Origin of the sequence: Nocardia sp. NPDC058658, assembly GCF_042716665.1 — a bacterium.
GTDB lineage: Bacteria > Actinomycetota > Actinomycetes > Mycobacteriales > Mycobacteriaceae > Nocardia.
Map to the genome: position 1 here is coordinate 1 of NZ_JBHXRR010000013.1, position 56,409 is coordinate 56,409.

At 66.7% G+C, this 56,409-nt stretch carries 55 protein-coding genes, 1 rRNA gene and 1 pseudogene (1 of these 57 only partly in view); 43 read left to right on the forward strand and 14 right to left on the reverse strand.

All coding sequences use genetic code 11. The features are described 5' to 3' along the window. The 7 genes from rrf to recN form a co-directional block, all read left to right on the forward strand. Nucleotides 1-91: ribosomal RNA gene (gene rrf, locus ACFWUP_RS19225) — 5S ribosomal RNA — on the forward strand; the annotation flags it as partial. Between the two features lie 2,099 nt (nt 92-2,190). Beyond that, nucleotides 2,191-3,294, forward strand: a complete 1,104-nt coding sequence (locus ACFWUP_RS19230) for a hypothetical protein (protein WP_379236289.1) — start codon at nt 2,191-2,193, stop codon at nt 3,292-3,294. A gap of 400 nt (nt 3,295-3,694) precedes the next feature. Next, nucleotides 3,695-4,588, forward strand: coding sequence for an HAD-IIA family hydrolase (locus tag ACFWUP_RS19235; RefSeq protein ID WP_379236050.1), 894 nt, complete (start codon nt 3,695-3,697; stop codon nt 4,586-4,588). 13 nt (nt 4,589-4,601) lie between these two features. After that, nucleotides 4,602-4,886, forward strand: coding sequence for a hypothetical protein (locus ACFWUP_RS19240; RefSeq protein WP_379236052.1), 285 nt, complete (start codon nt 4,602-4,604; stop codon nt 4,884-4,886). 1 nt (nt 4,887) lies between these two features. Then, nucleotides 4,888-5,709, forward strand: a complete 822-nt coding sequence (locus tag ACFWUP_RS19245; protein WP_379236054.1) for a TlyA family RNA methyltransferase — start codon at nt 4,888-4,890, stop codon at nt 5,707-5,709. Continuing rightward, nucleotides 5,706-6,635: an NAD kinase gene (locus ACFWUP_RS19250; RefSeq protein WP_379236056.1), complete on the forward strand. Its 930-nt coding sequence runs from the start codon at nt 5,706-5,708 to the stop codon at nt 6,633-6,635. Before ACFWUP_RS19245 ends, ACFWUP_RS19250 begins: the two co-directional genes overlap by 4 nt. Continuing rightward, on the forward strand, nt 6,635-8,404 hold the full coding sequence (recN, locus tag ACFWUP_RS19255; protein WP_379236058.1) for a DNA repair protein RecN: 1,770 nt from the start codon (nt 6,635-6,637) through the stop codon (nt 8,402-8,404). Before ACFWUP_RS19250 ends, recN begins: the two co-directional genes overlap by 1 nt. A 334-nt stretch (nt 8,405-8,738) precedes the next feature. On the opposite strand, the gene ACFWUP_RS19260 is transcribed toward recN, so the two are convergent. Next, nucleotides 8,739-9,158 carry an SRPBCC family protein gene (locus ACFWUP_RS19260; RefSeq protein ID WP_379236060.1) on the reverse strand — a complete coding sequence of 140 codons (420 nt, stop codon included), beginning with the start codon at nt 9,156-9,158 and terminating at the stop codon, nt 8,739-8,741. A 115-nt stretch (nt 9,159-9,273) separates the two neighbouring features. Between ACFWUP_RS19260 and steA the strand changes: the two genes are divergently transcribed. The 3 genes from steA (at nt 9,274) to ACFWUP_RS19275 (ending at nt 12,846) form a co-directional block, all read left to right on the forward strand. After that, a complete protein-coding gene (gene steA / locus ACFWUP_RS19265; RefSeq protein WP_379236062.1) occupies nt 9,274-10,473 on the forward strand; it encodes a putative cytokinetic ring protein SteA in 1,200 nt (399 codons plus the stop codon). Next, nucleotides 10,470-11,411, forward strand: a complete 942-nt coding sequence (locus tag ACFWUP_RS19270) for a copper transporter (protein WP_379236291.1) — start codon at nt 10,470-10,472, stop codon at nt 11,409-11,411. The genes steA and ACFWUP_RS19270 overlap by 4 nt, the downstream gene beginning before the upstream one ends. A gap of 163 nt (nt 11,412-11,574) precedes the next feature. Continuing rightward, on the forward strand, nt 11,575-12,846 hold the full coding sequence (locus ACFWUP_RS19275; RefSeq protein WP_379236064.1) for an acyl-CoA dehydrogenase family protein: 1,272 nt from the start codon (nt 11,575-11,577) through the stop codon (nt 12,844-12,846). Nucleotides 12,847-12,883: 37 nt separating this feature from the next. Here the strand turns inward: ACFWUP_RS19275 and ACFWUP_RS19280 are convergent, their stop codons facing one another. Next, a complete protein-coding gene (locus tag ACFWUP_RS19280) occupies nt 12,884-13,492 on the reverse strand; it encodes a TetR/AcrR family transcriptional regulator (RefSeq protein ID WP_379236066.1) in 609 nt (202 codons plus the stop codon). Nucleotides 13,493-13,741: 249 nt separating this feature from the next. Between ACFWUP_RS19280 and ACFWUP_RS19285 the strand changes: the two genes are divergently transcribed. From ACFWUP_RS19285 to der, 9 genes are all read left to right on the forward strand, one after another. Further along, nucleotides 13,742-15,463 (forward strand): CTP synthase, encoded by a 1,722-nt coding sequence (locus ACFWUP_RS19285; RefSeq protein ID WP_379236067.1) that lies wholly within the window; start codon nt 13,742-13,744, stop codon nt 15,461-15,463. A 10-nt stretch (nt 15,464-15,473) separates the two neighbouring features. Continuing rightward, nucleotides 15,474-16,133 (forward strand): NUDIX domain-containing protein, encoded by a 660-nt coding sequence (locus tag ACFWUP_RS19290; RefSeq protein WP_379236069.1) that lies wholly within the window; start codon nt 15,474-15,476, stop codon nt 16,131-16,133. A 38-nt stretch (nt 16,134-16,171) separates the two neighbouring features. After that, on the forward strand, nt 16,172-17,104 hold the full coding sequence (gene xerD, locus ACFWUP_RS19295) for a site-specific tyrosine recombinase XerD (RefSeq protein WP_379236071.1): 933 nt from the start codon (nt 16,172-16,174) through the stop codon (nt 17,102-17,104). A 247-nt stretch (nt 17,105-17,351) separates the two neighbouring features. Further along, entirely contained in the window at nt 17,352-18,185 is an 834-nt protein-coding gene (locus ACFWUP_RS19300) for a ParA family protein (RefSeq protein WP_228538008.1), read from the forward strand. Further along, nucleotides 18,182-19,066, forward strand: coding sequence for a segregation and condensation protein A (locus ACFWUP_RS19305; RefSeq protein ID WP_379236073.1), 885 nt, complete (start codon nt 18,182-18,184; stop codon nt 19,064-19,066). The genes ACFWUP_RS19300 and ACFWUP_RS19305 overlap by 4 nt, the downstream gene beginning before the upstream one ends. A gap of 70 nt (nt 19,067-19,136) precedes the next feature. Beyond that, entirely contained in the window at nt 19,137-19,793 is a 657-nt protein-coding gene (scpB, locus tag ACFWUP_RS19310; protein ID WP_379236075.1) for an SMC-Scp complex subunit ScpB, read from the forward strand. 8 nt (nt 19,794-19,801) lie between these two features. After that, nucleotides 19,802-21,256 (forward strand): pseudouridine synthase, encoded by a 1,455-nt coding sequence (locus ACFWUP_RS19315; protein ID WP_379236077.1) that lies wholly within the window; start codon nt 19,802-19,804, stop codon nt 21,254-21,256. A 38-nt stretch (nt 21,257-21,294) separates the two neighbouring features. Continuing rightward, nucleotides 21,295-21,999 carry a (d)CMP kinase gene (gene cmk, locus ACFWUP_RS19320; RefSeq protein ID WP_379236293.1) on the forward strand — a complete coding sequence of 235 codons (705 nt, stop codon included), beginning with the start codon at nt 21,295-21,297 and terminating at the stop codon, nt 21,997-21,999. Next, nucleotides 21,996-23,411 carry a ribosome biogenesis GTPase Der gene (der, locus tag ACFWUP_RS19325; protein WP_379236078.1) on the forward strand — a complete coding sequence of 472 codons (1,416 nt, stop codon included), beginning with the start codon at nt 21,996-21,998 and terminating at the stop codon, nt 23,409-23,411. Before cmk ends, der begins: the two co-directional genes overlap by 4 nt. 52 nt (nt 23,412-23,463) lie before the next feature. On the opposite strand, the gene ACFWUP_RS19330 is transcribed toward der, so the two are convergent. After that, complete coding sequence (locus tag ACFWUP_RS19330; RefSeq protein ID WP_379236080.1) at nt 23,464-24,060, reverse strand: TetR/AcrR family transcriptional regulator; 597 nt, start codon at nt 24,058-24,060, stop codon at nt 23,464-23,466. 90 nt (nt 24,061-24,150) lie between these two features. Here ACFWUP_RS19330 and ACFWUP_RS19335 point away from each other — a divergent pair, with 90 nt between their 5' ends. Both ACFWUP_RS19335 and ACFWUP_RS19340 read left to right on the forward strand, forming a co-directional pair. Beyond that, the gene (locus ACFWUP_RS19335; protein ID WP_379236082.1) at nt 24,151-25,038 is read left to right on the forward strand and encodes an alpha/beta fold hydrolase; all 888 of its coding nucleotides are present in this window, start codon (nt 24,151-24,153) and stop codon (nt 25,036-25,038) included. Between the two features lie 149 nt (nt 25,039-25,187). Next, complete coding sequence (locus tag ACFWUP_RS19340; RefSeq protein ID WP_379236084.1) at nt 25,188-25,463, forward strand: YggT family protein; 276 nt, start codon at nt 25,188-25,190, stop codon at nt 25,461-25,463. Between the two features lies 1 nt (nt 25,464). On the opposite strand, the gene ACFWUP_RS19345 is transcribed toward ACFWUP_RS19340, so the two are convergent. Further along, on the reverse strand, nt 25,465-26,310 hold the full coding sequence (locus ACFWUP_RS19345; protein WP_379236086.1) for a helix-turn-helix transcriptional regulator: 846 nt from the start codon (nt 26,308-26,310) through the stop codon (nt 25,465-25,467). A 102-nt stretch (nt 26,311-26,412) separates the two neighbouring features. Here ACFWUP_RS19345 and ACFWUP_RS19350 point away from each other — a divergent pair, with 102 nt between their 5' ends. From ACFWUP_RS19350 to ACFWUP_RS19360, 3 genes are all read left to right on the forward strand, one after another. Then, the gene (locus ACFWUP_RS19350; protein ID WP_379236088.1) at nt 26,413-27,162 is read left to right on the forward strand and encodes an SDR family oxidoreductase; all 750 of its coding nucleotides are present in this window, start codon (nt 26,413-26,415) and stop codon (nt 27,160-27,162) included. A 135-nt stretch (nt 27,163-27,297) separates the two neighbouring features. Further along, complete coding sequence (locus ACFWUP_RS19355; RefSeq protein WP_379236090.1) at nt 27,298-28,554, forward strand: aspartate kinase; 1,257 nt, start codon at nt 27,298-27,300, stop codon at nt 28,552-28,554. Nucleotides 28,555-28,623: 69 nt separating this feature from the next. After that, nucleotides 28,624-29,469, forward strand: a complete 846-nt coding sequence (locus ACFWUP_RS19360) for an alpha/beta fold hydrolase (protein WP_379236092.1) — start codon at nt 28,624-28,626, stop codon at nt 29,467-29,469. 4 nt (nt 29,470-29,473) lie between these two features. Here the strand turns inward: ACFWUP_RS19360 and ACFWUP_RS19365 are convergent, their stop codons facing one another. Then, entirely contained in the window at nt 29,474-30,184 is a 711-nt protein-coding gene (locus ACFWUP_RS19365; protein ID WP_379236094.1) for a GNAT family N-acetyltransferase, read from the reverse strand. 639 nt (nt 30,185-30,823) lie between these two features. Between ACFWUP_RS19365 and ACFWUP_RS19370 the strand changes: the two genes are divergently transcribed. From ACFWUP_RS19370 to ACFWUP_RS19385, 4 genes are all read left to right on the forward strand, one after another. After that, the gene (locus ACFWUP_RS19370) at nt 30,824-31,114 is read left to right on the forward strand and encodes a hypothetical protein (protein ID WP_379236096.1); all 291 of its coding nucleotides are present in this window, start codon (nt 30,824-30,826) and stop codon (nt 31,112-31,114) included. 281 nt (nt 31,115-31,395) lie between these two features. Next, nucleotides 31,396-32,970 (forward strand): sugar porter family MFS transporter, encoded by a 1,575-nt coding sequence (locus ACFWUP_RS19375; protein WP_379236098.1) that lies wholly within the window; start codon nt 31,396-31,398, stop codon nt 32,968-32,970. Between the two features lie 36 nt (nt 32,971-33,006). Then, entirely contained in the window at nt 33,007-34,149 is a 1,143-nt protein-coding gene (locus ACFWUP_RS19380; RefSeq protein WP_379236100.1) for a N(5)-(carboxyethyl)ornithine synthase, read from the forward strand. 134 nt (nt 34,150-34,283) lie between these two features. Next, complete coding sequence (locus ACFWUP_RS19385; RefSeq protein ID WP_379236102.1) at nt 34,284-34,796, forward strand: DUF6328 family protein; 513 nt, start codon at nt 34,284-34,286, stop codon at nt 34,794-34,796. A 2-nt stretch (nt 34,797-34,798) separates the two neighbouring features. Here ACFWUP_RS19385 and ACFWUP_RS19390 read toward each other — a convergent pair whose 3' ends face one another. Both ACFWUP_RS19390 and ACFWUP_RS19395 read right to left on the reverse strand, forming a co-directional pair. Next, nucleotides 34,799-35,317: a hypothetical protein gene (locus ACFWUP_RS19390; protein WP_379236104.1), complete on the reverse strand. Its 519-nt coding sequence runs from the start codon at nt 35,315-35,317 to the stop codon at nt 34,799-34,801. 123 nt (nt 35,318-35,440) lie between these two features. Continuing rightward, complete coding sequence (locus ACFWUP_RS19395; RefSeq protein WP_379236106.1) at nt 35,441-36,061, reverse strand: TetR/AcrR family transcriptional regulator; 621 nt, start codon at nt 36,059-36,061, stop codon at nt 35,441-35,443. A 67-nt stretch (nt 36,062-36,128) separates the two neighbouring features. On the opposite strand from ACFWUP_RS19395, the gene ACFWUP_RS19400 reads away from it, so the two are divergent. From ACFWUP_RS19400 to ACFWUP_RS19420, 5 genes and pseudogenes are all read left to right on the forward strand, one after another. After that, the gene (locus tag ACFWUP_RS19400; protein ID WP_379236108.1) at nt 36,129-36,293 is read left to right on the forward strand and encodes a hypothetical protein; all 165 of its coding nucleotides are present in this window, start codon (nt 36,129-36,131) and stop codon (nt 36,291-36,293) included. Next, nucleotides 36,290-36,640 carry a DoxX family protein gene (locus ACFWUP_RS19405; protein ID WP_379236110.1) on the forward strand — a complete coding sequence of 117 codons (351 nt, stop codon included), beginning with the start codon at nt 36,290-36,292 and terminating at the stop codon, nt 36,638-36,640. The genes ACFWUP_RS19400 and ACFWUP_RS19405 overlap by 4 nt, the downstream gene beginning before the upstream one ends. Continuing rightward, the gene (locus tag ACFWUP_RS19410; protein ID WP_379236112.1) at nt 36,637-37,080 is read left to right on the forward strand and encodes an ester cyclase; all 444 of its coding nucleotides are present in this window, start codon (nt 36,637-36,639) and stop codon (nt 37,078-37,080) included. Before ACFWUP_RS19405 ends, ACFWUP_RS19410 begins: the two co-directional genes overlap by 4 nt. Before the next feature lie 11 nt (nt 37,081-37,091). Next, nucleotides 37,092-37,880: an SAM-dependent methyltransferase gene (locus tag ACFWUP_RS19415; RefSeq protein ID WP_379236114.1), complete on the forward strand. Its 789-nt coding sequence runs from the start codon at nt 37,092-37,094 to the stop codon at nt 37,878-37,880. A 717-nt stretch (nt 37,881-38,597) separates the two neighbouring features. Beyond that, a pseudogene (locus ACFWUP_RS19420) lies at nt 38,598-39,263 on the forward strand (alpha/beta fold hydrolase); the annotation flags it as partial. Nucleotides 39,264-39,329: 66 nt separating this feature from the next. On the opposite strand, the gene ACFWUP_RS19425 reads toward ACFWUP_RS19420, so the two are convergent. Next, nucleotides 39,330-40,754 carry a PLP-dependent aminotransferase family protein gene (locus ACFWUP_RS19425; protein ID WP_379236116.1) on the reverse strand — a complete coding sequence of 475 codons (1,425 nt, stop codon included), beginning with the start codon at nt 40,752-40,754 and terminating at the stop codon, nt 39,330-39,332. A 64-nt stretch (nt 40,755-40,818) separates the two neighbouring features. On the opposite strand from ACFWUP_RS19425, the gene ACFWUP_RS19430 reads away from it, so the two are divergent. Then, complete coding sequence (locus ACFWUP_RS19430) at nt 40,819-41,139, forward strand: cupin domain-containing protein (protein WP_379236118.1); 321 nt, start codon at nt 40,819-40,821, stop codon at nt 41,137-41,139. Between the two features lie 11 nt (nt 41,140-41,150). Here the strand turns inward: ACFWUP_RS19430 and ACFWUP_RS19435 are convergent, their stop codons facing one another. Then, complete coding sequence (locus tag ACFWUP_RS19435) at nt 41,151-42,044, reverse strand: hypothetical protein (protein WP_379236120.1); 894 nt, start codon at nt 42,042-42,044, stop codon at nt 41,151-41,153. A gap of 158 nt (nt 42,045-42,202) precedes the next feature. Between ACFWUP_RS19435 and ACFWUP_RS19440 the strand changes: the two genes are divergently transcribed. Continuing rightward, entirely contained in the window at nt 42,203-43,540 is a 1,338-nt protein-coding gene (locus ACFWUP_RS19440; RefSeq protein WP_379236122.1) for a lipase family protein, read from the forward strand. A 56-nt stretch (nt 43,541-43,596) separates the two neighbouring features. Here the strand turns inward: ACFWUP_RS19440 and ACFWUP_RS19445 are convergent, their stop codons facing one another. The 3 genes from ACFWUP_RS19445 to ACFWUP_RS19455 all read right to left on the reverse strand — a co-directional run bounded on the left by ACFWUP_RS19445 (nt 43,597) and on the right by ACFWUP_RS19455 (nt 45,941). Continuing rightward, the gene (locus ACFWUP_RS19445; RefSeq protein ID WP_379236124.1) at nt 43,597-43,947 is read right to left on the reverse strand and encodes an Lsr2 family protein; all 351 of its coding nucleotides are present in this window, start codon (nt 43,945-43,947) and stop codon (nt 43,597-43,599) included. An 88-nt stretch (nt 43,948-44,035) separates the two neighbouring features. Further along, on the reverse strand, nt 44,036-45,010 hold the full coding sequence (locus tag ACFWUP_RS19450; RefSeq protein ID WP_379236126.1) for a diiron oxygenase: 975 nt from the start codon (nt 45,008-45,010) through the stop codon (nt 44,036-44,038). 79 nt (nt 45,011-45,089) lie between these two features. After that, complete coding sequence (locus ACFWUP_RS19455) at nt 45,090-45,941, reverse strand: SDR family NAD(P)-dependent oxidoreductase (protein WP_379236128.1); 852 nt, start codon at nt 45,939-45,941, stop codon at nt 45,090-45,092. A 42-nt stretch (nt 45,942-45,983) separates the two neighbouring features. Between ACFWUP_RS19455 and ACFWUP_RS19460 the strand changes: the two genes are divergently transcribed. The 7 genes from ACFWUP_RS19460 (at nt 45,984) to ACFWUP_RS19490 (ending at nt 51,767) form a co-directional block, all read left to right on the forward strand. Beyond that, nucleotides 45,984-46,973, forward strand: coding sequence for an alpha/beta fold hydrolase (locus ACFWUP_RS19460; protein WP_379236130.1), 990 nt, complete (start codon nt 45,984-45,986; stop codon nt 46,971-46,973). A 74-nt stretch (nt 46,974-47,047) separates the two neighbouring features. Further along, nucleotides 47,048-47,509: a VOC family protein gene (locus ACFWUP_RS19465; protein ID WP_379236132.1), complete on the forward strand. Its 462-nt coding sequence runs from the start codon at nt 47,048-47,050 to the stop codon at nt 47,507-47,509. A gap of 117 nt (nt 47,510-47,626) precedes the next feature. Then, a complete protein-coding gene (locus ACFWUP_RS19470) occupies nt 47,627-48,460 on the forward strand; it encodes an alpha/beta fold hydrolase (protein WP_379236134.1) in 834 nt (277 codons plus the stop codon). 79 nt (nt 48,461-48,539) lie between these two features. Further along, a complete protein-coding gene (locus tag ACFWUP_RS19475) occupies nt 48,540-49,196 on the forward strand; it encodes a hypothetical protein (RefSeq protein ID WP_379236136.1) in 657 nt (218 codons plus the stop codon). 38 nt (nt 49,197-49,234) lie between these two features. Further along, nucleotides 49,235-49,900, forward strand: coding sequence for a GNAT family N-acetyltransferase (locus tag ACFWUP_RS19480; RefSeq protein WP_379236138.1), 666 nt, complete (start codon nt 49,235-49,237; stop codon nt 49,898-49,900). A gap of 183 nt (nt 49,901-50,083) precedes the next feature. Further along, nucleotides 50,084-50,251, forward strand: a complete 168-nt coding sequence (locus ACFWUP_RS19485) for a hypothetical protein (protein WP_379236140.1) — start codon at nt 50,084-50,086, stop codon at nt 50,249-50,251. 244 nt (nt 50,252-50,495) lie between these two features. Then, entirely contained in the window at nt 50,496-51,767 is a 1,272-nt protein-coding gene (locus ACFWUP_RS19490) for a PucR family transcriptional regulator (protein WP_379236142.1), read from the forward strand. A 14-nt stretch (nt 51,768-51,781) separates the two neighbouring features. Here ACFWUP_RS19490 and ACFWUP_RS19495 read toward each other — a convergent pair whose 3' ends face one another. Next, on the reverse strand, nt 51,782-53,335 hold the full coding sequence (locus ACFWUP_RS19495) for an acyl-CoA carboxylase subunit beta (RefSeq protein ID WP_379236144.1): 1,554 nt from the start codon (nt 53,333-53,335) through the stop codon (nt 51,782-51,784). 139 nt (nt 53,336-53,474) lie between these two features. Beyond that, nucleotides 53,475-55,220: an FAD-dependent oxidoreductase gene (locus ACFWUP_RS19500; RefSeq protein WP_379236146.1), complete on the reverse strand. Its 1,746-nt coding sequence runs from the start codon at nt 55,218-55,220 to the stop codon at nt 53,475-53,477. 573 nt (nt 55,221-55,793) lie between these two features. Here ACFWUP_RS19500 and ACFWUP_RS19505 point away from each other — a divergent pair. Next, nucleotides 55,794-56,409, forward strand: partial view of a carboxyl transferase domain-containing protein gene (locus ACFWUP_RS19505; protein ID WP_379236148.1) — the 5' end (the start) only. Its footprint extends 4,847 nt past the window's final position; 616 of the gene's 5,463 nt are visible here — the first part of the coding sequence; its start codon is at nt 55,794-55,796; its stop codon lies off the right edge, out of view.

Genomic DNA, 56,409 nt, shown 5'->3' on the forward strand with positions numbered 1-56,409 from the left:
GCCCGGTCCCATTCCGAACCCGGAAGCTAAGGCCACCTGCGCCGATGGTACTGCACTCGACAGGGTGTGGGAGAGTAGGACACTGCCGGAACATCCTTCGCGATAGGGGACCCTTCTTGGGTCCCCTATCGGCGTTTGTGGACTCGATACGAGTTCGGTACGCCAGGCGGACGATGCCCCGTCCTTCGTCCGTGGTTGAATTCTTAGTGGCGGGGCCATTGACAACACTCCCCGCAAGGTCGGGGAACCTAGAGAGGGATCGCCGTGTCGGAACACAACGACGGACGGAAGCCTTTCCGCCGGGACGGAGACGCCCCCGGTTTCGGCCGGCGCGGCGAACCGACCGATCGACCCCGCGGCGGACACGGTGACAATCGCGGTGCGGGCCGCGGCGAAGGTGGCGGTTACCCCAAGCGCGACGACGCCGGCCGCTCGAGCAGCTCCGATCGTGGCGGATTCCGTCGCAACGACGACAATCGCGGCTCCGGCCGTCCCGAGGGCCAGCGTGGCGGATACAACCGCGACGATCGCGGCGGTAGCTCCGACCGTGGCGGATTCAAGCGCAACGACAGTGGCGACCGTGGCGGTTATCAGCGCCGCGATGACGCCGGCCGTGGCGGCTCGAGCGATCGCGGTGGATTCAAGCGCAATGAGGGCGGCAGTGACCGTTCGTCCGGTGGTTTCGATCGCGGCGGCGACCGTGGTGGATACCGCGGCAACGACGACCGTCCCCGCGGCGGCTCCTCGGATCGTGGCGGCTACCAGCGTCGCGACGACAACAAGAGTGGCTACCCCAAGCGCGACGATGCAGGTCGCGGTGGCTACCAGAAGCGCGATGACAACGATCGCGGCGGCTACCAGAAGCGTGACGACAACGATCGCGGCGGGTTCAAGCGCAGCGACAGCGGTGACCGTGGTGGATACCAGCGTCGTGATGATGCGGGCCGTGGTGGTTCCGGTGATCGTGGTGGATTCAAGCGTAATGAGGGCGGCAGCGGCCGTCCGTCCGGTGGTTTCGATCGCGGCGGCGACCGTGGTGGATACCGCGGCAACAACGATGACCGTCTCCGCGGCGGCTCGGATCGCGGCGGCTACCAGCGTCGCGACGACAACAAGAGTGGTTACCCCAAGCGCGACGACGCAGGTCGCGGCGGCTACCAGAAACGCGATGACAACGATCGCGGCGGTTACCCGAAGCGCGATGACGCCGGTCGCGGTGGTTACCAGAAGCGTGACGACAACGATCGCGGTGGATTCAAGCGCAGCGACAGTGGTGACCGCGGCGGCTACCAGCGTCGCGACGACGCCGGTCGTGGCGGCTCGAGCGATCGCGGTGGCTCCGGCGACCGTGGTGGGTTCAAGCGCAACGACGGTGGCAGCGACCGTTCGTCCGGTGGATACCGTGGCAACGATCGTCCCGGTGGCGGTTCGGGCGGCGGGTTCCGTCGCAACGAAGGTGACGACCGTTCGCGCGGTAGCTCCGATCGCGGTAGCGACCGTGGTGGCAGCTCCGATCGTGGCGGCTTCCGTCGCAATGACAGTGATGACCGTTCGCGCGGTGGATCCTCGGATCGTGGCGGCTACCAGAAACGTGACGACAAGGGTGGTTACCCGCGTCGCGACGACAGCGGCAAGGGCGGCTACCAGCGTCGCGACGATGATCGCGGACCCCGGCGTGACGATGACCGTGGTGGGTTCAAGCGTGACGCCCGCACCGCAGGTCAGGGCAGGTTCGTCGGCGAGGACGGCAAGCCGCTCAACGGCACCTACCGCGAGAAGCGCACCGAGCGCGAAAGCGATGTGCTCGGTGTCGTCTCGGCCGCGGCTGCTGACGACGTCGACGAGTCGACCATCGAACGTGACGACAGCACGGCCACGGCCGGTGCATCGGACACCGCAGCAGCGAGCGACAAGTCATCAGCGTCCACTGAGCAGTCCGAGGACACTTCAGCCGAGCGCTCGGAGCCGAGTGCGGCTCGGGTAGCCGACGGCGACCGGACCGCGGAAGCTGCGAACAGCGGCGTCCGCGATGCCGCAGACGACCGTTCGCGTGGCACGGATCGCGATGAGTCCGATAACGACAACTCGGACCTCGACGACCGGTCCCGCACCGCGGATCGTGACGAGCGTTCGCCTGCGGCCGATCTCGATAACGGGTCTGATACCGCGGATCGCGACGAGGCCCCGCCTGTGGCGCATCTCGACGCCCGTTCGGATCTCGACGAGCGTTCGCCTGGCGCTTCGGATCGTGATGAGCCGTCACGTCTTTCGGCCGACGGCGATCGCGACGAGACCTCGCGTGACAACCGTGCGCGTAGTGAATCGGATCGCGACGACCGCTCGCGCAGTTCGGATCGTGACGACCGCTCGCGCAGTTCGGATCGTGACGACCGTGCCGGCAGTTCGGATCGCGACGATCGCCCGCGTGGTGATGATCGCGGCGAGCGGCGTGGATTCGCTGATCGCGGTGTTCGTACGGATCGTGACGACCGTTCGCGTGGCAGATCGGAATCCGGCGCGGCACGGACAGGTGGTTTCGGCGGTGGCGACGATCGTCGCCGTGGCGGTGAAGGTGCCCGTGCGGCCGGTGGGCGACCCGACGATCGTCGGGCGGCTCGTCCCGAAGAGCCGGATCTGCCCGAGGACGTGGTGGCTTCCGATCTGGACCCGGCCGTGCGTCGCGATCTGCTGAGCCTGGACAAGAACAACGCCGATTCGGTGGCCCGGCACATGGTGATGGCCGTCGAGCTGCTCGACGACGATCCGCGCCTGGCGCTGGCCCACGCTCGGGCCGCGCGGCAGCGTGCGGGCCGCATCGCGGTGGTGCGTGAGACCGCCGGTGTGGTGGCCTACCACGCCGAGGAGTGGGCAGAGGCCCTGTCGGAGCTGCGGACCGCGCGTCGTATGTCGGGTGGTGCCGGACTGCTCGCGGTGATGGCGGACTGCGAGCGCGGTCTCGGCAGGCCGGAGCGGGCCATCGAGCTCGGTCGCAGCGAGGAGGCCCAGACACTCACCGGTGACGAAGCCGCCGAGCTGCGGATGGTCGTCGCGGGCGCCCGCATGGACCTGGGTCAGTTCGACCAGGCCGTCGTGACGTTGCAGGCCTCCGATCTGGACCCGTCGCGCACCGGTTCCGCCGCGGCGCGCCTGTTCTACGCCTACGCCGACGCACTGGTCGCGGCAGGCCGGACCGACGAGGGCCTGCAGTGGTTCCTCAACGCCGCCGCCGCCGACCTCGACGACGAAACCGACGCCGAGGAGCGGGCAACCGAACTCACCGGCGACGCACAGTAAACAACGCACAGGCCGCAGGCCGGGGACTTCGAAGGGGTTCCCAGCCTGCGGCCTTTCGCATGTCCGCGGGGCTCGGGGATCAGCGGGCCATACTCAGTCGGCCCGGTTACTGGCGAATGTGGGTCACTGGGCGGCCCGGTAGGCGGATCCGAGGTGGCGGCCACGCGTCGAACAACGGCTCAGCGGCAAGACGACCGGTATCGACATCGGCCGGCGAACTCGGCCCGTAAGCGCCGACCGTAGACGTGGAACCGGGCACACCCGGCCCGAATACGGCCCGCATAACCGATCATGAAGAGTGCGAGCGCTATTCGACAGCCGAGGAGAGCCGAAGCTGTCGGTGCCTTCGCCTAGGGTCGCGGATGTGTTCGACCCGGCAGTGACGACGGAGTGAGGGTGGATGAACCGGCTGCGCGATCAATACGACGCTTTGCTGCTCGACCTGGACGGAACGCTGTACCGCGGACCCGACGTGATCGTGGGTGCGCCGGAAGCGCTTGCCCCGGATGGTGATTCGGCGCAACGGCTCGTCTACGTCACCAACAACGCTTCCCGCGGCCCGGGTGCAGTGGCGCACCACCTGGACGGACTCGGCTACCCGGCCACCGCCGACGATGTGGTGACCAGCGCGCAAGCCGCCGCCCGCATGCTGTCCGAACGTCTGAGCCCGGGCGACAGAGTGCTCGTCGTCGGCACCGACGATCTGGCCGCCGAGGTGAAAGCCGTCGGGCTCGAGCCCATCCGTCGATTCGACGACACCCCACCGGCGGCGGTCGTGCAGGGCCACTCGCCGACGACCGCGTGGCCCGACCTCGCCGAAGCCGCCTACGCCTTACGCTCCGGCGCACTGTGGATCGCCGCCAATGCCGACCGCACCCTGCCCAACGAGCGCGGCCTCGCCCCCGGCAACGGTTCGATGGTTGCCGCCCTGGCCACCGCCTCCGATCGCGAGCCACTGGTGGCGGGTAAGCCGTTCGCGCCGCTGATGGAAGACGCGATCGAACGAGCGGGCACCCGACGCTCGCTGGTGGTGGGCGACCGCCTCGACACCGATATCGAAGGCGCCAACGGCCTCGGCCTCGACTCGCTACTGGTGCTGACCGGAGTCAGCACCCTGGACGAGGCGCTCGGCGCGCCCACCTCCCGGATCCCCACCTACATCGCCGCCACCCTCGACGCACTCAACGACGCCGCACCGGTGGAAGCGGCCGCACCAGCAGACATCGCGGAACTGTTGCGACAGTATCCGGGCCGGGCGGTACGGGTGCGCGCAGCCGATTCGGAAATCCGATAGCGTTGACGCCACGATGAGTACAGCGAGTTCACCGCCGAACGGCGCGTCACAGCCTCCCCGGCCCGGGATTCCCGTGCCGGGTGCTCACCTGCCAGGAGCCCCGGCGCATCAGGAACCGGCCGATCCGAACCGGATCAAGGCCGACGTCGACGCACTGCTCGCCGAACTCGGCCCCCGTGCGGCCGTGAGCCCGGCGGAGAACACCGAGACCGGCGCCGACATCACCCGTCGTGCGCGCATCCTCGAGCAAGCGCACGACGTGCTGGTCGACGCGCTCGCGACCGTGGACAAGATCTGAGGTGGCCAGACGAGCGCGCGTGGACGCCGAACTGGTTCGCCGCGGATTGGCGCGATCGCGAGAACACGCGGTCGAACTGATCAGCGCGGGCCGCGTCCTGATTGCCGGCACCGTCGCCGTGAAACCGGCGACGGCCGTGGAGACCGGAACCCCGCTGATCGTGCGGGAAGAACCCGACGAGGTGTCGTGGGCGTCGCGGGGTGCGCACAAACTGCTCGGCGCGCTCGAGGCGTTCGAGCCGGAGGGTGTCAGCATCGCGGGTAAGCGGTGTCTGGACGCGGGCGCGTCGACCGGTGGGTTCACCGACGTGCTGCTCAACAAGGGCGCGAGCGAGGTGGTCGCGGTCGACGTCGGCTACGGCCAGTTGATCTGGCGACTGCAGAACGATGACCGGGTGACAGTGTTCGACCGCACCAACGTGCGCAACATCACTCCCGAATCCATCAGCGGCACAGTCGAAATCGTCGTCGGCGACCTGTCGTTCATCTCGCTCGCACTCGTTCTGCCCGCCCTGGCTGCCTGCGCCGCCGACGGCGCCGATCTGCTGCCGATGGTGAAGCCGCAGTTCGAGGTCGGCAAGGACCGGGTCGGTTCGGGCGGAGTGGTGCGTGATCCGGCGCTGCGCATCGAAGTGGTGTGTGATGTCGCGACCGCGGCCGCCGCGCTCGGGCTGCGCACGCTGGGTGTGGTCGCCAGTCCGTTGCCCGGTCCGTCGGGCAATGTCGAGTATTTCCTGTGGCTGCGCAAGGTCGGCCCGTTCGACTACGACGCCGAACAGGTGCGGGCGCTGGTCGCGAAGGCTGTCGAGGAGGGTCCGCAGTGAGTACGCATGTCGGCGGCAGGGAGATCCTGCTCGTCGCCCACCCTGGTCGCGCGGAGATCATCGAGACTGCGCACCGGGTGGCGAAGATCTTCGCCGAAGCGGGCATCTGCCTGCGGGTACTCGCCGACGAGGCCGACAGCACCCGGTTCGAGGACGAAGCCGGATACCCGGTGCGGGTGGTGCCGCACAGCCCGTCGGCGGCGCAGGGCTGTGAGATGGTGCTCGCCCTCGGCGGCGACGGCACGTTCCTGCGCGCGGCCGAACTCGGCAGGCCCGCCGGGGTGCCGGTGCTCGGAATCAACTTGGGCCGCATCGGTTTTCTCACCGAAGCCGAGGCCGAGAACCTCGACGAAGCGCTTTCCCAGGTGGTCGACCGCGACTACCAGGTCGAAAACCGGATGACCATCGATGTCACCGTGCGCGTCGACGACACGATCGTCGAACGCGGCTGGGCGCTCAACGAGGCCAGCCTCGAGAACGCCCAGCGGATGGGTGTGCTGGAAGTGGTCCTCGAAGTGGACGGACGGCCGGTCTCGGCGTTCGGCTGCGACGGCATCCTCATCTCCACCCCCACCGGGTCGACCGCCTACGCGTTCTCGGCGGGCGGGCCGGTGGTGTGGCCCGAACTGGAGGCCATGCTGGTGATCCCGAGCAACGCCCACGCGTTGTTCGCGCGGCCACTGGTCACCAGTCCGGAGTCGCTCATCGCGGTGGAAACCGTGGCGACCGGGCACGACGCGATCGTTTTCCTCGACGGCAGACGCACCCTCGCGTTGCCGCGTGGCGGCCGCGCCGAAATGGTGCGCGGCGAACGTCCGGTGCGGTGGGTGCGCCTGGATTCAGCGCCCTTCGCCGACCGGATGGTGCGCAAGTTCCAGCTGCCGGTCACCGGCTGGCGGGGCAGACAGCGAACGGAAGAGCACTGATGCTGACAGAGATCAGGATTGACGGACTCGGTGTCATCTCGACGGCCACCGCGCAGTTCCATGCCGGTCTGACCGTGCTCACCGGTGAGACCGGTGCGGGCAAGACCATGGTTGTCACCAGCCTGCACCTGCTCAGCGGTGCGCGGGCGGACGCGGGACGGGTACGGCTCGGCGCGGCGAAAGCCGTGGTGGAGGGCCGTTTCGTCGTCGACGACGTGAACGAGGCGGCGCGCGCGGCGGTCGGGGAGGTACTGGAATCGGCGGGCGCCGAGGCCGACGAGGACGGCAGCGTGATCGCGGTCCGCACCGTCAACAGCGACGGACGTTCGCGCGCCCATCTGGGTGGGCGCGGGGTGCCCGCCGCGGTGCTCGGCGAGTTCACCTCCCGGCTGCTGACCGTCCACGGCCAGAACGACCAGTTGCGGTTGCAGCGACCCGAACAGCAACTGTCGGCGCTCGACCAGTTCGCCGGTGACGGCGTCGCCGGACTGCTGCGCAAGTACCAGGTGCATCGCCGATCCTGGCTGGACGCGCGCACCGAACTGCTCGAACGCACCGCGCGCAGTAGGGAATTGGCACTCGAAGCCGACCGCCTCAAGCACTCCCTCGGCGAAATCGACGAGATCGCGCCCGAACCCGGTGAGGACACCCGCCTGGTCGCCGAGATCCGCAGGCTCAGCGACCTCGATTCGCTGCGTGAGGCGGCCGTCGCCGCGCACGAGTCGCTGTCGGGCCCCAGTGACGCACCGGCCGACGGTGGGGGCGTGCTCGACCTGCTCGGTGTCGCCCGAGCCCGCCTGGATTCCGCCGACGACCCGGCGCTGGCCGCGCTGGCCCCGCGGCTGGGCGAGGCGATCGCGGTGGTCGTCGACGCGGCCACCGAACTCAGCAGCTACCTGTCGGAATTGCCGTCCGATCCCAGCGCGCTGGACTCGATGCTCAACCGTCAGGCCGAACTCAAATCGCTGACCCGCAAATACGCACCCGACATCGACGGCGTGATCGCGTGGGCCGACGAATCGCGTTCGCGCCTGGACTCTCTCGACGTGTCCGAAGACGCGCTGGCCAAGCTGGCCGGTGAGGTCGAGACCGCCGCAGGCAAGGTGCGCGAGGCGGCCCGCAAGCTCAGCGCCGCCCGCGCCAAGTCGGCGGGCAAGCTGGCGAGCGCGGTGAGCACCGAACTCGGCGGGCTGGCGATGGGCAAGGCGCGCCTGGAAGTCCAGGTTCGTCCGATGCAGGCGAGCCCGCAGGATTCGGCGCCGCTCGACGTCGACGGTGTGCTGCTGCACGCCGGGTCCAATGGCTGCGACGAAGTGGAATTCCGGCTCTCCGCCCATTCCGGCGCGCAGTCGCTGCCGCTGAGCAAGAGCGCTTCGGGCGGTGAGCTCTCGCGGGTGATGTTGGCGCTGGAAGTGGTGCTCGCGGGTTCAGACCACGGCGCGACCATGGTGTTCGACGAGGTCGACGCCGGTGTCGGCGGCCGGGCAGCGGTGGAGATCGGCAAGCGCCTCGCACGCCTGGCCCGCACCCACCAGGTCATCGTCGTCACCCACCTACCCCAGGTGGCCGCCTTCGCCGACACCCACCTGGTGGTCAACAAGTCCGACGACGGAAAAGGCAAGGTGGACAGCGGAGTTCGCACGCTGACCGACGAGGAACGCGTAGTGGAACTGGCCCGCATGCTCGCCGGCCTCGACGACACCGAGACCGGCCGAGCTCACGCGGAAGAACTACTCGAAACCGCCCGAGCCGAGCGACTACCTGCCTGAATCAGCGATCACCACTAGCCACACCGCATACCCCAGATCCGCCGTGACCGCACGACCCAGCCCCCACCTGCGACCCATAGGGAGCAGCGGCCACGCAGTGGCCGGTCGCGGCCGGGTCGCCGGTTAGCCGCCGGGGCGCACGCGACGAAGGAGCAAGCCCCGGTGGGCGGGGCGGGGGCGGGGTTACGCCCGGGGGCCCCACGCCCCCTCTCAGCAAGCCCCGGTGGCTAACCGGCGACCCCTAGGAGCCGCGACTCGAGCGCGCCAGCGCTCCAATAAACACAGCCAGTGCCTCATGGACTACCGAACACCGAGTCCCGAGGTCCACCAAACGTCAGCGCAGGGCTTTACGAACCCCGCCGAGGAGCTGATTGGTCAGCTGACGCAGACCGAACTCCAGCACCGGCGCGGGCACGGGCAGCGACGGCTGGGAGTCCATCGTGTACACCACGCGGGTGCCACCCTCGGTGGTGTCGGTGAAGTCGATCGTGCCGACGTGCCGCTTGACCGGCGCACCCTTGACGATCTTGTACTCCATCCGCTCGCCGGGGACCAGCGCGGTGATCTCCTCGGTGACGCCCACCTTGCCGAAACCGAGCAGGTGCTGGGCGCCGACGCCGGTGGCCGGATCGCCGGCCTTGACCAGCTTGACCTGGATCGGCAGGTACGGGCTGACGCTCTCACGCTCGGTGAAGAGGCGGTAGACGATGTCGCGAGGTGCGTCGAAAACCGTCTCGACGGTGCTACGTGGCATGAATGTGTCTCCTGTCCGAAATGTCTGTGACCCGGAGCATACGGGTAGTGGCAGACCGTGCTCCGACCGGCGCGCCTCCACCAAAGGTTGAGGGTTTGGCTTCATCATCGGCCTCATGAAGATGCCGGCGCTGTTGTCACGGAACACGGAAACGCTGCCCGGTGTCGCCGGGATCGCCCGGGTCGATCGCGATACCGGACGACTGCTGCGGCGGGTGGGTCCAGGGGACGTGGTCGTCCTCGACGCGACCGATCTGGACCGCCACACCGCCGACCGACTGGTCGAGGCCGGGGTGCTGGCGGTGATCAACACCTCGCCGTCGATCTCCGGCCGGTATCCCAATCTGGGCCCGGAAGTGTTGGTGGCCAACGGGATCGTCCTCATGGACACCGTGTCCTCCGACGCATTCGGCAAGATCAAGGACGGCGCCAAGGTGCGCATCGACGGCGGCATCGTCTACGCCGACAAGCTGACCAAGAAGGAACCCGATGTCCTGGTCGAGGGCATCGAGTTCGACGAGGCGACCATCGCCGACCGAATGATCGAGGCGCGCAACGGACTCGCCGATCACCTCGACGCGTTCGCGGGCAACACCACCGAATTCGTGCGTACCGAGAGCGCGCTGCTGATCGACGGTGTCGGCGTGCCCGATATCGAGTTGGACATGCGCGACCGGCACGTGGTCGTGATCGCCGACGGCTCGGGCCATCTCGAGGAATTGCAGCGGCTCAAGCCGTTCATCAAGGAGTACGCGCCGATTCTGATCGGTGTCGGCAGCGGCGCCGACACCTTGCGCAAGCTCAAGTACACCCCCGACCTGATCGTCGGCGATCCCGACGAGATCAGCACGGAGACATTGAAATCCGGGGCGGAGATGATCCTGCCCGCCGACACCGACGGTCACGCCAACGGACTCGAGCGCATCCAGGATCTCGGGATCGGCGCCACCACCTTTCCGTCCTCGGGTTCGCCGACCGACCTCGCGTTGATGCTGGCCGACCACCACGGCGCGTCGCTGATCGTGCTGGCAGGCGCGCACGCCTCGCTCGAGGATTTCTTCGACCGTGGCCGTCGCGACAGCAATCCGGCCACGTTCCTGACCCGGTTGAAGGTCGGTTCGAAGCTGGTCGACGCGAACGCGGTGTCGACCCTGTACCGGCATCGTTCCGCGGGCGCCGCGGTGGCACTGGTGGTGCTGGCCGCGCTGGTGGCGATCGTGGTGGTGATCCTGGCCTCGCGCAGTGGGTCCGAGGTGCTGGACTGGGCGATCGAGTACTGGAACAGCTTCGTCCTGTGGGTGCGTGGTCTGCTGTGATCTCGTTGCGTCAACACGCCATCTCGATCGCGGCGATCTTCCTCGCGCTGGCGATCGGGGTGGTCCTCGGTTCGCACACCCTCGCCGGTGACATGATCTCGGGCCTGCGCTCGGACAAAACCGGCCTGAACACCCAGGTGGACGAGCTGTCCGCGCAGAACGCGCAGCTCACGGCCCGTCTCGATGCCGCCGACCAGTTCATCGCGGGCGCGGCACCCCGCATCCTGAACGGCACCCTAGCCGACCGCACTGTCGTCGTCCTCACCACCCCCGACGCCGACCCCGCCGACATCGACGGCGTGAGCAAGTCCCTACAAACAGCAGGCGCCACGATCACTGGCCGCATCGCTCTCACCGACTCCTTCGTCGACGCGGGGGAGGGCGACCGCATGCGCTCCACCCTGACCAACATCGTCCCCGCGGGCGCCCAGCTCAACACCGGCGCCGTAGACCAGGGCAGCCTCGCAGGCGACCTCCTCGGCCTGTCCCTGCTCCAAGATCCCACCACCAACCGCCCCCGCAGCACCCCCGAGGAACTGTCCCTCATCCTCGAAACCCTCCGAGGCGGCAATTTCCTCACCTACACCGACCCCCCGACGAGACCAGCGCAGCTCGCGGTCGTGATCACAGGCAACGGTGTCGAACCCGACGCAGGCCAGGGCGCGACGGTCGCCCGCTTCACCGCCGCCCTCCGGGCACGAGCCGCGGGCACAGTCCTCGCAGGCCGCCCGGGCGCCGCCGAGGGCAACGCCGCGATCGCCAACGTCCGAGCCCAGGCCCCCCTCGCGACCACGGTCACCACGGTCGACAACATCGACCGCGAAATAGGTCGGGTGACAACAACACTCGCCCTCACAGAACAACTCACCGGCGGTGCGGGCCGCTACGGAACAGGCACCTCTGCGACCTCGCTGACCCTGGTGGCCATGCCCCGCTGATCGAGCACCACCTTCGTGTACGCGGTGGCAAGCGTCGATGTCGGAGTCGACTCTTCGGTCGATTGAAAGACAGATGGTTGAAAAGTGTCTACCTTTCTATCGAGGACGTCGTCATGACATCGCCATGCGCCTGCCCTAGCTCACGAATCTTGGAGAGACAACGATGTTCGAATGGTCCGAGACCGATGAGATGATCCGCGAATCCGTTCGCGCGTTCATCGACAAGGAAGTTCGTCCCCACATCGACGAGCTCGAGCACGGCGACCTGCCGCCCTACGACATCATGCGCAAGCTGTTCGCCGACTTCGGCATCGATGTCATGGCCGGTGAGGCGGTGGACAAGATGCTGGCCAAGGAACAGGCCAAGGCCGACCGGATCGCCGCGGGCGAACCCGCACCCGAGAAGAAGTCCTCGGACAAGAAGAAGTCCGGTGCGAATCCCCTGGCCGCCCAGGGCAGCATGGCCGCGGTCGTGGTCAGCGAAATGACCGGTGTCACCCTGGGTAGTGTCGCCGCGGTCGGTGTGAGCCTCGGGCTCGGTGCGGCGACGGTCGCCGCGCGCGGCACCCTGGCGCAGAAGCAGCGCTGGCTCAAGGACATCGTCACCTTGGAAAAGGTTGCGGCGTGGGCGATTACCGAGCCCGACTCCGGTTCGGACGCCTTCGGCGGCATGAAGACCTACGTCCGCCGCGATGGCGAGGACTACATCCTCAACGGCCAGAAGACCTTCATCACCAACGGTCCGTTCGCCGACACCGTGGTCGTCTACGCCAAGCTCGACGAGGGCGACGGCGGCGACAAGCGCGAACGCAAGGTGCTCACCTTCGTGCTCGACAAGGGCATGGAAGGGTTCACCCAGGGCAAGCCGTTCAAGAAGATGGGCATGCACTCCTCGCCGACGGGGGAACTGTTCTTCGACAACGTGCGCCTGTCCAAGGATCGACTGCTCGGTGAGACCGAGGACCACAAGGGTGGCGACGGTCGCGAGAGCGCGCGCTCGAGCTTCATCGTCGAACGCGTCGGCTGCGCGATCCTGTCGATGGGCATCATCAACGAATGTCACCGGCTCTGCATCGACTACGCCAAGTCGCGCAAGCTGTGGGGTCAGGAGATCGGCCGGTTCCAGCTGGTTCAGTTGAAGCTGGCCGAAATGGAGATCGCGCGCCTCAATGTCGAGAACATGGTGTTCAACGCGTTGGAGAGCTTCGCGGCGGGCAAGATGCCGACCCTGGCCCAGGCGTCGGCGATGAAGCTGTACTCGACCAAGGCCGCGACCGATGTGGCGATGGAAGCGGTGCAGTTGTTCGGCGGCAACGGCTACATGGCCGAATACCGCGTCGAGCAGCTGGCGCGGGACGCGAAGTCGCTGATGATCTACGCGGGCAGCAACGAGATCCAGGTGACCCACATCGCCAAGGGCTTGCTCGCCGAGTGATGTCCGGAGTGCTCGCCGGCCGCCCGCACCCGGGCGGTCAGCGAGCCTGCGCGAGCAGATGGTCACGGATCGGCAGCAGGAACTGCCGCGCGAAATCCTCGGCGACGTCCGGCGCCGTCATATCGGCCAGTTGTGTCGGGATCAGCATGTAGGTGTGGAACATGCGGGCGACGTGCTCGGCGAACACCGCGCGTGACTCCGCGGGCAGGTCCTGGGTACCCATCGCCGACTCGACCAGTGCCCGCCCCATCAGCAAAGCTCGACTCTCACCGATGATCGCCGGCTGCAAGATCTCCGGATTGACCGCGCGAACAGTACTCAACGCCTTATTGCCGAACAGCAACCGAAAAGCATGGGCGAACCCGTAGACGAGCTGGTCCTCACCGTTGTCGTGCTGGTCGAGAACGGTTTGCACATCGGCGAAGAACCGCGCCAACTGATCGTCGATCATCGCCGCGATCAGGTCGTCCCGACCGGAGAAATGCAAATACAGGGTGGCTCTGCCGACCCGAGCTCGCCGCGCGATCTCCTCCATCGCAACCTTGCGCAGCCCCGTGGTCTCCGCCATCTCGACCGCGGCAGCAAGAATCCGCCCACGGGTATCGGATCCCGCGTCACTGCCCGACGCCTTCACTAGCGGTCTCATCAGGCCGATCCTATCGCCGCACCCACTGGTAGCCGCACCTCACCGATTGAGAACCTCACCACCTCCCATCGCAAGCGCGCGTGACTCGCGTAAACGACGTAACAACTGATCACGCAAGAACATCGGTAACTCACCGGGCACGCCCAGCTGTCTCCCCGCGCCTCTCCGCCGGCCCGCGAGACCAACACGCCGCCCGCAAACGACCGGCAAAATACGCGGAGAGGCGGACTAGCGGTACAGTGGTGGTCCGTGGGTCATCAACGGAATTCGGCTAAAAGTGCCACCAAGCACATCTTCGTGAGCGGTGGCGTCGCCTCCTCATTGGGTAAGGGTCTCACCGCCTCCAGCCTCGGTCAGCTCCTGACCGCGCGCGGCATGCGGGTGACGATGCAGAAGCTCGACCCGTATCTCAATGTCGATCCGGGCACCATGAACCCGTTCCAGCACGGCGAGGTGTTCGTCACCGAGGACGGTGCCGAGACCGACCTGGACGTGGGTCATTACGAGCGTTTCCTCGATCGCGATCTCACCATGGACGCGAACGTGACCACCGGTCAGATCTATTCGACGGTGATCGCCAAGGAGCGCCGTGGCGAGTATCTGGGCGATACGGTGCAGGTCATCCCGCATATCACCGACGAGATCAAGAACCGCATCCTCGCGATGCAGGGTCCCGATCTCGAGGGGCATGTGCCGGATGTGGTGATCACCGAGATCGGTGGCACCGTCGGTGACATCGAGTCGCAGCCGTTCCTCGAGGCGGCGCGCCAGATTCGTCACGATGTGGGTCGTGACAACGTGTTCTTCCTGCATGTGTCGCTGGTGCCGTATCTGGCGCCGTCGGGTGAGCTCAAGACCAAGCCGACGCAGCATTCGGTGGCCGCGTTGCGCAATATCGGTATCCAGCCCGACGCGCTGATCCTGCGGTGTGACCGTGAGGTGCCGCAGGGTCTGAAGAACAAGATCGCGCTGATGTGTGACGTCGACGTGGAGGCGTGCATTTCCACCCCGGACGCGCCGTCGATCTACGACATCCCGAAGGTGCTGCACAGCGAGGGCCTCGATGCCTACGTGGTGCGCAAGCTCGGGCTGCCGTTCCGTGATGTGGACTGGAAGGTGTGGGGCGATCTGCTCGATCGCGTGCATTCCCCCCGCGAGACCGTCGAGGTGGCGCTGGTCGGCAAGTACGTCGATCTGCCCGATGCCTACCTGTCGGTGACCGAGGCGCTGCGTGCGGGCGGTTTCGCCCATCGCGCCAAGGTGAACATCCGCTGGGTGCCCTCGGACGAGTGCGAGACCGAGGCGGGCGCGCAGGCGGCGTTGCGTGATGTCGACGCTGTGCTGATCCCCGGCGGGTTCGGTATTCGCGGTATCGAGGGCAAGCTCGGCGCGATCGGTTATGCCCGGCACCGGGGTATCCCGCTGCTGGGTCTGTGCCTGGGTCTGCAGTGCGTGGTCATCGAGGCGGCGCGTTCGGTCGGTATCGAGGACGCGAACTCCGCGGAATTCGAGCCCGACACCAAGAACCCGGTCATCTCGACCATGGCCGATCAGGAAGACGTCGTCGCCGGTGAAGCCGATCTGGGCGGCACCATGCGCCTCGGCGCCTACCCCGCCACGCTGAAGAAGGGCTCGGTCGTCGCGCAGGCGTACGGCACCGAGAACGTCTCCGAGCGGCACCGGCACCGGTTCGAGGTGAACAACTCCTACCGCGACGCCATCGCCAAGAGCGGTCTCGTGTTCTCGGGCACCTCGCCCGATGGGCACCTGGTGGAGTTCGTCGAGTATCCGGCTTCGGTGCATCCGTTCTTCGTCGCCACCCAGGCGCACCCGGAGCTCAAGAGCCGCCCGACGCGTCCGCATCCGCTGTTCGCGGCGCTGATCAACGCGGCGTTGAAATATAAACTGGCCGAACGCCTTCCCGTAGACTTCCCCGAGGAAGAGCTGGCTGAGCAGGCCGCGGAACTCTAGGAAGAGGCATATGAGCGAGCCCGGTAGTCACGACTTCGAGACGGTGTCGAGCCGGGTGCTCTACAGCGGCGCGATCCTGGCCCTGCGCCAGGATCAGGTCAGGATGCCGGACGGGCGGGTCGCCGAGCGTGAGGTCATCGAGCATCATGGTGCGGTGGCGGTGCTCGCGCTCGACGACGACGGCAATGTCGTGTTGATCCGGCAGTACCGGCATCCGATCGGTACCCGGTTGCTGGAACTGCCCGCCGGGCTGCTCGATATCGACGGTGAGGACCCGCTCACCGCGGCCAAGCGTGAGCTGGCCGAGGAAACGGGCCTCGCTGCCGCCCAGTGGTCGGTGCTGGTGGATGTGGCATTGTCGCCTGGCTTCACCGACGAGGCGCTTCGCGTGTTCTTCGCGACCGGTCTGAGCAGCACCGACCGGCCCGATCCCGAACACGAGGAAGCCGATCTGGAACTGGTGCGGATGCCTCTCGACGAGGCGGTGCGCGCCGCGTTGGCGGGGGAGATCGTGAACGCGACCGCGGTCGCCGGGGTGCTCGCCTATGCGGCGGCGCGGGCGAGCGGGGTGGGGCTGCGGTCTCCGGATGCGCCGTGGCCCGGTCAGCCGACGAAGTTCCTGCGCCGCAAAGCCGCCGAGGCGCAGGCGAAGCCCGGTAGCGAAGCGTGAACAGCACCGCGACAGTCGTCGGGGACTAGGCGGGGCGCGTGCTCGAGCGGGAGATCGACGCCTACCTCGACCACCTGACGGTCGAGCGCGGAGCCGCGCGTAACACCCTCGGCGCCTACCGTCGCGACCTCGCCCGCTACCGGAACTTCCTCACCGGTCGAGGCGTGGAGAGTTTGCGCGCGGTGGCCCAGGGTGACGTCGCCGAATTCACGATGGCGTTGCGTTCCGGCGGCGCCGATCATCCTGCGCTGGCGGCCGGTTCGGTGGCGCGGGCGTTGATCGCGGTGCGCGGGCTACACCGGTTCGCCGCCGCCGAAGGCATCACGGACACCGATGTGGCGCATGCGGTCAAACCACCCGCGCCGGGTCGCCGGTTGCCCAAAGCGCTGCCCTACGACCAGGTTCTGCGATTGCTCGAATCGGCGGGCGGCGAACCGGACGGTTCCGACGGTGGACCGCGCGGGCTTCGTGATCGGGCACTGCTGGAACTGCTCTATTCCACGGGCGCGCGCATTTCGGAAATGGTCGGACTCGACGTCGACGACATCGACACCGGACAACGCTGTGTGGTGCTGCACGGCAAGGGCGGGAAACAGCGTCTCGTCCCGATCGGCCGCCCCGCCCTCGCCGCCGTCGACGCGTATCTCGTGCGCGGTCGGCCCACTCTCGCCGCGAGCGGAAAAGGTTCCGGCGGAGCGCTTTTCCTCAATGCTCGTGGCGGTCGGCTGTCGCGCCAGAGCGTCTGGCAGGTCTTGCAGACCGCTGCCGAACGCGCCGGAATCGGGTCGACGGTCTCGCCGCACACCCTGCGTCACTCCTTCGCCACCCACCTGCTCGACGGTGGCGCCGACGTGCGTGTGGTGCAGGAACTGCTCGGCCACGCCTCGGTGACCACGACCCAGATCTACACCCTCGTGACCGTGAGCACCCTGCGCGAAGTGTGGGCAGGCGCCCATCCCCGTGCGACATGACCCGTCGTCGATGTGCGCGGAGCAGGTATCGTGCGAACACGCCCGGCGTTGCCATGCCGTACCTCACCGGTCCGAGCGGTAGCGTCTACCCAGAGCTGGACCGAACGAAAGCGAGCCGGTCCCGGATCGGCCTCGCTACCCTCGACAGGGGTTACCGGCAAGGAAAACGTATAAGGAGCAGCGGATCGTGACGACAGCGGAAACACCGTGGGACGGTGGACCGGAACAGGTCACCGAGCCCGTCGAGATGGGCCCGACCGGCCGCCCGCTGCGCCTGGTGCCCGATCCACCGCAGGTCCAGCGCCATGGTGACGCGCTCGTCGTCGCCATGTGCAATCAGAAGGGCGGGGTCGGCAAGACCACCTCGACCATCAATCTCGGTGCGGCACTGGCCGAATACGGTCGTCGCGTGCTGCTGGTCGACCTCGACCCGCAGGGTGCGCTCTCGGCCGGACTCGGTGTGGCACACCACGATCTCGATCTCACCGTGCACGACCTGCTGATCGGCGGCAAGGCCAAGGTCGACGACGTGCTGCAGACCACCAAGGTCGACGGCATGGACCTGTTACCCAGCAACATCGATCTCTCGGCGGCCGAGATCCAGCTGGTCAACGAGGTCGGCCGCGAACAGTCGCTCGGCCGTGCCCTGCACGGCGTGCGCGATCGCTACGACTACATCCTCATCGACTGCCAGCCCTCGCTCGGCCTGCTCACGGTCAACGCGCTGGCCTGTTCCGACGGTGTGATCATTCCGATGGAGTGCGAGTACTTCTCGCTGCGCGGCCTGGCCCTGCTCAACGACACCGTCGAGAAGGTGCGCGACCGCCTCAACCCGCGACTGAGCCTCTACGGCATCGTGGTCACCATGTTCGATGCGCGCCTGCTGCATTCGCGTCAGGTGATGTCGCGGGTGGTCGAGGTGTTCGGCGATCTGGTCTACGACACCGCCATCTCGCGCACCGTGCGCTTCCCCGACGCCAGCGTCGCGGGCGAGCCGATCACCACCTGGTCGCCGAAGTCGGGCGGCGCCGAATCCTATCGCGCGATGGCCCGCGAAGTAATCCACCGGTCGGGCCGGTGATCGGAGCTCCACCTGCGGTGCAAGAAGTACCCGAAGACGCGGTACCGGACGCGGAGAAAACCGGATTTCATCTGCGGCTCACCAATTTCGAGGGGCCGTTCGATCTACTGCTGACCTTGATCAGCTCGCGCAAACTCGATGTCACCGAAGTCGCGCTGCACCAGGTCACCGACGAATTCATCGCCTACACCAAGGCATTGACCGCCGAGCTGGCCGGCAACACCAAGCTGCGCGCGGACAAGATTCTCGATCAGACCACCGAATTCCTCGTCGTCGCCGCCACGCTGCTCGATCTCAAGGCGGCGCGGCTGCTGCCGTCGGGGGAGATGACCGACGCCGACGATCTCGAACTCCTCGACGCTCGCGATCTGCTGTTCGCGCGACTGCTGCAATATCGCGCGTTCAAACAGGTGGCCGAGCTGCTCGCCGAACTCGAGGCCGCGGCCCTGCGTCGGTACCCGCGCTCGGTGGCCCTGGAAGAACAATTCGAAGGGCTGCTGCCCGAGGTGACGCTCGGCGTGGATATCGCCGCGTTCGCCGAGATCGCCGCGGCCGCCTTCCGGCCACGCCCGATCGCCGAAGTTGGGCTCGGGCACCTGCACATGCACACCATCTCGGTCGCCGAACAGGCCGAGGTGGTGCTGGCCCTCTTGAAGCAACGCGGGCCGGGCGGGTGGACGACGTTCGCCGAATTGGTGGTCGACTGCACAGTCCCGGTGGAAATCGTGGCGCGGTTCCTGGCGTTGTTGGAGCTGTATCGCGGTAAGACCATCGCCTTCGACCAACCCGATCCGCTCGGGCCGCTGGCTGTCAGCTGGCTCGGCGAGCTCGACGTGGAGGCGGAAGCGGCGGCGTTGAAGTTCGAGGAGGATTACGGGTGAGCGCATCGGGCCCGCAGGCGCCGGCGCAGAGTGACCACGCAGCGCCCACGATCATCCGAGGAGGCAGAGCATGACCGAAGCAGTGGCGGAATTCACCTCCGAGCCACTCGACGACCTCGAATTGCGCTCGGCCCTCGAGGCCATGTTGCTTGTCGTCGACGCCCCGGCACCGACAGAACAGCTGGCAGCGGCCCTGGACGACACCAGCGAGCGCGTCGAAACCGTGCTGCGCGCGATGGCGGCCGAACTGACCGAACGGGGCAGCGGCATCGACCTGCGTTTCGTCGGTGACGGATGGCGCTTCTATACTCGACAGGAGTACGCGCCCTACGTCGAGCGTGTACTGCTCGACGGGGCCCGGACCAAACTGACCCGGGCCGCCTTGGAAACCTTGGCGGTAGTCGCCTACCGCCAGCCGGTGACCCGCATGCGGGTCAGCGCGGTCCGAGGGGTGAACGTCGACGGAGTGATGCGCACGCTGCTGGCCAGAGGCTTGATCGCGGAAGCGGGTCAGGACCCCGAAACCAACGGCACGTTGTACCGCACCACCGAGTTGTTCCTCGAACGGATCGGGCTCGCCTCTCTCGGCGACCTGCCATTGCTGGCGCCGCTGCTTCCCGGCGTCGATCTGATCGACGAGATCAGCGAGAGCCTGGAAACCGATCCCCGGTTCACCAGGCTGAAGAAACCCGCCGAGTCCGACATGGACCTCGGCACTGACGATTGACAGGACAGATGAATAATTCCGCTCGCCGAGATGGCACACCGGATCGAAGAAATCGCAGCGACCAGCCCCGAAGTGGCGCGAATCGAACCGCGGGCAACCGTGGCGACAGTGCGCGCACCGGGCAGGGGAGCTCTCGCGCAGGTGCTCCCGCCCGCGGCGCGGGTGGCTATCAGCGCGGCAATCAGACAGCAGCCCGTTCCGCGGGCAGCTTCCAGCGTGACGCCGAATCCGGCGGTCGTCGTGGGTCCACCGGTGGTGGCTACCAGCGTGATGACCGTCGTGGTGCGTCCACCGGTGGTGACCGTCGTGGCAGTTCGCCCGGTGGTTACCAGCGTGATGATCGACGTGGTGCCCCGGCCGGTCGCGGCGCGTCCGCCGGTGGTTACCAGCGTGATGACCGTCGTGGTGCCCCCGCCGGTGGTGACCGTCGTGGTCCGTCGGCCGGTGGTTACCAGCGTGACGACCGTCGTGGCGCTCCCGCAGGCGCAGGTCAGCGTGACGACCGTCGCGGCACCGGTGGCGGCTACCCGCGTGGTGACGTCCAGCGGGGCGGCACGGCCGGCCAGCGTAGCGGCGCTTCGGCAGGTACCCAGGCCTTCGCCGCTCGCAAGAAGACCTCCTCGAAGCCGCAGAAGAAGGTCGTCGCTCCGACGATCCTGAACAACGCCAAGCCCGCACGTCACCAGCACGCCGACGTCACCGAGGGCCCCAAGAAGCTCCCGTGGGGCGAAGGCGAACGCCTGCAGAAGGTCCTCGCCAAGGCCGGGGTGGCTTCGCGTCGCGCCGCCGAGGAGATGATCGCCGCCGGTCGCGTCGAGGTCGACGGCAAGATCGTGCGTGAGCAGGGTCTGCGTATCGACGCCGAGAACGCGGTCGTACGCGTCGACGGCACCCGGGTCGTCGTCCGCGACGAACTGGTGCACCTGGTGCTGAACAAGCCGAGGGGCTGGCAGTCCACCATGTCCGACGACCTGGGTCGCCCCTGCGTCGGCGACATCATCGCCGAGCGTATCGCCGCTGGTCAGCGCCTGTTCCACGTCGGCCGTCTGGATGCCGACACCGAGGGTCTGCTGCTGGTCACCAATGACGGCGAGATGGCGCATCGGCTGATGCACCCCTCGTTCGAGGTGCCCAAGACTTACCTGGCCACCGTCGACGGCGAAGTGAACTACCGCCTTGTCGGTAAGCGCTTGCGCGAAGGCGTCGAGCTCGAGGACGGGCCTGCCAAGGTCGACAAGTTCATGATGCTCGAGGCCAACCAGGGCCGGTCGCTGGTGAAGCTCGTGTTGCACGAGGGCCGCAAGCACATCGTGCGTAGGATCCTCGACGAGGTCGGCCACCCGGTGATCCGGCTGGTACGCACCCACATCGGCCCGGTCGCACTGGGTGACCAGCGTCCCGGCACGCTGCGGGTGCTCGGCCGCGACGAGATCGGCAAACTCTACGAGGCGGTGCAGCTGTGAACGGTGTGGACTTTCCCCTGGAGTTCGCCAGTGACCGGATGACCGGTGACGCGACGCTCGTCGTCGCGATGGACGGTCCCTCCGGCACCGGCAAGTCCAGCGTGTCGCGTCGTCTCGCGACGCGTCTGGGTGCCCGCTATCTCGACACCGGTGCCATGTACCGCGTGGCGACCCTGTGCGTGCTGCGTGCGGGCGTCGACCTGACCGACTCGGTCGCGATCGCAGAAACCGTTGCGGCGCTGCCGCTTTCGATCGGCACCGATCCCAGCCACGAGGTCATCGAACTCGACGGCGAGGACGTGTCGAGCGAGATCCGCGGCGATGCCGTCACCAAGGCCGTCTCGGCGGTTTCGGCAGTCGGACAGGTGCGCGAGCAGCTGGTATCCCTGCAGCAGGAGATCGCGGCGTCCTCCGGGCGCATCGTGGTCGAAGGCCGCGATATCGGCACCGTCGTGCTCACCGGCGCCGACGCCAAGATCTACCTCACCGCCTCCCCGGAGGCACGCGCCCAGCGGCGCAACGCCCAGAACATCCGCGAGGGCCGCGGCGACGACTACGAGGCCGTGCTGGCCGACGTGGTCCGCCGCGACACCCTCGACTCCACCCGCACAGTGTCGCCCTTGCGCCCCGCCGCCGACGCGGTGCTCGTCGACACCAGCGACCTGACGATGGCCCAGACCATCGAGGAGCTGTATCGCGTGGTGGCTCAGCAGCTTTCGGCCACGACAGGAGGTCCGCGATGATCGAAGAGATTCTCGTAGGCGACGGAACCTGGACCGACGAGTCCGAGTGGGAAAACCTCGATATCGACGCCGACGGCGAGGGCGAGCAGTTCGTCGCGATGCCGACGCTTGCCGTGGTCGGGCGCCCGAACGTGGGCAAGTCGACCCTGGTCAACCGCATTCTCGGCCGTCGCGAAGCGGTGGTCGAAGACGTTCCCGGCGTCACCCGTGACCGTATTTCGTACGAGGCCAACTGGGCCGGGCGCCGCTTCATGGTGCAGGACACCGGCGGTTGGGAACCCGACGCCAAGGGCCTGCAGGCCCATGTCGCCCGCCAGGCCGAGGTGGCGATGGAAACCGCCGACGCGATCCTGCTCGTCGTCGACGCCACCGTCGGCGCGACCACCACCGACGAGGCCGCGGTGCGCAAGCTGCGCCGCTCCAAGATCCCGGTGATCCTGGTGGCCAACAAGGTCGACGACCAGAAGGTCGAACTCGAGGCCGCCTCGCTGTGGTCGCTCGGACTGGGCGAACCGCGCATGGTCTCGGCCGCGCACGGTCGTGGCACCGGTGACCTCCTCGACGACGTGCTCAGCGCGCTGCCCGAGACCCCGCGCGAAGGCAACGCTGTCGCGGGCCCGCGTCGCGTTGCCCTGGTCGGCAAGCCGAACGTCGGCAAGTCCAGCCTGCTCAACAAGCTGGCGGGCGACGAGCGTTCGGTGGTCCACGATGTCGCGGGCACCACCGTCGACCCGGTCGACTCGCTGGTCGAGCTCGGCGGCAAGACCTGGAAGTTCGTCGACACCGCCGGTCTGCGCCGCAAGGTCTCCAGCGCCACCGGCACCGAGTTCTACGCCTCGCTGCGGACGAAGTCGGCCCTGGAAGCCTCCGAGGTCGCGATCATGCTGATCGACGCCTCGGTGCCGATCACCGAACAGGACCTGCGCGTGATCAGCCTGGTCGCCGACTCCGGTCGCGCGCTGGTGCTGGCGTTCAACAAGTGGGACCTGGTCGACGAGGACCGCCGCTACATGCTCGAGCGCGAGATCGACCGCGATCTCGTGCGCGTGCCGTGGGCGCAGCGGGTCAACATCTCCGCCCACACCGGCCGCGCCGTGGCCAAGCTGGTGCCGCAGATGGAGACCGCGCTCGAGTCCTGGGACAAGCGCATCTCCACCGGTCGCCTGAACACCTGGCTCAAGGAAGTCATCGCGGCCACCCCGCCGCCGATGCGTGGCGGCCGTCAGCCCCGCGTCATGTTCGCCACCCAGGCGAGCACCCGCCCGCCGACGTTCGTGCTGTTCACCACCGGGTTCCTCGAGGCCGGCTACCGCCGCTTCCTCGAGCGTCGCCTGCGCGAGGAGTTCGGCTTCGACGGTTCGCCGGTGCGCATCTCGGTGCGCGTGCGCGAAAAGAAGGAACGCAAGAAGTAATTCGAGCGTGTACGACACAGCCCCGGCGAATTCCGCCGGGGCTGTTCGTATTTCAGGCGTCGAGCACGCGGTCGAGCAGGTGATCGACCAATTGTGTTGCGCGCGAGGCATAGTCGTCGTTGGTGAGCATGCCCTGTGCCAGCCCGCCGACCGCGAGCAGGATCACCTCGGCGTCGGTGAACAGCGCCTTGTCGTCGGTATCGGTCCCGCGCAACTGCCGCAGCTGGCCGGCGATCGCGTCGACGATGTAGTTGGGCGCCCCTGCGGTGTCGGTGGAGTCGATGTCGGGACCGGCGAGCGCCGCCGCGTGGAAGATGCCGAGGATGATCGCGTCCTGTCGACTCGGCTCGTCCAGCGGCAGCAGCGAGAGCGCGATGATGCGGACGATATCGCGCGGGCCCGCGTCAGGTCCCAGCGTCGCGAACGCCTGCGCCATCCGGGCACCCGAAGCCTCGACGACAGCCCGGTGGGTGGCGAGCAGGAACTCCCGTTTTGTCCCGAAGTAGTACTGCACCGACCGTACCGAGACTCCGGCTTCGGCGGCAACGGATTGAAAGGTCGCGGCTTCGAGCCCGCCCCGCGCGATGACCCGCCGCGCGGCACTGGTGATCGACCTGCGCCGTTCTTCGTGATCGGCCAAACGTGGCACGTCGCCTCCTTCTGTCCCGGCAGGTTTTCATGGTACGCCCATATCACCTTTATGGTATGGTTATATCACCAACGAAGAACAGGGGTGGTCATGGCAAAGCTCGGACGATTCAAGAACGACAAGGCTCGCGAGGAGTACATGCGGACCTATCGAGAACTGGAAAAGCAGTGGCGGATCCCGTCGGCCACGCTCGATGTCAGCACTTCCTACGGCACCACTCGGGTCCGCAAAGCCGGTGCGGGAGAAGGCGTACCGATCGTGCTGATGCACTCCCTCGGCGGCAACAGCCTGTCCTGGGACCATGTGATCGAGGACTTCGCTCGCGATCATCTCGTCTACATGCCCGAGATGATCGGCGCTCCCGGCCTCAGTGTGCAGACAGCACCGCTCGATGAAACGGGCTTCGGTACCTGGTTCGGTGAGGTCCTCGACGGTCTCGGTGTCGACCAGGTCCATCTGGTCGGCTACTCGCAGGGCGGATGGCAGGCGCTGGTCATCGGCACCACCCAGCAGGCGCGGCTGGCCAGCCTGACCGTGGTCGAGCCGACCGGCACGTTGACGAAGATCAAATGGAGCCTGTTGTGGACGATGATCCGCATCGGCGCTCGGCCCACGGACAAGAACCTCCGTAAGATGAACGCACGGCTCAATCCCGGTGTCACCCTGACCGACGCGGAATACGCCGGTGTGAAGGCAGCTCTCGGATACAGCCCCACGATCGGCTACCCGAAGATGTTCACCGACGATCGGCTGGCCACTATCACCACGCCGACGCTGGCGCTGCTCGGGTCGGAGTCGTTGGCGATCAACCCGCAACTCGCCGAACAACGCCTGCGCGACAACGTGCCCTCCTGCGAAGTCGAGATCGTTCCCAAGGCCGGGCACGGCATTTTCCACCAGTTCCCGAAACTGGTGACCTCCCGCATCCTCGACTTCACCCGCCGCTACGAACCGACAGATGCCCGCCACGGCGAGTAGCCGACGCCCGCCACGTCCGTGATCACCCCCGAGAACACTCCCGCAGGCCTGATAATCGACTGAGAACCACCCGATGGTGGACACCTTGGCAATGTCGGGCACGTTGATAGCGGTAAGAGGTCCCCTGTGGCCTCCGCGAGGAGTGCGTCATGAGTCTTGTCGGAACCCTGGTCGGCTTCGCGTTGACGGTGTTCTTGGTGCTGTTGATCGCCCGGATGGTGGTCGACTGGATCGATGCGCTGGGCAACGGCCCGCAGTGGGCGCGCAAGGCACGGGAGGTGACCCATGCCGCGACCGAACCGGTGATCGCCCCGGTGCGAAAAGTGTTGAAGCCCATCCGCATCGGTGATTTCTCACTCGACCTGGCCTTCACCGCGGTGTTCATCGCCGTGCTGATCCTGCGCTCGGTGGTGGTCAGCCTGTAGGTCAGTGCGCCACCGGGGAGCTCGCGGGTGCGGTGTCGATGGTGCCGAGCAGCGCCAGTGACTGCTCGGCATCGGACCCGGGCTCGGCGTGATAGACGACGAGCGTCTGCCCGGGCGCCCCGTTGACCGCGAACGTCTCGTAGGACAATGCCAGCTCACCCACCAGCGGATGCGCGAACCGCTTCTCCCCAGCGGTTTTCGCGCGCACCTCGTGCTTGGCCCAGAGTCGGCGGAAGTCGTCACTCTTCAACGACAGCTCGCCGACCAGTTCGGTCAGGCGCGGGTCGTCGAGATCGGTGCCCGCACTGACCCGCAGCGCGGCCAGCGTTTCCGCGGCGATGGTCGGCCAATCCGGAAAAACGTTGCGCGCCTCGGGATCCAGGAACACCATCCTGACCTGATTGACTCCCGGCACCGAACAGGCATTCAGCGCGACGGCCAGCGGCGTCGCGGCCAGCACGTCCATATGCCGCCCGTACACCAGCGCCGGCGTGTCCGTCCAGGTGCGCATCAGGCGCAGCAGACTCGGCGTGACCCGCTCCGGTCGTCGCGGTGTACGGGTGCGTCGCGGCGCCGGACGCGCCAGCTCCCGCAGATGCGCGACGCCGTCGTCGTCGAGGGCGAACACCCGCGCCAATGCCGCCACGATCTGGTCGGACGGATGCTTGTCACGCCCCTGTTCGAGCCGGACGTAGTAATCGGCGCTCATCCCCGCCAACATCGCCACTTCCTCGCGCCGCAGTCCGGCCACCCGGCGCTGACCGCCACCTGCCATCCCGAACTCTTCGGGGCTCACCTGCTGGCGCCGGGCCCGCAGAAACGCGCCGAGACGATTGTCGGAATCCATGCTGTCGAGGGTAGGCCCGCTGTGCGAAGGCTGGGTGGCCCTCCCGCTACCAGGAAGTTTCCGACCTGGCACGCGTCGGGCGCCGAGACCAACGTTGTGGACATGACAAACAACAACGAAGGCCGGGTCGCCGCAATCACCGGAGCATCCAGCGGTATCGGTGCCGCCACCGCACGTCGACTGGCGGCCGACGGCATGAAGGTCGCGCTGCTCGGGCGGCGCAAGGATCGTCTCGAAGAACTCGCACACGGCATCGGCCAGAACGCTCTCGCGGTGACCGTCGACGTGAGCGAGCGGCAGTCCGTTCTGGACGCCGCGGCCGAAGTCCGCGCCGCGTTCGGCCCCGTCGATCTGGTCGTCGCGAACGCGGGCGTCATGCTCGGCGCACCGTTCGAGCAGGCCGAAGTCGACGAGTGGGATCAGATGGTCGGCACGAATATCAACGGATTGCTCTACACCGCACGAGCTTTCATCGATGACCTACTCGCCGCCGCGGACTCGGGCCGCACCGCCGACCTGGTACTGGTCGGTTCCATCGCAGGCCACGTGCCGTTCCCGAACTACGGCGTCTACTGTGCCACCAAAGCGGCGGTAGCCCAGCTGACCCGCACGCTGCGCGCCGAGTTCGGCCCGCGCGGAATCCGGGTCAAGAACGTCGAACCCGGATTCGTCGGCACCGAACTCGGCGCGGGCATGCTCGACGCCACCCGACGCGCCGAACTCGCCGGCTGGCGGGACGGACTGGAAATCCTGCTCCCCACCGACGTCGCCGACGCGATCGCTTACGCCGTCTCGGCCCCACGCCGAGTGAACATCGCCGAACTCGTCGTCGTCCCCACCGAACAGGGATGACGCCGGACTGCCGCCGAAACCTTTCGGCGGCAGTCGTTTTCGTCGCCGAATTGGTACGGCCGTGCCCGGATTGCCTGGATACTCGAAGGGTCACCCCGCCGATCGCAGGCGGGGGAGCAGGGGAGAGGACCTCGGATGGCCCTGGTTGTGCAGAAATTCGGCGGCTCGTCGGTAGCCACCGCGGAGCGGATCCGGCGGGTCGCCGAACGGATCGTGGAGACGAAGAAGCAGGGGCACGATGTGGTGGTGGTCTGCTCGGCGATGGGCGACACCACCGACGAACTCCTCGAATTGGCGGGCCAGATCGCCTCGGCACCGGAACCACGCGAGCTGGACATGCTGCTCACCTCCGGTGAGCGGATCTCGAATGCCCTGGTGGCCATGGCGATTCACGCACTCGGCGCCGAGGCGCGTTCGTTGACCGGCTCGCAGGCGGGTGTGATCACCACCGGTGCCCACGGTCGCGCCAAGATCATCGAAGTCGACCCGGGCCGGGTGCGTCAGGCCCTCGACGACGGCGAAGTGGTGTTGGTCGCCGGGTTCCAGGGCGTGCGCCAGGACAACAGCGACGTCACCACTCTCGGCCGCGGCGGTTCCGACACCACCGCCGTCGCGCTGGCCGCGGCCCTGCGTGCCGATGTCTGCGAGATCTACACCGATGTCGACGGCATCTTCACTGCCGATCCGCGCATCGTGGCCGACGCCCAGAAGCTCGACCAGGTCTCCTACGAGGAGATGCTGGAAATGGCGGCCTGCGGTTCCAAGGTGCTCATGCTGCGCTGCGTGGAGTACGCGCGCCGCTACCAGGTGCCCGTGCACGTGCGCTCGTCCTACACCGACGGGATCGGCACCACTGTCTTCGGTTCGATGGCCGACATCCCCGCCGATCAGGCCGTGCTCACCGGTGTCGCGCACGATCGCGACGAGGCCAAGGTGACCGTCGTCGGCCTGCCAGACGAACCCGGCTACGCGGCGAAGGTGTTCCGCGCGGTCGCCGACGCCGAGATCGGGATCGACATGGTGGTGCAGAACACCGGCACCGGCCGCACCGATATCACCTTCACCCTGCCCGCCGCCGACGGTGCGCGCGCCGTCGCCCTGCTGCGCGATCGCCGCGCCGAGATCGGTTTCGCCGACGTCCGTTACGACGACCGCGTCGGCAAGGTATCGCTGATCGGCGCGGGCATGCGGGACAACCCTGGTGTCACCGCTACCTTCTGCGAGGCGCTGGCGGCGGCGAACATCAACTTGGACCTGATCGCCACCTCCGAGATCCGTATCTCCGTGCTGGTCCGCGACACCGACCTCGACGATGCCGTGCGCATCCTGCACCGCGCCTTCGACCTCGGCGGTGCGGAGGTGGCCGTCGTACACGGCGGTACGGGCAGATGAGCGTGGTTGACCCGGACCTGTGCGTCGGAGTAATTTACTGATAAGTAAGTTAACTGAACGGAGGGCTCGTTGAGCACCCGACTGACCTCGTTCACCAGGGCGGGACTCGAGTTCGACGTCGTCGATTCCGGTCCGCTCGACGGCCCCGTCATCGTTGCGCTGCACGGCTTTCCACAAACCGCGACCTCGTTCGGCCCGCTCACCGCACTGCTCAACGCCCGCGGGTACCGCACCATCGCCCCGAACCAGCGCGGCTACTCGCCGCGCGCCCGGCCACGACGCCGACGCGACTACCGGATGTCCGAACTCGTCGATGACGTGGTCGCGCTGATCGGCGCCATCGATCGTGGCCCGGTGCATCTGGTCGGGCACGACTGGGGTGCGGCGGTCGGCTGGTCGGCGGCGGCGTCGCGGCCCGACCTCGTCCGCACGTTCGTGGCCCTGTCGGTGCCGCATCCTGGTGCCTTTCTCCGCTCGATGATCAGCAGCGGCCAGCTCCTGCGCTCGTGGTACATGGGGTTGATCCAGCTCCCGGTGCTGCCCGAGCTGGTCCTGCGCGCGGGCGGTGCCCGGATGGACCGGACCCTGGCCGGAACCGGGATGAACCCGGAGGCGATCGCGCGCGTGCACACCGAGGTCATCGACTCGGGCGCGCTCACTCCCGCGATGCATTGGTATCGCGCCATGCCGATGACCAGCCCGCGTGTCGGGACCACGCGGGTCACGATTCCGGTCACCTATGTGTGGGGCACCAGTGACCCGTTCCTCACCCGCCGCGGCGCCGAGCTGACCAGCGAGTATGTCACCGGTGACTATCGCTTCGCGGTGCTCGACGGCTCGCACTGGCTCCCCGAGGAGCGCCCGGACGAGCTCGCCGAACTGATCGTCGACCGCATCGAGTCGCTGCCGAGCTGAGGCGTCAACCGATCGCCAACGGCCGCAGCGATGGGGGAATGGCAGGCATCAGTGGGGCGCGGCGCATCGCCCGCGCGGCCAGTTGCTCGTGAATGCGCGCGCGCACGCCCGGCCACTCGTCGTGCAGGATCGAATAGAACGCAGTGTCGCGCACCGCGCCGTCGAGCCCGCGCGAATGTGCCCGCCGCACACCGTCACTGACCGCACCGAGGCGTTCGATCGCCGCTCGGGAGCGCAGATTACGGGCGTCGGCACGCAGGGTCACCCGCCGCACGCCCCAGCTGTCGAAGGCGTGGGTCAACAGCAGCAGTTTGGCGTCGAGATTCACCTGACCGCCCCGCACCGCCGGGGTGAGCCAGGTGTTGCCGATCTCCACGGCGTCGGGGATGGCGCCGCCGGGCAGCGCGGTGACCGGTTCGGCCGACAACGGCCAGGTCAGCGGCCCCTGCCAGTAGTCGAGACGGGTGAATCGGGTCGCCCCGACCACACACTCGTCGGCGACGGTGACGATCGCGAAGGCCAGTGCCGTGCCTGCCAGCTGCGCGGCTTCGGCCTGGAAGACATAGGTGCGCGCTTCCTGTTCGCCGTGCGGGACGACGGTGAACCCCGCAGGCCCGTCGAGCGCGGCCGCCGCGGCGACCAGACCGGGAACATGGTGGGGCGCAAGGGGTTCCAGCCGTGCGATGCGGCCATGGAGGATAACGGGTGCGGGCATGGTGACCGGCGTCCTTCGTCTGAGAGGGTCGCCGAAGGCATGAGGCGTGGATGGTTCCCGCGACAACATGATTCGGCGAAGCGACACGAACGATCCAGCAGCATCGAAAAGAACTGGATGCAAGATAGCCGACGTGATGCGGTAGCTGGAAGAGCGCACGCAGATGTCGTGGCTGGAAAGTTGCGGGGGTGTCGGCATCGCCGCTTCCGTCACGGTGCCGTGTCGATGATCCGTGCAGGTACCAACTGGATCGCGGTGTGGGTCAGGGCACGTTTTCGCACGTCAGCGCCATAACGGTTCGATAAATGACACCCATGTCGAGGTTTTGAGCAAACGTCCAGTTGTGCTGGCGTTTTGCCCGTTCCAACCCGTGTTCCGGGAGAATGTAACGCGCGTTATCGGTTCGTGTCGCTCACCTGTTCGATGTGATGCAGATCACATCGCATGTCATCTGGTCGACCCGGCTGGCAAGCTCGTAATTGCTGAACGTTAACCGTTCGTGATCATCAACCGGATCATCGCCGATCCGGGGTCGCGAACGCCCCGCACGTCCGCTTCGGCGCGGCGGCAATCGAAAGATCCAGTGCGGATCGCAGATCGGCCGTGTCGGGACGGCTGTCCGGAAGGGACCTCGTTGTTATGAGCAGCATCTACTTCGAATCGAACAGCAACCTGTCAGTTACCGGTCAGGGGCGACGCACCGCCACGGCCTCGGCCACCGAGTCGCCGCTGGCGCCGCTGGCGACGCCGGGTCTGGTCCTCGGGCTGATCCTGCTCGGCCTCGGCGTAGCCTGCCTGCTGCGTCTCGGCGATTGGGCGGGCAATTACGGGCCCATCCTGGTGATGCTGGCCTATCTCCTCTATATGGCCGCGGCGGTGCGCCTGGCGCTCTGGGGTGCGGTGACGGTCTGGTCGCTGCATCGGCGATAACGACACATTCGGTGGTCACGGTTTGACGGATGAATGGTGTCGGATAACTACACGATACTTTCGGCGGAATCGGCGCTCGGCGAGCATTTCGGTCGTCGGATAAACCGATAAGGGTGTGTTGATCGGGGAATGTTGTTCCACGCAGGGGGTGGGGCGCCATTCCCCGATCGTCACATCCTGTTGTTCGCTAACGACCGGTGCACGGATTTCGAGCTATCGCAGAACTATTGCGCTCGATTAGGGTGCAGGAATCGACCTACTCCATCGGCGGAGGTGTGGACATGCCCGATTCCTCTCGTGGATCCACCGATAAGGAACCAGAGCGGCACGGTGCCGTGCTGAATCCGTCCGTGCCGCCCGCCAGATCACCCGGCGGACCGTTGATCGGACCCAACACCGATACCCCCGTCCGGGTGCCCGATCCGGTCCAGGACGACACCGAGAAGGTGGTGGTGTCCCCGGTCACCGAACCGCCGGTCCAGCAGCCCGACGAATCGCCGGAGCACGCCGCGATGCGGGCCAAGATCAAGAAGTTCGTGCTCACCGTCGTCGTCATCGCCGCGCTCGGCGGTGCGCTGTTCGGCTACGACACCGGCGTCATCTCCGGCGTGCTCGTCTACCTCACGCCCGACTTCGGATTGAGCCAGACCCAGGTCGGCATCATCACGAGTTCGCTGCTCATCGGTGCCGCGATCGGCTCGATCACCGGCGGCTGGATGGCCGACCGGTGGGGCAGGCGGATGACGCTGCTGTTCGCCGGCTGCCTGTTCTTCGTCGGTGCGATCGCCCAGGCGCTCGCACCCGATGCCACGGTCATGATCATCACCCGGCTGTTCCTCGGCGTCGCTGTCGGCACCGCCTCGCTGGTGGTTCCGATGTATGTCTCCGAGATCTCCCCGCCGACCTATCGCGGGCGCCTGGTCTCGATGAACTCGCTGATGATCGCCAGCGGGCAGTTGCTCGCCTACATCGTCAACGCCCTGCTCGCCCCCACCGGGAACTGGCGCCTCATGCTCGCGATGGCGGCCATTCCCGCCGCGGCACTCGTGATCGGCATGTATTTCATGCCGGATTCGCCGCGCTGGTATCTGAAACAGGGCCGCACCGCCGACGCGAAGAAGGTCCTCGAACAGTCCTATTTCCCGGAGAATGTCGAACCGACGATCACCGAGATCAAACAATCCGAAGCCGCCGATGCCGCGGTCAAGGACAGTTTGAGCGACCAACTTCGCAAACCGAAGGTGCGCGCGCTGTTCTGGACCGGCGTCGGCTTGGCGTTGATTCAGCAATTCGTCGGCGTCAATACCGTCATCTACTACGCGCCGTCCACGCTCACCCAGGCCGGCATGGGCGACAATGCCGCGATCACCTCGTCGATCGGTATCGGCATCGGCGCGGTGCTCGGCGTGATTCTCGGGATGAGCCTGGTCGACAAGATCGGCAGGCGCCCACCGATGTTCATCGGCCTGGCGATCATGATCGTCTCGTTGGTCGGGATGGGTCTGATCGAGCGGCTCACCCAGAGCACCGCCACCGGCTACATCTTGCTGGCCTTGATGGTCGTGTACGTGTGCTCGTTCCAGCTCGGCGTCGGTGTGCCCACCTGGTTGCTGATCTCGGAGATCTTCCCCGCTCCGATCCGCGCCACCGCGATGAGTATCTGCACCTTCCTGATCTGGATGGGCAATTTCACGGTCTCGCTGGTGTTCCCGCCGCTCGGCGAACTCTGGGGCGCGTCGACGATGTTCTTCATCTTCGCCGCCGTCTCCGCGATCTCGCTGTGGTTCTGCTATCGCCGGGTGCCCGAGACCATGGGCGAGTCGCTCGATGACATCACCAACGAAGCGGAGAGCTGATATGACCTGCGGGTAAGCTGACCAGGTGAAGCAACTGTGAAAGACCTGACCGTCGGCGTCGTCGCGACCTCTCGCAAGGAAAACGAACACCGGCTGGCCATCCACCCGGCTCACCTCGACCGCATCGATCCCGGACTGCGCGGTCGGATCTATCTCGAACACGGTTACGGCAACCGATTCGGCTACCCCGACGAGGTTCTGGCCCCGCTGGTAGCGGGCCATCGCACGCGCGAAGAACTCTTCGCCGAGTGCGATGTGCTGCTGCTGGCCAAGCCGCTGGCCGAAGACCTCGCGCAGATGCGCCACGGCACGATCGTGTGGGGCTGGCCGCACTGCGTGCAGGACGCGCGCATGACCCAGCTGGCCGTCGATCGCGACCTCACGCTGATCGCGTGGGAGGCGATGAACCACTGGACCAAATCGGGTGCGTTCAACGTCCACGTGTTCCACAAGAACAACGAACTGGCCGGCTACTGCTCGGTCATGCACGCACTCCAATTGCGTGGTGTGACAGGGGATTACGGTCGCCGGATGCGTGCGGCGGTGATCAGTTTCGGCGCCACCGCGCGCGGTGCGGTGCGGGCGCTGTCGGCACTCGGCATCAGCGATGTCACGGTGCTGACCCAGCGCAGTGTGTCGGCGGTGGCCTCACCGTTCGCGTCGGTGCGGATGCAGCATTTCCAGCGTGACCCGGCCCTGCCAGGCCGGACGCTGGCGCTGAAGGCGCCCGAGCCCGGACCGCTGGCCGAGATGCTGGCCAACTACGACGTGGTCGTGAACTGCATGTTCCAGGACACCGAGGACCCGCTGACGTTCGTCATGAACGACGATCTGGAACTGTTCATGCGCGGAACGCTTTTCGTCGACGTGTCCTGCGACGAGGGGATGGGTTTCGAATTCTCGCGCCCGACCTCGTTCGCGGACCCGATGTTCACCGTCGGTGACGATCTGCACTATTACGGCGTCGACCACAGTCCCTCGTTCCTGTGGGACTCGGCCACGTGGGAGAACTCCGAAGCACTGCTCGAATACTTGCCGGTGGTACTCGGCGGCCCCTCGGCGTGGGACGGCAGCGAAACGATTCGCCGCTCCATCGAAATTCGCGACGGGCGGGTGCAGAATCCGCGGATTCTGTCGTTCCAGGGACGCTCGGATGTGTATCCGTACGCGGTGAACTGATGCTCGACGATCGGCGGCGCGTTGGGTTGCTTTTCCCGCGCGCCGCAGGTCTGTTCGCTCGAGGGCTCAGGATTGCGGACTTTCCGCAGTAAAATGGGCAGTCGGTGAGTTTTTCGCGGTGGCTAGGAGCGGCGATGGACGGAAAAGACGCCGCATGGAATGAGCGGATGCGTGGTGAGAACACCGTTCAGCGTCTCGACCGGAACTGGTCGTCATTGCTGCAGGAATTGCGCGTGCTACAGACCGGTGTTCAGGTCCTGACCGGCTTCCTGCTGACCCTGCCGTTCCAATCCAGGTTCGAGACCCTGAGCACCTCGCTGCGCGTGGTCTACCTGGTGGTCGTGTCGGCCGCCGTCACGGCGACGGCCCTGCTGGTGGCCCCCGTGGCCATCCACCGCGTGCTGTTCCGCCGCCACCGCCTCGACGCTCTCGTGACCGGCTCCCACCGCCTGGTCATCGCAGGCATCGCGCTGCTCGGTGTCGCGTTGACGGGCATGGCGGTGCTGATTTTCGACATGGTCGCGGGAACCACCGCCGGTGTCATCGCCGGAATTGTCGCGGCCGTGCTTTTCCTCGGACTATGGGTGGTCCAGCCGTTGCTTTTCCGGCGTCAGCGCACCGGGTGCGGTGGTCCGCCGCCCCGCTGACCTCAGCTTTCGCAGGTCGGTGATTCCACTTCGCCGATGCACTTGTCGATATTGTTCCCGCCGGTGACGGTGTCGCGGCCACCCGCGCCGTCGAGGGTGTCGTTGCCGTTGCCGCCGCTGAGGGTGTCGTCGCCCGCGCCGCCGGTGATGTCGTCGACGCCGACGTTTCCGCTGATCACGCCGGGGCGATTCGTGTTGTTCAGGAATCGGTCGTTACCCAGGCCCAATTGCACGGAGAGGGTGGCGGCGCCCACGCAGCGAACGGAGGAATCGTTGACGCGGGTGCACCCTGAATCGCTGCCGTTGAAGATCTTGGCGGAGCGACTCACGACAACCAGCGCATTTCCTTCGGCACGGATCTCGATATCGTCGGAGAAATCACTGCCGGTCATCCGCAATTCGGTGCCGTTCATGACAACGCCGACGGTGGTGGCCGCGTGCGCGGGACCGGCCACCGCAAAGCTCGTGAGAATGCCGCCGAAGGCAACCGCAGCGGACATGGCGAATCGACGAGAATTCATCTGGGGGAATACCTTTCGGGACTGCCGGACGGCCACTGTGCTCGCCCGTACCCAGATGTCACGGGCGGCGGATGCGTTCGGTTCAATCGGTGTATAGATGGCGGTAGGTATCGCGCGGAGTGATCACCGAGGTCGTAGGAGGGTGCGTTCGGCGGTGGTGGTGAGGCGTTCGACGGCCTCGTCGACGGTCAGGCCGCGGCCGGTGAGGAGCATGTCGAGGCTTTCGAAACTGCTCAGCGTCCACAGGATGTCGGTGGCCCATTCCTCGGTGACGTCCTCGCGCAGGGCGCCGTCGGCGGCCAGGCGGTGGGCGAGGTAGGCGACGCCGCCGCGGCGGTTCTCCTCCATCGCGCGCACCGCGTCGGCCGCCGAGGAGGGGTCGAGGCGGTCCATCGCGTGCAGGACGCGGTAGATCTCGAGGTCGCCCGCCATCATGCGGCTCGCGGCGGCGATGGCGCCGCGCAGGTGGGTACGGGCATCGGTGGCGGCGACGGCGGCGGAGAGTTCGGGCAGGCCGGTGCGGGCCGAGAGGTCGGCGACGAAGGCGTCGAAAAGTCCTGCGCGGGAACCGAAGTCGACGTAGATCGTCGACCGTGAGGTGCCTGCCGCTTTGGCGACCTTGTCCAAGCTCAGCGGGGCGGTGGGAGCTTCGCGCAACTGCTGGGCGACGGCGTCGAGGATGCGCCGACGGGTCTGCTCGGCGGCTTCGGCGCGGGCCTCCTGGTCGTACTTGCGCTTGGTCATGAAACCCATCTTGCCATATTTCAGTTGACAGACCGTCCGATGAAAGCGCATCCTTTCATCGGACGGCATGTCTTATGAAAGTGGGCCGTCCGCCGCCGACGCCGTGCCCGCGGCGATCGCCTTCGCCACGAGCATCCCGTTCATGGCGACATTGATCCCATTCGCCCTCGGCGCCGTAATCCTCACGACCACAGCTGATTCCGATCGGCTGCTTACCTCAGGAGTGAAATGAACTACGTAGCAACAGTTGTCGTCGGCCTGCTCGCGATCATGGTCACCGGCTCCGCGCTGGCAACGCTGACCCGCCAGAAGCAGATCGTCGACGCCGTCGGCGCGGTCGGCTTTCCGGTCCAGCACCTGTGGACTCTCGGCGTGGTGAAACTCGCTGCCGCCATCGGCCTGTGCCTCGGATTGCTGTGGTTGCCCATCTCGGTTGCCGCAGCGGTCGGGTTGGTCGTCTACTTCACCGCGGCCGTCGGAATGCATGTGCATGCCAAGCAGCGTGACCTTGCCGCACCGGTGGTTTTCCTCGCGCTGTCGACCGCGGCGCTGGTCCTGCTCACGAGCGTCGGTACATGAGTGCGCCCGCGGTGGCCGAAAGCCTCAGGGAATCAAAGATTCTCGCCGTGATGGCGGTAAAACTGCTCAACCACGGCAGTCTCGATGACTTCGCCGCGATCTTCGCCCCCACCGCCGTCAACCGGCCAGGCAAGTACGCACCAGCACCTTGTCGAGGCCGAGGCCCGAACGCGATCCACGCCACCTCGCTGTGGTTGCGGCGGGCATTCACCGACCTGGACTGGACCATCCGAGCCGTCTCGGCCGACGCATCGCAGGTCGCGGTGCGCGCCGAGATGACCGGCAGGCACACCGGCAAGCTCGTCCTGCACGGTGCGCCTGCCCGGATCATCGCCCCCAGCGACCTACGGTTCACCGTCGGTCGCACCTACCGATTCCGTATCGCCGAGCACCGCATCATCGAACGATCGGTCGATTTCGGCGAACTCGGCCCCACCTGACAAGGACTCCCGTGACTGACGACTTCCCCCGATCGAACGCCTACCACCCCGACTGGATTCGGGCGAGCGTGAGCGGTGGCGCGAATTCGCTCTGGCTCACCGAATGGCTCACCGACGCCCTCGATCTCCGGCCCGGCATGCGCGTGCTCGACCTCGGCTGCGGACGCGGCGCCTCCTCGGTGTTCCTGCACCGCGAATACGGTGTCCAGGTCTGGGCCACCGACCTGTGGTTCAGCCCCGACGAACGCGCGGCCCGCTTCCGCGACGCCGGTGTCGCCGACGCGGTCTTCCCCATCCGTGCCGACGCCCGCGCCCTCCCGTTCGCGACCGAGTACTTCGACGCGATCATCAGCATCGACTCCTTCGTCTACTACGGCACCGACGACCTCTACGCCAACTACCTGGCCTCCTTCGCCCGCCCCGGTGCCCCCATCGCCATCGCGGGCGCGGGCCTCACCCAGGAGATCGACGGCCCCCTCCCCGAACACCTGCGCCCCTGGTGGGAACCGAGCCTGGCCTGCCTGCACTCCGCCTCCTGGTGGCGCAACCACTGGCAACGCAGCGGCGTCCTCGACGTCACCCACGCCGACACCATGCCCGACGGTTGGCAACGCTGGCTCGACTGGCAACACACCGTCGCCCCCGACAACACCACCGAAATCGCCGCCCTCGAAGCCGACCGAGGCACCTACCTCGGCTACGTCCGCACCATCGCCCGCCGCACGGACACCCCACCGGATCCCCAGATCACCACCATCGACACCACCTATCACCCGCACCCGCTCCTGCGCCCGAATTGAGAACCGGGCGTGCGCGTTTCGGATCGGGCTCAGCCGGTTGCCCAGGGGTTCGGTGGGGCCGACATGACCTACCGCGACTGACTCGTACGGTGCTGTGCCGACAGCGCTGATTCGATCGCATCGAGGTGTGCGCGAACCGGACCCACGCTGAGAAGTCCACTCTGTGCGGTGGTTTCGGCCGCCGCTGGGGACAGTTGGGTCCGGGCTCGGCACACTCGACGTCGTCGACGGCGATGGCCGCGTGCGCCACGATGGCCCACAGTGCTTCGAACAACAGGTCGCGTGGCGGAGAGGTGATGTTGCGCAGGGCTGTTCGCGCATCATCGAACTGTCCTTGCGCTACCAGCAGTGTGGGCTGGACCCAGGATTTGTAAGGGCCCCAGTCGGTGTCGGGTGCGAGCGCGGCGATTCTTCCGGTCTCGTGATGGCGCAGATGCAGACTCAGCTCGGCCAGCGGCAGCAGACCACGTTCGAGTCCTGGCATGCCCGCACCGGTGAGGGCGGTAGCGGCTGCCTGGTATGCCGCCTCAGCAGTGGCGAGATCTGTTGTCGCACTGGTACGTAGGGCGCGGTACCAGGTGGTGAAAACCTCGACCAGCGGCAGTTCGTAACGACGGGCGAGCACGTCGGCGGCGTCGGCATGCTGATCGGCGCCAATGTAATCGGCTAGGGCACAGCGGGTTTGGATGAGGATGAGGTGACCGCGGTGACAGCGACCAGCCCGCCGCCGCACCCGACTCCTACTCCAAGCGTCAGATGGCAGCCGATATCGTCACCGCCGCAGCGGCTTTCGGTCATGAACGCTTCGCCCTCGCCGGGCACGACCGAGGCGCGCTGGTCGCTTTCCGTGCCGGTCTCGACCACCCCGACGCGGTCACCCACCTCGCCTGCCTCGACGTCCTGCCCACCCTCGACACGTGGGAGGTGCTGCACGGAACTACCGCCGCCGTCGCATTCCACCTCTACCTGATGGCGCAACCGCCGGGACTGCCCGAACAGGTGATCGCCGCGAGCGCGGATGCGTTCTTCGCCTACTTCCTCGACCAGTGGGCGAAAGACCCCCGCCGCGATCGCCGCACCCGTGCGGGCCACCTACCTGGACGCCTGCCGTGCGGCGGTCCCCTCGATCGTGGCCGACTACCGGGCCTCGGCGACCATCGACGTCGACCACGATCGCGCCGACCGAGCGGCAGGCAACCGCCTGTCCATGCCCGTGACCGTGCTGCAGCAGGACTGGGGCGCCGCGCTCGGATTCGAAGCGGCGACGTTGTGGTCGAGTTGGGCGCCGAACCTCGACACCGCACCGTCGACGCAGGCCATTTCATGGCCGAAGAGGAGCCCGGAATCGTCGCCGCCGCGCTCCGCGAGCTGGTCAGGCGCTGAGGGTCCCGGTATTCGGACCGAGGAGTTCCGGGTAGAGGAATCGTCGCCATGCTGGCCTTGCCGTGATCAGAGGGCGAGTGGGGAAGGTGCGGTGCCCGGTGTGACCGGCGGGCGGTAGGTGCGCCAAGCTTCGGCGAGACGGTCGACTGCGGCGGTGAGTATTTCCGGCGGGTGCAGGAAATGGAGACGCAGGTAGCGTTCGCTGCCGCCGGTCGGGTCGAGGCCGTTGCCCGCGAGGATCGAAACCCGTTGGCGCAGTGCGGCTTGTGCGAAGGAGGGTCCGTCGCCGCGTGGCAGGCTGATCCAGAGGGTCTGGCCACCCGTGACCGGCGGCACGTCCCACTCGGGGAGTCGGCGGGCGAGTTCGGCGCGTAGGTGGTCGTGGCGGCGTTCGCGTTCGACGGCTTGGGTGCGGAGCAGGTCGTCGAGGCGGGGGACCAGCTCGGCCGCGGCCAGTTGGGCGGGCAGGTTACCGCCGAGGTCGTGCACCGCGCGAAGTCTGGCCAATGTGCCGATGACGGGTGATGCGGCGCGGATCCAGCCTATGCGCAATCCACCCCAGACGCTCTTGCTCAGCGAGCCGATGGTGATGACAGAGTCGGCGAACACGGCCATGGGTGGTGGGGTTTCGCGACCGGGGAAGCCCAGTTCGGCGAGCACTTCGTCATCGATGAGCGGAATCCCTGCTGCGGCTGAGGTTTCCGCGAGCCGACGCCGGGAGAGCGTGGACAGGACCGAGCCGGTCGGGTTCTGGTAGGTGGGGATCACGTAGGCGAGAGCGGGTCGTTGATCGCGGATCGCACTCGCGAAACCTTCGAGTCCCGGTGGCAATCCGGATACGACGGCCGCTTCCGCACGGAAGGCCTCCAACGCCCCTGGATAGGTCGGGGCTTCCAGCAGCACTCGATCGCCGGGCCGGAGATACGCCTTGGACAACAGCGAAAGTGCTTGCTGCCCACCGGTAGTGACGAGGATCTGGCCTGCGTCGGTCGGGAGACCACGCCCCCGGTAGTACTCGGCGACAGCCTCGCGCAGCACCGGATGACCGGACGGGTAATAGCCGATATCGCCGGTCGTCGCGGCCAAAGCGGGCAGCATCGCCGCGTACGACTCGGCTAATTCCACCGGAGGCCGATCCGGTGCCGCGCACGCCAGCGAGATCACGTCCGACCTCGGTTCGAGCAGGTCGAGAAACATCGGCTCACTGGTGGTTTCCGGCGAATCGTCGCGCGGCGTCCCCGCGACGCGGGTGCCGCTGCCCTGCCGCCGCACGATCCGCCCTTCGTCGTGCAGCAGGCCGTAGGCCGCGACCACGGTGCTGCGTCCGACCGACAACGCGACAGCGAGCGTCCGGTCCGGCGGCAGCAGTGCGCCCGGCGCCAGCTCGCCGTCGTCGATCAGCCCACGCAGCCGCGCGGCCAGCAGGGCATACAGCGGCCCACGCCCGGCCGACCAGCGGCCGAGTCGATCCGTCACAGAGATTGGTTCCATAGCCAAACCAATTATGCTCGATTGGCGCTGGAACGGCGCACCGAGCGGCCCGACGATGGTCACCATGACCTCCATCTCGATTCCCGCGGCAATCGCGGCTCTGCCCGGCCCCTTCCAGCAACACGAACTGGCGCTGGTCAACGACACCGTCGTCCGCGTGGCCCAACTGATGGGCGAATTCCCGTGGCACCACCACGAGGAAGACGAACTCTTCCTCTGCTGGGACGGCACCGTCCGCATCGAACTGGAAGATCGCGACCCTGTGGTCCTGCCGCCGGGCGAATTGTTCGTGGTGCCCAAGGGAATTCGGCACCGCCCGGTCGCGGACGAGGTCGCGCATGTCGTCTTGATCGAACGCCCCGAGACCGCGCAGTACGGCAACTGATATTCCGGTGGTTACTGTTCGGTCTCGGATGTGATGGGCACTGCGTGAAGTAGTTCGGCGACTTCCGCCGGCGTCGCCAACGGAAACAGTTGTCGCACACCGATCATCGCCAGCAGCCGATCCTGATCGGCGCCGGGCCCCATCCGCGACACCACATCGTGCGCCGCGCGATTGGCCTCGGCGGTCTCGTCGGCTCTGCTCAGCCGCGTGAGATTCTCACTCACCATCTTGTCGAGATCGGTGGACCGCTTGTAGAACAACGCGGTGATCCCGACCGGCACCGCCCCCATGATCGACGTCGCGGCCGCGGCGTCCCGATTCCCGAATGCCACCATCGACGCCGCGGCCAGCACGACGACAACCCCGCAACAGCCACTGATCATGTACGCCCAGAAGAACGCCGAACTCTGCGCCTGCGCACTGCGCACCTGCCGGAGGTATTCGTCGGTTCGATGACGGATCGCCGGGGAAGGGTCGATCGTGGGCTGTGCCCGGAGCCGCTCATCTCTGTCGAGATGCGGCGACGTAGCGGTCGAACCGAGTCGACGGGAGGGACCACCCGCTGGTCTGCTGTTGCGCCAGCCCGGCGTGCCCGCCGGTTGGGTCGTGAACCTCCGATGCCTGAGAGGCGGCGGAAGCGTCCCTTCGGCTTCGGTGACCGACGCTCCGACTTCGGGTCGTGGTGCTCCGCCTTCGGGTCGTGAACCTCCGGCCTTGGTGTCCGGGAGCTTCCGAGTCGGGCTGGGCCGACTGACCATGACCGAGTCGAGTTCGTTCGCGACGGTCGCTTCGACCGCCCGCTTGTTGATCCGGCGGCTGAACGCCGTCGACCACCACGCCGACACCGCCGCGACCACCGTCGGAATCAGCCCGCCCACGCCGACCAGAGCCAGTATTTCGTCCATCGCGTTCCCCCGAAAACAAGCGCCCACCCCGGAAAATATGCAGGCGCACTGTACCGCGACCCGATCGGACCCGGCGTGTTCGAATCCTTCTGAACAAGGGCTATTGTTAGAAACAAGGAGTCGTGTTGTAATCAGCGTCACCGAATGAAGGAGTTGCCATGCAGCGCAGCACGGCCGCTACCGTCCGCCCGAGGCGCCCGCTCGCCGGCAGGGTGGCAGCGCCCTTGGCGGCGATCTGCCTCGCGATCACGAGCGCGGGCTATGCCGGCGCCGACCCGTATCCGAGCTTCCCACCGGATCAGAACCAGCTCCCGCAGCTGCCCGCCGAACCCCAGCTCTACGACATGCTGCCGATTCCGGTGCCCGCCGAAGACCCATGGTACGACGACCCGGCGGATCTGAATTCGTATGCGCCGGGCCAGATCATCCGCTCCCGCACGGTGCAGACGCGCCTGCTCGGCCTGCCCTTCCCGGTACACACCGAACAGCTGCTCTACCGCAGCAACGATGTGCACGACAATCCGATCGCGACGGCGACCTCGGTGATCGTCCCCGGCATTCCGTGGTCGGGCAGTCCGCGCCCCGTGGTGTCGTTCCAGGAAGCCATCGACTCGACCGACTCCTCGTGCAATCCGTCCTACACTCTGCAGACGGGCACGATGAAAGAGGCCGCGCTGGCGGTGTATTGGCTCGCGCAGGGTTTCGCGATCAACGTCGCCGACTTCGACGGCAAGTTCAATACCTTCAACACCTATGACGAAGGCAAGATGGTGCTCGACAGTTTGCGCGCCATGAAGAACTCGGCATTGGGTCTCACCGATTCCGGGATCGCGCTCTACGGGTACTCCGGCGGCGGCTCGGGTTCGATCCGTGCGGCCGAACTCCGCGCGAGTTACGCCCCCGATGTGCGGCTGCTCGGCACCGCCGTGGGTGGATTTCCCGCCGACCTGCGCGCCCAGGCGCGATACGCGATCGCACAGCTTCCCGGCCTCACCGGAGCGAGCAACTTCACCATGTGGCTGGGCTTCGCCGCCTTGTCGCGGGAATTCCCCGAGCAGTTCGACGCGAAGGAATTGCTGACGCCGGAAGGCCAGGCGATCGTGGCGGATATGCGCGGGCGCTGCGTTTACACGATCGCCGCCGCGGGGGCATATCGGCCGATCAGTGCGTATTTCCAGCCGGGCAAGTCGCTGGAAACGGCGCCGGGCGTGATGGAGGTGCTCGCGGAACAGAGCCTGGGACACCATATTCCGGACAGCCCGATCTTCTGGTGGCACGGTATCTGGGACGAACTCATCCCGACATCGGCGGTACTGCCGACCGTGAACGACTACTGGAACCGCGGCGCGGATCTGCGCTTCTACACGATGCCGCTGCCCGAGCACCTGGTCAACGCCGTCGCGGGCTGGCCGCCCGCGGTGGCATGGATCAGCGCGGTCCTGCGCGGCCTGCCACCGGGCGAGCGCATCAAAGCCGATATCCCACTGCCCAACTGAGACGAAAACGGCACGGTGCGCAAGGAATGCGCGCCGTGCCGTTGTCGAACCGAAGCTTACGCCGAGGCCTGCTCGTAGGCCGAGATGACGTCCGCCGAAATCCGGCCGCGGCTGGACACCGTATGTCCGTTCTGCGAAGCCCACGCGCGGATCTCGGTGAGATCGTTGCGACGGGTGGATTCAGCTGCCGGGGCCGAGCCGAGGCGACGTGCGGCGCCCGCCTTCGCCCGGCCGGTGCGACGCGCGTACGGAACCCACTGTTCGAATACCTCACGCAGCTGGGCCGCGTTGGCATCGGACAGGTCGATTTCGTAGGCGGCGCCGTCGATTCCGAAGGTGACAGTCGCATCGGCAGCGGACGTGCCATCGAAATCATCGACCAGTGTGACAACGACTTTGCGCGCCATGGGAGTCCTGTTCGTTCGGGTGCCGAGAATTACCGTCGCCGATCTTAGTTGACGACGGCGCGGGTTATTCGCTCGGTATCCGTGGCGATCAGCTCGCGCGCCGGTGCGGCTCACCGCGGTAGCGAGTTCCGCCGCCGTCGACTTTCAATACTTTCCACAGCTGCCGGGTGACCGGGTTCATCATGCCCAGATCGTCGACCAGAGTCCGGATGTCGCCGAAGAATCCGCTGAGGATCCCGCGCGAGGTGGGGCTGTCCCAGAACGCGTCGCGGAAAACGTCGTCGGGGATGTCGAACTCGGCGGCGAAGGATTTCGGCGGCTTGACCAGTTCGTCGGCCAGCCAGCGCATCGCGATCGGGAACGCCACCGCGCACACCGCGGTGCGCACCGGGCCCATGCGGGCGATGTGGGTGCGCACGAACTCGTGGGCGAACGAGATATGGCGCGCCTCTTCGGCGATATGGATCTGCATGATCCGCAGCAGCGCCGGGTGAGTCTCCTGGTCGGAGCGGATCAGCGCCTTCTGATAGTGGTCGATCGGTTCCTCGCCGCCGAGGATGCCGATGAACAGAATGACCCAGAAATAACCGCCCGCGACGCCGATGAACGGCGACAGCACCCGGAACACCGGCCGCATGCCCGGCACGTCGTCACCGATGCGGTTGACCAGTTCCTGGAACATCTGGATGTGGTTGCACTCCTCGGTCATCTCGTGGAGGCAGTACCGGAATTCGGGCGAGCCGTTGGGCAACGTCATCGCGTACTGCATCATCCCGCGAATGAGGATGGATTCGAAGGCGAGCCCGACCTTGGCCGCGTTGGCCTGGCGCCAGCGGCCGATCTCGATCTGACGCTCCAGCGGCAGGTTCTGATACCAGCTCGTCGCGCCCAGCGGGTCGAGTTCGGGGGACAGCGTCCAGCGGGGGTCGTCGCGGTCGATCGCGAGTTCCGGTGCGTCCCAGTCGATATCGAGGTAGGGGTCGAACCGGCGATTGACCGATCCCTCCGACAGCGTGTGCAGGGTTTCGGCATACTCGGCAGCCGCGGTTTTCGAGAACGTCATTGTGTCTCTTCCGTTGTCACCTGGATCGCCATCGAGCGACGATCCTCAAGTTAACTGTAACGCACTGTATCGGGTATTTCTAGTCGGCGCGGGGGATGCGCCCGTCGACGTCGGTGAACCCGTAATCCTCGGCGAGATCGGCGACCTTCCAGGCCTGTCCGGTGCGCGTGGATCGGCCAGGATCGGCGGCGAGGGCGACCACCGCGCGCCCGGCGAAACGGGGAGTCTCGGCGGCGTCGAGGTCGAAGGTGCCCTCGCCGGGCAGGGTGACCTGGCGGCGGCCGTTCACGTCGGCCGGAACCAGTTGGAGCAGTTCGGTATTCACGATGCCCGGCCAGATCGAGACCGCGGTCGCTCCGGTGCCGTCCAGGTCGTGGGCGAGATCGGCGGTGAGGCGGTCCAGGGCGGTCTTGGCGACGCCGTAGACGGCATTGTGTATATATCGCCGGGCGCCGGGCGAGGAGACGTTGACGATGAGGCCTTCGGATTCGATCAGCAGCGGTGCGGCGAAAACGCTTGCCACGTAATGGGATCGCACACCGATGTCGAAGGTCTCGTCCCAAGCCTTGGGCGGCACGTCCCAGAACTTGCGGCCCAGCCATCGGGCGGCGGCGGGGGAGTTGTAGACGTTGTTGACGAGCACGTCGAGGCGGCCCTGTTCCGCGCGGATTCGGGCGAAGAGTTTCTCGACCGCATCGTCGTCGCGGTGATCGCACACCGCCGCGATGCCCTGTCCTCCGCCGAGTGTGGTGACCGCCGTGGCTGTCTCGTGCACGGTGCCGGGAAGCTTGCCCGGCTTGCTGGTACGGCCGGTGACGTACACGGTGGCGCCGGCCGCGCCCAATTCGAGGGCGATGCCTTTGCCGATACCGCGACTTGCCCCGGTCACGACCGCGACGCGCCCGGCCAGAATGTTGGGTGTTCCGCTCATGACCTCCGGACACTACCGTCAAATCAGAACACGTTCTAGAAAATGGAGGCGGCAGTGGGGCAGCGATTCCTCGACACCGGTGAGGTCAGAATGCACGTCACCGAGCAGGGGCGGGGGTATCCCGTGGTGTTCTGTCACGGCTTTCCGCACACGGGGTTCATCTGGCATCGGCAGGTGGCAGCCGTGGCCGAGGCGGGATTCCGGGCCATCGCACCGGACCTGCGGGGTTACGGCCGCACCGATGCGCCCGCTGATGTCGACGCCTACACGAACGTGGCCGTGATCGGTGATCTGCTGGCGCTGCTCGATGACATCGGCGCGGAGAAGGCCGTATTCGTCGGACTCGATTTCGGTGCCCAACTGGTGTGGGAGCTGTCGCTGCGTGCTCCCGAGCGTGTCGAAGCTGTTGTGGTGCTGAACAATCCGTACTCGCCGCGCCCACCCCGTGCGCCTTCGGCCTTCTGGACCAAGGCGGCCCAACGTCACTTCCTGCACCTGTCCTACTTCCAGGAACCCGGCGTGGCCGATCTCGAACTGGCCGCGCGGCCGAGGGAATTCCTGTCCCGCGTCTTCTTCTCCCTCTCCGGCGACTACCACTATCTCGACACCTGGAAGAACCCGCCGGGTCTGGGCTACCTGGATGTGTTGCCCCAAGCGCCTGCTTTGCCGTGGGCATGGCTCACAGCGGATGAGTTCGACGTCATCGCAACAGAATTCGAGCGGACAGGCTTCACCGGCGGTTTGAACTGGTACCGCAATCTGGATCGCAACTGGGAACTCGCCGAGCCCTTCGCCGACGCCCGCATCCAGGTCCCGACCTACGTCCTCTACGGCGAGAACGACCCCGACATGGAGGGCTTCAGTGGTCGTGATCCGCTCGCCACGCTGCGCGCGCATGTCACCGATCTCCGTGCGGTCGTGGAACTTCCGGACGCGGGCCACCTCGTGCACCTCGAGCGCACCGACGCGGTCAACGACTTCTTGATCACCGCGCTGCGCGAAGTCCGAGCCGATCAGCAAGTCGGCCGGTGAGTTGTCGGACCCCTGGCCTACGGTGACGAAAGCAGTGCGACGCGCAGCGTTCACCACCCACGAACGGAGCATCGATGAGCCGACACATCCAGATCACCTTCGACGCGCACGACCCGGCCGCGCTGTCGACCTTCTGGCGCGATGCGCTGGGATACGTGCATCCGGGGCCGCCCGGCGTCGAGGTTCCCGCCGGCGTCGATCCGCTCGCCGTCTGGGACCAGTTCCTCGCACGCCTCGGAGTACCCGCCGAGGAACGGAACTCGAAGTCGGCCATCGAGGACCCGGAAGGCCACGGCCCCCGAGTGTTCTTCCAACGGGTGCCCGAAGACAAAGTCGCCAAGAACCGCGTCCACCTCGACGTGCGCGCGGCACCGGGGCTGCAGGGCGAGGAGCGAATGGCCGCCCTGGAAGCGGAGTGCGACCGCCTGGTCGCCCTGGGCGCCACCAGAGTCGAGCGCTTCGAACCCGAACCCCCGATGAGCGCCGGCTGGATCGTGATGGCCGACCCCGAGGGCAACGAGTTCTGCCTGGACTGAGCCCGTGACGGCGTGTTCCATCGCCGAACGGTCGATTTTGCCTGGCGGCGCCGGGGGTCGGAGTTACCGTGGATCGACCACGATGACGTGGTCGCTGCCACTGGAAGGACGCCCGGGATGGGGTACTTCGACTTTCGCGGGACATCGATCGCTTATGACGAGGCGGGGGCGGGTCCGCCGGTCGTTTTCCTGCACAACCTCGGTGGGGATCGGCAGATCTGGCGGGCTCAGTTCGAGGTATTGCGGCGGACGCATCGGGTGTTCGCGATCGACCTCATCGGGTACGGCGAATCGGATGCGCCCGATGACGGGTACACGGTGGAGAACTATCTGGACATGGTCACCGCGTTCGTCGAGGAGCACGATCTGCGGGAGGTGACGTTGGTCGGGCACTGTTTCGGGAGCGCGTTGGCGTTGCTCTATACGCAGCGTCATCCGGAACGGGTGCGGGCGTTGGTGCTCAGCAGCCCGCTCACCCCGGCCACGCTGCGCCCGACTCGGACGGCGTGGGCGGCGCAGCTCGGGCGGCGGCTGTACATCGACTCCTTGCTCGCGCGCGTCCGCGTTCCCGGCCCTTTGGCGGGGATGATCGTGGCCGAACAGCTCGGGTCCGAGCGCGCGCCGCACACGGCGGAGGTCGTCGCGCATCTGCGTCAGAGCTGGACCGAACCTCGTCGATTGATGGTCACGGCCGCGATCTCGCGCGAGATTCCGCTGCTCGGCGAGCTGGACACCTTCGTGCCGCCCGCGGATTTTCCGGCCGTCACCACGGTGTGGGGGAGTCGAAATCGAGTGCTGTGCGCGCAAGCCGGTGCCGCGCTGAACCGTACGCTGGGGCCGTCGCGGTCGGTCGTGATCGATGGTGCGGGGCATCTGGTGATGGTCGAGGCGCCCGAGCAGTTCACGGCCGTGGTGCTCGCCGCGACAGGGACGCGGGCGGTCGATTCCTGAGCTGACGCGACATGCGGACGCAGCGGGAAAAGTTCGCCGGTGAACCGAACTTGTCGGTGCGCACCTCTAGTCTGCTCACATGGACGGACCAGACTCTGCGCTACGCCGCCTCACCCGCGAAGCGGGAAAGTTGTTGCGACCATACGGCTTTCACGGAACAGGCGCCGCATGGACGCAGGTCACCGCAGGTGGCGTGGCCTCGATTCGCCGCACCCGCACCCAGCGGACCTGGACCGACGGTCAACAGGTACTCGGCTTCGGCCTGGAACTCGGTGCCACACCGACGGCCTGGTGGGAATTCTGCAACTGGCGCAACGCGGAGCGAGGTCTCGACCCGATCGCGCTCGAACAGGCCACCGGCCCCGGCTTGATCGACGAACGCGGGCTGAGTGCGGAACTGACCGAATGGTGGTCGCTGCGCGTCGATCCGACCCACCGTGATCGCCCCGCGCTCCAGGCCGACGTCGACACCGTGCGCGCCGACCTGCCTGTGCGCGTCCACGCCTTCGCACGTCGGGCACTGCGCCTGCTCGAACCCGACGCCTACCTCGACGAACTAATGGCGGACCCGAACCCGCAGCCCGCCACCCTGGAGGCGATCGTCGTGCTGCTCGCCGAGCAAGGCCCGGGACCGCGACTCGATGACGCGGTGAACCGGTTCCGATTATCGGGTCCGGTGGAGTCCGGCGCCGACGACGTCATCGCCTATCTGCGCGGCCGAGCCGTCCCGGTCTGACCGCCCCGACCGACGACTCGCGATTATCATTGTCGACCGTGGGAGATGCGGTACAGGGCAGTGTTCGGCGGGTTCGTCCTGGCAACAGGAAAGACTTCGGTGTCGCCGCCGACCTGCTGGCGGCGTCGTTGGCCGACGATCCGGCGACACTGTGGTTACACCCGAACGAATCCACCCGTCGGATCCGGAGCGTCCGCGCGTTTCGGACCTCGCTCGACGATTCCCGCGACTGCAGCGATGGAGTGGATCTCGCGCTCGACAGCACCGGCGCGATCGTCGGCGTCGCGGTGTGGCTCGCGACCTTTCACATCCTGCCGCGAGCGACCATCGGTCGTCGGCTGAAAGCGTTGCACACCTACGGTTCCCAGGCCGCACGTGCCAACGTGGATACGCACGCGACCTACGCGGCGGGTGTGCAGGAGCAGCACTGGCACCTGTTGGCGGTCGGTGTCGCCGCGACGGCGCGCGGACGTGGGCACGGAAGGGACCTGATCGCGGCCGGAATGTATCGAGCGGCCGCCGACGGTGTCCCCGTACACCTGGAGACAACGAACCCGAGCAACCTCGCCTTCTATGAACGCCTCGGCTTCGACACGACCGCGGTGATCGACCTGCCCGGCGGCGGCCCGCGCAGATGGCTCATGCGCCAAGTGCCGCAACCTATCTCGGATCAGTTCCGGAGCAGACGGCCCCGCAATACCTGAAGTCGCGCCGAAACGCGAGAATTTCGGGGCCGAGATTGTTGTGGATACCTATGACAATTTCGCGGAGACGGAATTGGAAGGTCAAAAACTGTGCTCGGTGATAGCGATCGGCGGGGCGACCGTGATCTGATCGAGATGTCCCGAAGCTGGGATCCCTCACAGAGCAAGAATAAGGATGACCGTATGAACTCCAGAATTTCCCGTCCGCTCGCCATTGTCGCCATCGCGCTGTCCGCCGGCGCCATCGGTGCCGGTCCCGCTACCGCCGCGGCTCCGGCGCCCGTCATGGGTTCGGTGGAAGTGTGTCTGCCGCTTCCCCTTCCGCTGCTCGAGGTCAGCCTTTGTCTGTAACCGGCTAACACGGCTATTTTGCGGCGGTGGCGACACCGTTCACGGAGTGAAGATGTGCGCGGCTCCAGTTCGGATCCGCCACCGCCGCATCGCCGGAGACCCGCAGGCCCGCGGGCTTTGTTGTCGGAACGCATCAATGATTCGGCGTTCTGTTGATCCTTGTCACAAGCGAAGCTCGGACGAGGGATTGTCCATCACGGTAGTTTGGGGGCTTGCCCAGTGACCTGGGTGGGAAGGATTCATCATGGCTGGCGCAACGTCCATCGAGCCGTTCCTGACCGTTTCGGGACGGCCTGTGTCGAACCCTTTGAAAGATGTGCGGGCGATATCCCGCCAGATGGTGCTGCATTTCATCGAGAATGTCGTCCCGTGTGGCACGCTGCCCGGCGAAGCGCTCAATGGGGACGTCACCACAGTGACCCGCGTCTGTCTGGAACTGACCAGAAGCATGCTCGACGGCCGTGACATCCCGGGGCGGATGGAGCGCGTGCAGGCCGCCGCCGCCGACTGGGCGCGCGAGGGAATCCCGATCGACACCATTCACGACGCGGTGCACGAAGGCTTCAAACTCGGCTTCGATCTCATCATCACCAATGTCACCAACCACGACTACGACACCGTCGTCGGGGTGACACGGCGGTTGATGGACGCCCAGAACATGATCACCTCTGCGGTATCGGTGGCTTACGTTCGTGAGCTGCGCTCGGTGGACAGCGAGCACCACACGGCAGTGCACACGCTGACCTCGGCGCTGCTCGGTGGCCAGAACACCTCGACGATGGCCCGCGAATGCGGCATCGAAATCGCCGAGCGTTATCACGTGATGGCGCTGGAACTTCCGCCGCATGCCGAGGAATTCGACCCAACCCTCGATACGAAAGTCGTGGCTCGGAGGAAACTGCGCCGAGTTCAGGCCGAACTGGCCGACCGGTGCGACGGGAAGGTGCTGTCGCTGTTGAGCGTCGACGGCGGCACGTTACTGCTTCCCGTCCCCGAATTCGCCGAAGCGGATCTGGACGAATTGATCGTTCACCTGTCCGCCGCCGCGCAGGTGCCGGTGCGTGCCGTGGCCACAACGGCGACGCCGTCCGAAATCCCGCAGACCGCCGAGCAAGTCCACGAACTCGTCGAAATCGTGCATCGCTTCGGTGGTCCGAGCAAGGTATATCGCCCGCACGAATTGGCTTTCGAATATCAACTGACTCGGCCCGGCCCCGCGCGCGACTATCTGAGCTCGATCGTCGATTCGCTCGAAGCGCACCCGGAGCTGTTACGCACGCTCGAGGTGTACATGGCGACGAATATGCAGCGGGCCAGGACCGCCCGCACGATGTTCATCCACACCAACACCGTCGATTACCGATTGAAGCGGATCGGCCAGATGACCGGGTTCGACCTCAATGACGTCACCGGTCTGTGCCATTTGCGTGCGGCTCTGTTGATCCGGGCCCACCGCGGGTCCGGATCAACAGAGCTGTATCGAGGTTCGCGCGAAACCAGTTCTCGCGCAGGGTGATCGGAGCAGGGTGATCAGATCGGGTACAGCGGATGCTTGCGCGGGTTGAACTCTGGTTTGACCGGCGGCTTGTCACGCAGCAGGCGCAGCGCGTGCCGGATCTCGAGGCGCGAGCGTGAGGGTTCGATGACCGCGTCGATGTAGCCGCGTTCGGCGGCGATCCACGGGGTCGCGATCGTCTCGTTGTACTGGTTGATCATCCAATCACGTGCCGCGGCGCGGTGTTCCTCCGCGACAGCGGCCAATTGGCGTTTGCCGGCGAGGTCGACCGCGCTCTCGGCGCCCATCACCGCGATGCTGGCGGTCGGCCACGCGAAGCTGACGTCGGCGCCGACCTGACGGCAACCCATCATCCCGTACGCGCCGCCGTAGGACTTGCGCACCACGAGGTTGATGATCGGCACGGTCGCCTCGATGATCGCGCGCGGCACCCGGCCGCCACGGATGATCACGCCCGCGTCCTCCTGCTCGAGTCCTGGCAGCACGCCGGGTGTGTCGACGACGAAGATCAGCGGGATGTTGAAGGCGTTGCACAGGCGGATGAAGTAGGTCGCCTTGTCGGAGGCGACAGCGTCGACGGAACCGCCGAGAACCAGCGGCTGGTTCGCGAGCACACCGACCGGATGGCCGTCCACCCTGGCGAAGCCGGTGATCATGTTCGGGGCGAAAGTGGTTCGGATCTCATGGAATTCGCCGTCGTCGAACAGGCGGAGCAGGATGTCGTGCATGTCGTAGCCCGCACGATCGGAATCCGGGATGATCGTGTCGAGTTCCAGGTCGTAGGCGGTGATGTCCGGTTCCAGACCTGGATTGACGATCGGTGGCTGTTCCAAGCAGCTCGACGGCATGTAGCTCAGGTAGTTACGCGCCCACTCGAAGGCTTCCTTCTCGTCCTCGGCGACGTGATGCAGAGTGCCGCGTTTGGCCTGCACCTCCGCGCCGCCGAGCGCCTCGGCGCTGACGTCCTCGCCGGTGACGGCCTTGATCACGTCGGGCCCGGTGACGAACATGTACGTATCCTTGGTGCCGATCAGCACATCGGTGTTGATCGGCCCGTACACCGAACCGGCGGCGCATTTGCCGAGCAGGATCGACACCTGCGGCACATAGCCGGACAGCTTCTCCAGCACCGTGGTCATATCGCCGAACGTGGCGAGCGAACCGACGGCGTCCTGCACGCGCGCACCGGGGGAGTCGTTGATCGTCACCACCGGGCAGCCGGTGTCGAACGCGAGTTTCAACGCGCGCATGAACTTTCGCGCACCCGTGATGCCGACGGACCCGCCGTACACGGTCGGATCGTGAGCGATCACAACCACCGTGCGGCCACCGATCAAACCGCGACCGGTCACCATCCCGTCACCGTAGAGGGTGTCCGGTTTGTCGCTCTGACGTGCCAACGCGCCGATCTCGATGAATGTCCCAGGATCGAGCAGCATGTCCATCCGCTCGCGGACGCTGGGAATGCCCCTCTTGGCTCGCCTCGCGATAGCGGTCTCACCTGCTGGTTCCGCGGCGATCGCCAGAATTTCGGCTAGTTCATCGAGCTTCGCCTTGGTAGTTACCACGCTTACTGCCACCTTCCAACCAACTCAAGTGCTCTGCGCGACGGTAGTCGAATCACCGCGCAACAGCGCGATAAGGCTGGGAGGCAGGACAGATCACAAAGTCCGGACCAGCTATCTCATCGCATTCTCCACAGTGCGATCAGTGATCTTCGCGTGCAGACGAGGTGACCGGCCAGATCGGCAGGCGAAGCGCGGCGGTCGCGGTGGCGGGGACGACGGGGTCGTTCGGTGCCACCGCGGTGAGCCGCTCGTAGGGAGCGCCCATGGCCGGGCGCGGGTCCGTTTCGCCCTTGTTGGGCCACAGCGAGGCGGCGCGTTCGGCCTGGGCCGCAATCGTCAGTGACGGATTGACGCCCAGGTTCGCCGATATCGCCGAGCCGTCGACGATGCTCAGGCCGGGGTAACCGTGGACCCGGTGATAGGGGTCGATGACGCCGGTGCCCGCATCGGTGCCGATGACGCAACCACCGATGAAGTGCGCGGTCATCGGGATATTGAACACATCCGGCCACGTACTGCCCGGTGTCGCACCGAGTTTCGCGGCCACGTGCCGGGTCGCCTCGTGACCGGGCGGAATCCAGGACGGGTTGGGTTCGCCGAACCCCTGCTTACTGGTGAACCGGCGACCGAACACCCCGCGACGGGTGTAGGTGGTGATCGAATTGTCCAGGCTCTGCATCACCAGCAGCACCAGCGTGCGCTCGCTCCACCGGTTGGTGCGCAACAGGCGCACGGTCTGCACCGGGTGACGTCCGGCGATCAGCAGCACCCGTGACCAGCGCGGCAGCCGCTGGTCACCGTCGACGAGGTAGGTGTTGAGCAAACCCATCGCATTGGAGCCCTTGCCGTAGCGCACGGGTTCGACGTGGGTGTTGGGCGTGGGATGGAACGAGGAGGTGATCGCCACGCCCTTGGTGATGTCGACGGCCGGATCGACCTCGGTGCGGCCCGCGCCGAGGATGGCTTCGGAGTTGGTCCGGGTGAGCACGCCCAGATGCGGCGAGATCTCGGGAAGCACCGCGGTGTCGCGCATCTTGAACAGCAGGTGCTGGGTGCCCCAGGTGCCCGCGGCCAGCACCACATGGCGCGCCGAGATCGTGGCGCGGTGCTTGCGGACCCAGCTTCCGGTGCGTGCGGTGTCGACCAGCCAGCTACCGTCGGGCTGCGGCCGGATCGCGGTCACCGTGGTCATCGGCGAGACCACGGCCCCGGCCTGCTCCGCCAACCCGAGATAGTTCTTGACCAGGGTGTTCTTGGCGCCGTGGCGACACCCGGTCATGCATTCCCCACACTCGATACACCCGGTGCGCTCGGGCCCGACGCCACCGAAATACGGGTCGGCGGCCGTCTTGCCCGGCTCACCGAAGTACACCCCGACCGGGGTCGGCACGAAGGTGTCGCCGACGCCCATCTCGTGAGCCACCGACTCGATGATGGTGTCGGCCGGAGTCATGTGCGGATTGCGCACGACGCCGAGCATCCGCCGCGCCTGGTCGTAATGCGGGCTGAGCTCGGCATCCCAGTCGGTGATCTCGGCCCACTGACGATCGCCGAAGAACGCCTCGCCCGGCTTGTAGAGGGTGTTGGCATAGTTCAGCGAACCGCCGCCGACCCCGGCACCGGCCAGGATGAAGCAGTCACGCAGGCGATGGATCCGCTGAATTCCGTAGCAGCCCAACCTCGGAGCCCACAGGTACCGGCGCAGGTCCCAGTTGGTCGCGGCGAAATCGGCATCGGCGAAGCGGCGCCCGGCCTCGAGAACGCCGACGCGGTAACCCTTTTCCACCAGTCGCAGGGCAGTGACACTGCCACCGAAACCCGACCCGACGATCAGTACGTCATAGTCGTAGGAGGGGCCGGCGCTGTTGGTGGACTCTTTGGACACGGACCGACGTTAGAAGCCCCCGCTCCGTAACGACCCATTCGGCGCGTCCGCCTGGCAGAACTCACGATCTCCGCCACTCGGGTCTGGTAAGCGTGACAAAAGGGGGCGAAAACCGAGTGGGCAGCCGAAGAACTCGTCACGAATTCCTCCGGGCACGGTTGAACCGGCACCTACTTCGATCCGAATGCCGATCCAGACCGAGGACGGCTGCTGATCGGTCGGGCGGAACGAGAGGGAGATCACGTCGAATATGTTGTCGGTCAACATGATTGATAGGATCTCGCGGTGAGTGGATGGCCCGGGACCGCAGACCTGGGCCGTCCACTCGCCTAGGGTTGTGACTGTTTTCCCGCGTGGCATCGCGATGCCCGCCGCTGGTCATCTCGCCGTCTTCGACCGCTCGCATTCGTCGGGTTGTATGGTGCTCGGCGGCCGCTCGTGTCATGGCTACGTGCCGGTAACCCGCGCACGGTGCTTGTATATGAGATACGGGGGTGCAGACTGCGCACGGACCGGGAGTTGCAAACCTCACCCGCAGGACGATGTCTGAGGGTAAATGGAAGGAGTCGGCGAGTGTTCAGCCGTATCGCCATCGTGAATCGGGGCGAGGCCGCCATGCGCCTCATCCACGCCGTCCGTGATCTGGCGGCGGCGACCGGGCTACCGATCGAAACCGTCGCGCTGCACACCGACGTCGACCGGAATGCCACCTTCGTTCGGGAAGCCGATATCGCCTATGACCTCGGTCCGGCGTCGGCACGCCCGTACCTGGACCTCAAGGCCCTGGAGAAGGCACTCGTCGCCACGAAAGCAGACGCCGCCTGGGTCGGCTGGGGTTTCGTCGCCGAAGATCCCGCGTTCGCCGAGCTGTGCGACCACATCGGCGTCACCTTCGTCGGGCCGAGTGCCGAGGCGATGCGCAAGCTCGGTGACAAGATCGGCGCCAAGCTGATCGCCGAGGAAGTCGGTGTGCCGGTCGCACCGTGGAGCCGGGGCGCGGTCGACACCGTCGAGGACGCCATCGAAGCGGCCACCCGGATCGGCTACCCGCTGATGCTGAAGGCCACCGCCGGTGGTGGCGGTCGCGGCATCCGCGTGATCACCAACGAAGCCGAACTCGTCGACGCCTACGAGCGCACCAAGCAGGAAGCCGCCCGCGCCTTCGGTAGCGGCGTCGTGTTCCTCGAGC

What these genes read in the sequence shown, in the direction of transcription:
- ACFWUP_RS19235 (WP_379236050.1), top strand. Translation starts at nt 3,695, where the DNA reads ATGAACCGGCTGCGCGATCAATACGACGCTTTGCTGCTCGACCTGGAC.
- ACFWUP_RS19240 (WP_379236052.1), top strand. Translation starts at nt 4,602, where the DNA reads ATGAGTACAGCGAGTTCACCGCCGAACGGCGCGTCACAGCCTCCCCGG.
- recN (WP_379236058.1), top strand. Translation starts at nt 6,635, where the DNA reads ATGCTGACAGAGATCAGGATTGACGGACTCGGTGTCATCTCGACGGCC.
- ACFWUP_RS19260 (WP_379236060.1), bottom strand. Translation starts at nt 9,158, where the DNA reads ATGCCACGTAGCACCGTCGAGACGGTTTTCGACGCACCTCGCGACATC.
- steA (WP_379236062.1), top strand. Translation starts at nt 9,274, where the DNA reads ATGAAGATGCCGGCGCTGTTGTCACGGAACACGGAAACGCTGCCCGGT.
- ACFWUP_RS19275 (WP_379236064.1), top strand. Translation starts at nt 11,575, where the DNA reads ATGTTCGAATGGTCCGAGACCGATGAGATGATCCGCGAATCCGTTCGC.
- ACFWUP_RS19280 (WP_379236066.1), bottom strand. Translation starts at nt 13,492, where the DNA reads ATGAGACCGCTAGTGAAGGCGTCGGGCAGTGACGCGGGATCCGATACC.
- ACFWUP_RS19290 (WP_379236069.1), top strand. Translation starts at nt 15,474, where the DNA reads ATGAGCGAGCCCGGTAGTCACGACTTCGAGACGGTGTCGAGCCGGGTG.
- ACFWUP_RS19300 (WP_228538008.1), top strand. Translation starts at nt 17,352, where the DNA reads ATGGGCCCGACCGGCCGCCCGCTGCGCCTGGTGCCCGATCCACCGCAG.
- scpB (WP_379236075.1), top strand. Translation starts at nt 19,137, where the DNA reads ATGACCGAAGCAGTGGCGGAATTCACCTCCGAGCCACTCGACGACCTC.
- ACFWUP_RS19315 (WP_379236077.1), top strand. Translation starts at nt 19,802, where the DNA reads ATGAATAATTCCGCTCGCCGAGATGGCACACCGGATCGAAGAAATCGC.
- cmk (WP_379236293.1), top strand. Translation starts at nt 21,295, where the DNA reads ATGACCGGTGACGCGACGCTCGTCGTCGCGATGGACGGTCCCTCCGGC.
- der (WP_379236078.1), top strand. Translation starts at nt 21,996, where the DNA reads ATGATCGAAGAGATTCTCGTAGGCGACGGAACCTGGACCGACGAGTCC.
- ACFWUP_RS19335 (WP_379236082.1), top strand. Translation starts at nt 24,151, where the DNA reads ATGGCAAAGCTCGGACGATTCAAGAACGACAAGGCTCGCGAGGAGTAC.
- ACFWUP_RS19340 (WP_379236084.1), top strand. Translation starts at nt 25,188, where the DNA reads ATGAGTCTTGTCGGAACCCTGGTCGGCTTCGCGTTGACGGTGTTCTTG.
- ACFWUP_RS19345 (WP_379236086.1), bottom strand. Translation starts at nt 26,310, where the DNA reads ATGGATTCCGACAATCGTCTCGGCGCGTTTCTGCGGGCCCGGCGCCAG.
- ACFWUP_RS19350 (WP_379236088.1), top strand. Translation starts at nt 26,413, where the DNA reads ATGACAAACAACAACGAAGGCCGGGTCGCCGCAATCACCGGAGCATCC.
- ACFWUP_RS19355 (WP_379236090.1), top strand. Translation starts at nt 27,298, where the DNA reads ATGGCCCTGGTTGTGCAGAAATTCGGCGGCTCGTCGGTAGCCACCGCG.
- ACFWUP_RS19365 (WP_379236094.1), bottom strand. Translation starts at nt 30,184, where the DNA reads ATGCCCGCACCCGTTATCCTCCATGGCCGCATCGCACGGCTGGAACCC.
- ACFWUP_RS19370 (WP_379236096.1), top strand. Translation starts at nt 30,824, where the DNA reads ATGAGCAGCATCTACTTCGAATCGAACAGCAACCTGTCAGTTACCGGT.
- ACFWUP_RS19375 (WP_379236098.1), top strand. Translation starts at nt 31,396, where the DNA reads ATGCCCGATTCCTCTCGTGGATCCACCGATAAGGAACCAGAGCGGCAC.
- ACFWUP_RS19385 (WP_379236102.1), top strand. Translation starts at nt 34,284, where the DNA reads ATGGACGGAAAAGACGCCGCATGGAATGAGCGGATGCGTGGTGAGAAC.
- ACFWUP_RS19390 (WP_379236104.1), bottom strand. Translation starts at nt 35,317, where the DNA reads ATGAATTCTCGTCGATTCGCCATGTCCGCTGCGGTTGCCTTCGGCGGC.
- ACFWUP_RS19395 (WP_379236106.1), bottom strand. Translation starts at nt 36,061, where the DNA reads ATGACCAAGCGCAAGTACGACCAGGAGGCCCGCGCCGAAGCCGCCGAG.
- ACFWUP_RS19400 (WP_379236108.1), top strand. Translation starts at nt 36,129, where the DNA reads ATGTCTTATGAAAGTGGGCCGTCCGCCGCCGACGCCGTGCCCGCGGCG.
- ACFWUP_RS19405 (WP_379236110.1), top strand. Translation starts at nt 36,290, where the DNA reads ATGAACTACGTAGCAACAGTTGTCGTCGGCCTGCTCGCGATCATGGTC.
- ACFWUP_RS19410 (WP_379236112.1), top strand. Translation starts at nt 36,637, where the DNA reads ATGAGTGCGCCCGCGGTGGCCGAAAGCCTCAGGGAATCAAAGATTCTC.
- ACFWUP_RS19425 (WP_379236116.1), bottom strand. Translation starts at nt 40,754, where the DNA reads ATGGAACCAATCTCTGTGACGGATCGACTCGGCCGCTGGTCGGCCGGG.
- ACFWUP_RS19430 (WP_379236118.1), top strand. Translation starts at nt 40,819, where the DNA reads ATGACCTCCATCTCGATTCCCGCGGCAATCGCGGCTCTGCCCGGCCCC.
- ACFWUP_RS19435 (WP_379236120.1), bottom strand. Translation starts at nt 42,044, where the DNA reads ATGGACGAAATACTGGCTCTGGTCGGCGTGGGCGGGCTGATTCCGACG.
- ACFWUP_RS19440 (WP_379236122.1), top strand. Translation starts at nt 42,203, where the DNA reads ATGCAGCGCAGCACGGCCGCTACCGTCCGCCCGAGGCGCCCGCTCGCC.
- ACFWUP_RS19445 (WP_379236124.1), bottom strand. Translation starts at nt 43,947, where the DNA reads ATGGCGCGCAAAGTCGTTGTCACACTGGTCGATGATTTCGATGGCACG.
- ACFWUP_RS19450 (WP_379236126.1), bottom strand. Translation starts at nt 45,010, where the DNA reads ATGACGTTCTCGAAAACCGCGGCTGCCGAGTATGCCGAAACCCTGCAC.
- ACFWUP_RS19455 (WP_379236128.1), bottom strand. Translation starts at nt 45,941, where the DNA reads ATGAGCGGAACACCCAACATTCTGGCCGGGCGCGTCGCGGTCGTGACC.
- ACFWUP_RS19460 (WP_379236130.1), top strand. Translation starts at nt 45,984, where the DNA reads ATGGAGGCGGCAGTGGGGCAGCGATTCCTCGACACCGGTGAGGTCAGA.
- ACFWUP_RS19465 (WP_379236132.1), top strand. Translation starts at nt 47,048, where the DNA reads ATGAGCCGACACATCCAGATCACCTTCGACGCGCACGACCCGGCCGCG.
- ACFWUP_RS19470 (WP_379236134.1), top strand. Translation starts at nt 47,627, where the DNA reads ATGGGGTACTTCGACTTTCGCGGGACATCGATCGCTTATGACGAGGCG.
- ACFWUP_RS19475 (WP_379236136.1), top strand. Translation starts at nt 48,540, where the DNA reads ATGGACGGACCAGACTCTGCGCTACGCCGCCTCACCCGCGAAGCGGGA.
- ACFWUP_RS19485 (WP_379236140.1), top strand. Translation starts at nt 50,084, where the DNA reads ATGAACTCCAGAATTTCCCGTCCGCTCGCCATTGTCGCCATCGCGCTG.
- ACFWUP_RS19490 (WP_379236142.1), top strand. Translation starts at nt 50,496, where the DNA reads ATGGCTGGCGCAACGTCCATCGAGCCGTTCCTGACCGTTTCGGGACGG.